Below are 57,671 nucleotides of genomic sequence, written 5' to 3'. Positions count from 1 at the left end.
CGCGGATCGTGGCGGTCAACCCGCTGCCGGAGGCCGGGCTGCTGCGGTTCCGGAACCCCCAGCGGCCCTCCGGCCTCGCCGGGACCGGGACGGCGCTGTCCGACCGGTTCCTGCAGATCCGTCTCGGCGGCGACCTGGCGCTGTTCCAGGCGCTGTCGCTGCTCCTGCTGGAGGCCGAGGACGCCGCGCCGGGCACCGTGGTGGACCGCGAGTTCGTCGAGGCGCACACGCACGGCTTCGACGCCTGGGACGAGCACGTGCGCGGGCTCGATTGGGCCGAGGTGCTCGAGGCGACCGGGCTGACCCGCGCCGAGATCGAGGAGACGGCCCGCGACGTGCTGGCCGCCCGCTCGGTCGTGGTCTGCTGGGCGATGGGCCTCACCCAGCACCGCAAGTCGGTCCCGACGATCCGGGAGATCGTCAACTTCCTGCTGCTGCGCGGCAACGTCGGGCGTCCCGGCGCGGGCGTGTGTCCGGTACGCGGGCACTCCAACGTGCAGGGTGACCGGACGATGGGCATCTACGAGAAGCCCAAACGGGAGTTCCTCGACGCGCTGGAGAAGGAGTTCGGCTTCCCGCCGCCGCGCGAGCACGGCCACGACACCGTGGAGGCCATCCGCGCCATGCGCGACGGCGACGCCGAGGTGTTCTTCGCCATGGGCGGCAACTTCGTCTCGGCGACGCCGGACACCGCCGCCACGGAGGCGGCCCTGCGCCGCTGCCGGCTGACCGTGCAGGTGTCGACCAAGCTGAACCGGTCACATGCCGTGTGCGGCGAGCAGGCCCTCATCCTGCCCACGCTCGGCCGTACCGAGCGGGACGTCCAGGCCGGTGGCGAGCAGTTCGTCACGGTCGAGGACTCGATGGGCATGGTGCACGCCTCGCGCGGCCGGCTGCGCCCGGCGTCGGACGCGCTGCTGTCGGAGGTGGCGATCGTGTGCCGGCTGGCCCGCGAACTGCTCGGCGACGACCCGCACGTGCCGTGGGCCGAGTTCGAGGCGGGGTACGACGCGATCAGGGAGCGCATCGAGCGGGTGGTGCCCGGGTTCGACGACTTCAACGCGCGGGTGCGCAGGCCGGGCGGCTTCGCGCTGCCGAACGCCCCGCGCGACGAGCGCCGCTTCCCCACGGCCACCGGGAAGGCGAACTTCACGGTGAACACGCTGGAGGTGCTGCGGGTGCCGCGGGGCCGCCTCGTGCTGCAGACCATCCGCAGCCACGACCAGTACAACACGACGATCTACGGCCTGGACGACCGCTACCGCGGCATCAAGAACGGGCGGCGGGTGCTCTTCGTCCACCCCGACGACCTGGCCGAGCGCGGTCTCGCGGACGGCGACATGCTGGACATCGTCAGCGAGTGGCCGGACGGCGAGCGCGTGGCCGAGGGGTTCCGCGCGGTCGCCTATCCGACGGCGCGGGGCTGCTGCGCGGCGTACTTCCCGGAGACGAACGTGCTGGTGCCTCTGGACTCGGTGGCGGAGACGTCGAACACGCCCACGTCCAAGAGCGTCGTCGTACGGCTGCGCCGTGCCGCGGAAGGGGCGGCGGAGGAGACGGTCAGCCACCGAGGCGGTGACTGATCTCCTCGGCTCCCTTGACCAGGACGGGCGCCAGCTCGCGCATGCGCTTCTCACTGAACCGGTAGGCGGGCCCGGACGCGCTGATCGCCGCCACGACCTCTCCGCGGAAGGAGCGGACGGGAGCGGCGAGCGCGTTCAGGCCCACCTCCAGCTCCTCCAGGGACAGGGCGTAGCCGTGCTCGCGCACCTCCGCCAGCTCCCGTTCCAGGTTCTCCACCGAGGTCACCGTGTTCGGTGTGTGGCGCCGCAGGCCGGCCGCGCGCAGCAGGTCCGCGCGGCGCTGCCGCTCCACGTACGCCAGCAGGACCTTGCCGCTCGACGTCGCGTGCAGGGGCGTGAGCTGGCCCACCCAGTTGTGGGCGGTGACGGCGGAGGGGCCGCGCACCTGGTCGAGGTTGACCGCGTAGTGCGAGCGCAGGACGGCGATGTTCACCGTCTCGCCGATCTCCTCGGCCAGTCGCTGGCATACGGGCCGGCTCTGCTGGGTGACGTCCATCCGCATGGAGACGCTGCCGGCGAGACGGACGAGCCCGAAGCCGAGGCGGTACTTGCCGCGGTCCTCGGTCTGCTCGACGAGGCCGCGTGCCTCCAGGGCGCCGAGCAGGCGGAACGCGGTCGACTTGTGGACCTCGATCTCGGCCGCGATCTCGGTGACTCCCGCCTCCCCACGGCGGGCGAGGATCTCCATGATGCTGATCGCGCGATCGACGGACTGCACGCCGCCGCCGTTGGCGGCGGAGGCGTCGTTGCTCATGGCGAGACTGTAGCGCTTCACGCAACGCTGAGCCGGGGCGTAGTGAGATTCCCAGGGAGATCTTCTGGTTGGTCCCGCGAGCGCCGGCGCCGTTTACCGCACGTGAGGTGGCCGGCGGGCCGGCAATTGTCGGATGGGTCCGGCAGGATCGCTGCCATGGTTTCCTATCAGCTGGTCATCGACTGTGCGGCACCGGAGCGGATGGCCCGGTTCTGGGCGGGCGCGCTGCGGTACACGGCGGAGCCGCCGCCGGGTGGATTCGACACATGGCGGGATTACTGGCGCACTGTCGGAGTGCCGGAGGACGAGCTGGGCGAGGGGGACGGCAGCGACAGCATCGTCGATCCCGAGGGGTACGGGCCGAGGATCTGGTTTCAGCAGGTGCCTGAGGGCAAGGTGGTCAAGAACCGGCTCCACCTGGATGTGAAGGTGGGCGGCAAGCGGGAGGACGTACCACTGGAGACCCGGAAAGCGCGGGTGGACGCCGAGGTGGAGCGGCTTGTCCAGGCGGGGGCGTCCGTTGTGCGGGTGCTGTCGCAGCCCGGGATCGATCACTATGCGGTAGCGATGGTGGATCCCGAGGGAAACGAGTTCGATGTGGTCTAGCGCCGTACGACGGTCGCGTCGGGGCGCTGGAGGGCCGGTGTGAGCGACAAGCCGTCTCCGGGTTGCGCGGAAACGCTCGGCCGGGAAATCCCGGCCGAGCGTCCCGAACGGACGCGGTCCCGGTACACCGGGCGCAGCGCTCCGGCCTTTCGGTGCAGGGGAGCGGGTCAGTTCTTGGGCGCCAGGCAGAGCACGTAGCCCGCCTTGCCCCTCTCACCTTCCCAGAAGGACTGGTCCGCCTTCGGGTAGGCCGAGCAGATCTTCCCTTCCTTGTCCGCGTCCCACTCCTGCTCCGTCTTGTCCTCGACGCGGCCTTCGACAGTGAGCGCCGCGGCCGCGTCGGTGCACGAGACGACCTTGAGCTCGTCGGCCGTGGCGCCGGACATGCAGTCGCCGGCCTTGGCGATCTCGGGAGCTCCGCTCAGCTGCTTGTACGCGAAGCCGCCACCGGCGAGAACGGCGGCGCCGACGGCATAGGCGACGATGCGCTTGCCGAAGACCTTGCCCGCGCCTGCGGCCTTCTGGCCGATTGTCGGGGGCTCCTGGGGGGTTTCCGTCATTATCTGATCCTGTAAAGGGACGACATATGGGGGTACGAACTTACAGTGATCATGCGCCGCCCTTCACGGGAATTGTCATTTTGGGGCCGCATCGAGGTCCGGTGACTCACCGGTCAGACGGAAAGCGAAAACGCCCCGGCAATGCCATGCCGGGGCCAGTGGAAGAGATCTAGCGGAAGACGACGGTGCGGTCGCCGTTGAGGAGCACGCGGCTCTCGCTGTGCCAGCGCACGGCCCTGGCCAGCACCTGCGCCTCCACGTCGCGGCCCACGGTGACGAGCTCGCCGGGGTCGAGCGAGTGGTCCACACGCGCCACGTCCTGTTCGATGATCGGTCCCTCGTCGAGGTCGGCGGTGACGTAGTGCGCGGTGGCGCCGATGAGCTTCACGCCGCGCTCGTGGGCCTGGTGGTACGGCTTGGCGCCCTTGAATCCCGGCAGGAACGAGTGGTGGATGTTGATCGCGCGGCCCTCGAGCCGCTTGCACATGTCGTCGCTGAGGATCTGCATGTAGCGGGCGAGCACGACCAGGTCGGTGCCGAGATCCTCGGCCAGATCGAGGATGCGCTGCTCGGCCTCGGGCTTGGTGTCGGGGGTGACGGGCACGTGGTGGAACGGCACGCCGTAGAACTCGGCCAGTGGTTCGAGGTCCCGGTGGTTGGAGACGATGGCGGGGATCTCGACGTTCAGCGCGCCGACCCGCTGCCGGTAGAGCAGGTCGTTCACGCAGTGGCCGAACCTCGACACGAGCACGAGCGTCCTCGTCGGCGTCACGGCGTCCTTGATCTGCCAGTGCATCTGGAAGGAGTCGCCGACGTAGGAGAAGCCGCGGCGCAGTTCCTCGATGTCGCCGCGGCCCTCGGGCACCCCGAAGTGGACCCGCATGAAGAAATGGCCGTTCGTACGGTCGTTGAACTCCTGGCTCTGCAGGATGTCGCCCGCGTGCTGGACGAGGAAGCCGCTCACCGCGTAGACGATCCCCGGCCGGTCCACGCAGGAGAACGTGAGGACGAACTCGCGACCCGGGCGAGCGGACATGGAGCCTCCTGAGTGCGCGATACGCAACATGGTGACGTATACGCAACAGAGTGACCCGATGTCGGGGACAGGTCAAGAGCCTTGTGCGTAATCTGCGTAGAGTTGTGCCATGAGCAACGGGCCGGGTGACGGTTCGGCGGTGCAGTCCGTCGACCGCGCACTCACCATCCTGAAGTTGCTCGCCCGGAACGGCGAGCTCGGCGTCAGCGAGATGGCGGCCGTCCTCGGCGTGCACAGGTCCACCGCGTTCCGCCTGGTGGCGACGCTGGAGAGCCACGATCTGGTCGAGCAGGACAGCGACCGCGGCAGGTATCGGCTGGGCGTGGGCCTGGTGAGGCTCGCCGGGGCGACCAGTGCCCGGCTCGACCTGGTGCGCGAGAGCCGCGCCGTCACGCCTGCGCTCGCCCGGACGGTGGGGGAGACCGTGAACGTGGCCGTCCTCTCCGGCCGGGAGGCCCTGTACGTCGACCAGGTCGCCGGGCCGTCGGCGCTGCAACTGCACAACTGGGTGGGCCAGCGCATCCCGCTGCACGCGACGTCCAACGGCAAGGTGCTGCTCGCGCACGCGCCGGCCGCGTTGTGCGACGAGGTGGTCGCGGCGGGGCTGCCCGGCCTCGCCGCCCGCACCGTCACCGATCCCGGGCTGCTGCGCGCGGAGCTGGCCGAGGTGCGCCGCCGGGGGTACGCGACGGCGGTGGACGAACTGGAGGACGGCCTGAGCGCGGTCGCCGCGCCCGTCCTGGGCGCGGACGGCTCCGTCGTCGCCTCGCTCAGCGCGTCCGGCCCGACCTTCCGGATGCCCGAAAAAGCAATCCCCGCCGTAGCGGAGCAGGTCATGGCGGCGGCTGGCGAGGTATCTGGCCGAATGGGCTGGTTTGGGGCGGCAGTGTAAAAAAGGCGCACAAGCCTTGACTGTCCGCGAGTGTCGGGTCGATTCTGTTCCTCGATAAGCAAACAAGTGCGTAATACGCAACTACTGCGCGCTTGCTTTGTCGTGGCGACCGGAAGGCACTGCCTGTGGCGGACCTCTGCATCGGTGGCGCCTGCATCGACGCTGTCGCAGGCGGACGTCAAGGAGTGTGAGGTGTCATGACCGTATCCTCTGTGGCCGATCAGGAGAGTCCGGCGAGCGCGCCGGACGGCGACAGGCCCACGGTCCTCGACGTACGCGGCCTGTGGAAGGTCTTCGGGCAGCGCGCCGACCGGGTCGTCGGCACGCCGCTGGCCACGCTCGGCCGTGCGGAGCTGAAACGGACGACCGGGTGCGTGGCCGCGGTGCGGGACGTCTCCTTCTCGGTGTGCCGCGGTGAGGTCTTCGTCGTCATGGGCCTGTCCGGCTCGGGCAAGTCCACGCTCGTACGCTGCCTGAACCGTCTGGTCGAGCCGACGGCGGGCGAGGTTCTGCTCGACGGTGAGGACGTGCTCGGCTACGCCGGTAAACGCCTGCGCGAGCTGCGCCGCCACCGCTTCGGCATGGTGTTCCAGCACTTCGGCCTGCTGCCGCACCGGCGGGTCCTGGACAACGTGGCCTTCGGCCTGGAGATCAGGGGCGTGAAGAAGGCCGACCGCCTGGCCCGGGCCCAGGAGGTGCTCGAACTGGTGGGCCTCGCCGGGTTCGAGGGCTCCTACCCCGACCAGCTCTCCGGTGGCATGCAGCAGCGGGTCGGCCTGGCCCGCGCCCTCGCCGTGGACCCCGAGGTGCTGTTCTTCGACGAGCCGTTCTCGGCGCTCGACCCGCTGATCCGGCGCGAGATGCAGAACGAGGTCATCCGCCTGCACCACGAGGTGGGCAAGACGATGATCTTCATCACCCACGACCTCGGTGAGGCGCTCAAGCTGGGCGACCGCATCCTCATCATGCGCGACGGCGAACTCGTGCAGACGGGCACCCCGGACGAGGTGGTCGGCGCCCCGGCCGACGACTACGTGCGGGACTTCGTCAGCGACGTCCCCCGGTCCGACGTCCTCACGCTGCGCTGGATCATGCGCGACGCCGCCCCGGACGACCCTCTCGACGGGCCGGAGCTGAGCCCGGACACCGTCATCCGCGACGCGGCGCGCACGGTCCTGTCCGCCAAGCGACCGGTGAAGGTGGTGCGCGACGGCGACCTGCTCGGCGTGGTCACCCCGGCGGAGGTCCTGGAAGTCATCGCCGGCGCGGGCGGGCAGAGCTGATGGTGGCCCTCAGCGCGCCGGTGACGCGCCGGTTCCCCTCCCGCACGTACGTCACGGGCGCGGTCGTCGTCGCCTGGATCGCGCTGTGGGTGGTGCTGAACGGCCGCGACACCCTCCCGCTGGGCGGCGCGCAGCTCACGCCCCTGCACAACCGGCTCGGCGAGGCCGCCGACGCGATCGACGCGAACCGCGACAGCAATCCGCTGTTCCTCTACTTCGTCAACTACATCCGGCTCTTCCTCGACGCCGCGGTGACGTTCGTCCAGGCACTGATCAGCCAGCCGTCCTTCGGCCGCCCCGTGCCGCTCGTCGGCTGGCTCGGGGTGACCGGCGTCGCCACCGCGATCGCCCACCTCTACGGCAACCGCAAGGTCGCCGTGCTGACGGCGGCCGGGTTCGCGTCGTTCGGCCTGCTCGGGCTGTGGGAGGAGAGCATGGACACGCTCGCCCTCACCCTGACGGCCGTCGCGCTGTCGCTCGCGGCCGGCATCCCGCTCGGGATCTGGGCCGGGCTCAGCGACCGCTTCAACCGGATCGTCACGCCGGTGCTGGACTTCATGCAGACCATGCCGACGTTCGTCTACCTGGCCCCGCTCACGCTCTTCTTCCTGATCGGGCCGGCCAGCGCCACCGTCGCGACGATGATCTACGCGGTCCCGCCCGCGATCCGGCTCACCGCCCACGGCATCAGGCAGACCCCGCCGGCCACGCTGGAGGCCGCCGACTCCCTCGGCGCCACGGGCGGCCAGTCGCTGCGCAAGGTGCGGCTGCCGCTGGCCAAGCGGACGATCGTGGTCGGGATCAACCAGACCATCATGGCCGCCCTGTCCATGGCGACGATCGCCGCGCTGATCGACGCGCCCGGCCTCGGCAAGACCGTTCTCAAGGCGCTGCAGACGCTCGACGTGGGCACCGCGTTCAACGCCGGGCTGGCCATCGTGATCATGGCGATCGTGCTCGACCGGGTGACCTCGGCCGCCGGCCGCCGGGTGGAGACCGTCCACCGCGCCGGGCGTTCAGACAGGTCGCGGCTGCGGCGGGTGGAGACCGCGGTGACCGCGGCCGTGGCCGTCGTGCTCGTCTACCTCTCCTACACCTACGTCTGGGCCGCGGAGTTCCCCGGCGGGGCGGACCTCGGCTCGTACGTGCGGCGCGGCGCGGACGCCGCCAGCACGTGGGCGCAGGACACGCTGGTGACCTACACGAACGGGCTGAAGAACGTCGTCACCTACGCCCTTCTCAACCCGTTCGAGGCGTTGCTCGGCCGGTCGCCCTGGTGGCTGGTCGCCGTGGTGGCGGTGGCCCTCGCGCTGCTGCTCGCGGGCGTGCGCGCGGCGATCACCGCCGCGGTGGGCTGCGCGCTGCTCGTCGCGCTCGGCCTGTGGCACGACAGCATGGTCACGCTGGCCACCACACTGGTCGCGACCCTCCTCGTGATGGTCCTCGGAGTGATCCTCGGGGTGTGGATGGGGCGCAGCGACCGGGCCGACCGCGTGCTGCGGCCGGTGCTCGACGCCGGCCAGACCATGCCGGCGTTCGTCTACCTCGTGCCGATCCTCGGACTGTTCGGCGCCACCCGGTTCACCGCCATCATCGCGGCCGTCGTGTTCGCCGCGCCGGTGTCGGTGAAGCTGGTCGCCGAGGGCATCCGCGGGGTGCCGCACACCGCGGTGGAGGCGGCGACGGCCGGCGGCGCGAGCACGTGGCAGCTCATCTCCAAGGTGCAGTTGCCCATGGCCCGCGCCGGGATCACGCTCGCGGCCAGCCAGGGTCTCATCTACGTGCTGTCGATGGTCGTCGTCGGCGGCCTCGTCGGCGCCGGCGCGCTGGGATACGACGTCGTCGCCGGTTTCTCCCAGCACCAGTTGCGCGGCAAGGGCCTGGCCGCGGGGCTCGCGATCGTCGTACTCGGAATCATGCTCGACCGGATCATGCGGGCCGCCGCCGCGCGGGCCGGGAGCTCTCCGGCTTCCCGCTGAACCTGTAACACCCCCACAGGAGGACCAACGTGGCAGTGACAAGGAACTATGGGCCGCGCGCGCTCGCGCTCGTGGCCGGCGCAGGCCTCCTGCTCTCCGGTTGCGGAGGTGCGAAGGTCGGGGAGACGCAGGCGGCCTCCGACGGCAAGGGCGGCTGCGGCACCGTCAACCTGGCGATCAACCCGTGGGTCGGCTACGAGGCCAACGCCGCCGTGATCGCGTACGTGGCGGAGAAGGAACTGGGGTGCACGGTCGTCAAGAAGGACCTCAAGGAGGAGGTCGCCTGGCAGGGCTTCGGCACCGGCGAGGTGGACGCCGTCGTGGAGAACTGGGGTCACGACGACCTGAAGAAGAAGTACATCGACGAGCAGAAGACCGCCGTGTCCGCGGGCGTCACCGGCAACAAGGGCGTCATCGGCTGGTTCGTGCCGCCGTGGATGGCGGAGAAGTACCCCGACATCACCGACTGGAAGAACCTCAACAAGTACGCCGACCTGTTCAAGACGTCCGAGTCGGGCGGCAAGGGCCAGATGCTCGACGGCGACCCGTCCTTCGTCACCAACGACGAGGCGCTGGTCAAGAACCTCGACCTGAACTACAAGGTGGTCTACGCCGGCAGTGAGGCGGCTCTGATCACGGCCTTCCGCCAGGCGGAGAAGCAGAAGACGCCGCTGCTCGGCTATTTCTACGACCCGCAGTGGTTCATGTCCGAGGTCAAGCTGGTCAAGGTCGACCTGCCCGAGTACACCGAGGGTTGCGACGCGGACGCCGAGAAGGTGGCCTGCGACTACCCCGTCTACGACCTCGACAAGATCGTGAGCAAGAAGTTCGCCGACTCCGGCAGCCCGGCCTACCCGCTCGTCAAGAACTTCACCTGGACGAACGACGACCAGAACCTCGTGGCCAAGTACATCTCCGAGGACAAGATGTCCGCCGAGGACGCGGCCGCCAAGTGGGTCAAGGACAACCCCGACAAGGTGAAGGCCTGGCTGCCCCAGGGCTGATTCCGGCTTCACCCCCGCGGCCGCTCCTCTCCGGGGACCCTCCCCGCCCCGGGGGAGGGCGCCGTCACCGGAGGTCCCGGCCAGGTCCGGAACCGCACTCCGTGCCCGGTGCCGATCTTCCCCCTGGATCGGCACCGGGCACGGTTTTGTCCTGTTTTTGACGCTTGACACCCGCACTATGAGGCGTCAGGCTTGTTGCGTTAAGCGCATAACGTTGCGAATTATGCAACATCGGAGGTGGGTATGACGGGCCCGCGCGTCGTCATCATCGGAGCAGGCGTCGTCGGTGCGGCGCTCGCCGACGAACTGTCACTCCGAGGCTGGACGGACGTCACGGTGGTCGACCAGGGCCCGGTGCCCGCGACCGGAGGCTCCTCCTCGCACGCGCCGGGACTGGTCTTCCAGATCAACGGCTCGAAGACCATGACCCAGATGGCGCGCTACACCGTCGAGAAGTTCTGCTCGCTCGACCTCGACGGCGAGCCCTGCTTCCTCCAGGTCGGCGGCCTGGAGGTCGCGACCAGCCCGGAGCGGCTCGCCGAACTGCACCGCAGGCACGGCTGGGCCACGTCCTGGGGCGTCGAGTCGCGCCTGCTCACCTCCGCCGAATGCGCCGGGCTCTTCCCCCTGCTCGACCCCGGCGTCGTGCTCGGCGGCCTGCACATCCCCACCGACGGCGTCGCCAAGGCCGTACGCGCGGTCGAGGCGCAGCTCAGGCGGGCCCAGTCCCGTGGTGTACGCGTGCTGGAGCGGCACGAGGTGCTCGACGTCCGCACCGAGGACGGCCGGGTGGCCGGCGTGGTGACCGACCAGGGCGAGATCGCCGCCGACGTCGTGGTCTGCTGCGCCGGCATCTGGGGGCCGAAGGTCGCCGGAATGGTCGGAATGCCGCTGCCGCTGACCCCGCTCGCGCACCAGCTCGCCTGGACCGGCCAGGTGCCCGACCTGGCGGGACGCGAGGAGGAGGCGACGCTGCCGATCCTGCGGCACCAGGACGCCGACCTCTACTACCGCCAGCGGTTCGACGGCGTCGGCATCGGCTACTACGGGCACCGCCCGATGCCGGTCAAGCCCGAGGACCTGCTGTCGGTGGACGAGGCCGAGGTCATGCCGTCGGTGCTCACGTTCACGCCGGAGGACTTCGAGGACGCCTGGAGCGAGACGCAGCGGCTGCTGCCCGGCACCCGGGCCGCGAAGATCGACGAGGGCATCAACGGACTCTTCTCCTTCACCCAGGACCACATGCCCCTCATGGGCGAGTCCCCGGACGTGAAGGGCTTCTGGGTCGCCGAGGCGGTCTGGGTGACCCACTCCGCCGGCGTCGGCAAGGCGATGGCCGAGTGGCTGGTCGACGGCCACTGCTCGTCCTTCGACCTGCACGAGTGCGACGTCAACCGGTTCGAGCCGCACCAGCTCGCCCCCGACTACGTGCTGGCCCGCGACTGCCAGAACTTCGTCGAGGTCTACGACATCATCCACCCGCTCCAGCCGATGGAGGAGCCGCGGCCGCTGCGCCTCAGCCCCTTCCACACCCGCCAGCGCGAGCTGGACGCGTTCTTCCTGGAGGCCGTCGGCTACGAGCGGCCGCAGTGGTACGGCGCCAACGCCCGCCTGCTTGAGGGCCGCGACATCCCCACGCCCGGCGACTGGGCGGCGCGCTACTGGTCGCCGATCGTCGGCGCGGAGGCCCGGGCGTCCCGCGAGTCCGTCGCGCTGTACGACATGACCGCGCTGAAGCGGCTGGAGGTCGCGGGGCCCGGCGCCCTGGCCTTCCTGCAGCGGCTGACGACCGGCCAGATGGACAAGTCGGTCGGCTCGGTGACCTACTGCCTGCTGCTCGACACCGACGGCGGCATCCGCAGCGACGTGACCGTCGCCCGGCTGGGCCGCGACGTGTTCCAGGTCGGCGCCAACGGCAACCTCGACCTCGACTGGTTCCACCGCCACCTGCCCGCGGACGGCTCGGTGATGGTCCGCGACATCACGGCCGGCACCTGCTGCCTCGGCGTCTGGGGGCCCCGCGCCCGCGACCTCGTCCAGCCGCTGACCGACGCCGACTTCTCCAACCAGGGCTTCCGCTACTTCCGGGCGAAGAAGGCGTACATCGGCACGGTGCCGGTCACCGCGCTGCGGCTGTCGTACATCGGCGAGCTGGGCTGGGAGCTCTACACCACCGCCGACCTGGGCGCCAAGCTGTGGGACACGCTCTGGGAGGCGGGGCAGCAGTACGGCGTCATCGCCGGCGGGCGCGGCGCCTTCGCGAGCCTGCGGCTGGAGAAGGGCTACCGGTCCTTCGGCGCCGACATGACCTTCGAGCACGACCCGTACGAGGCGGGGCTCGGCTTCGCGGTGAAGCTCGACAAGGGCGACTTCATCGGCCGCGAGGCCCTGGAGCGGCGCAAGGAGAACGTGCGCCGCCGTCTCGCCTGCCTGACCATCGACGACCCCGCCCAGGTGGTCATGGGCAAGGAGCCGGTGTACGACGGCGAGAGCGCCGTCGGCTACGTCACCAGCGCGGCCTTCGGCTACACGATCGGCAAGGGCATCGCCTACGCCTGGCTGCCCGCCGAGCTGGCCACGCCGGGACGCACGCTGGAGATCGGCTACTTCGACCGGCGGGTGACCGCCGTGGTCGCCGAGGAGCCCCTGTTCGACCCCGCCATGGAACGGCTGCGCAGCTAGTGAGGACTGAAGTGAACGATTCGGTGATGGACGCGCCGCTCGCCGAGACCGACCCGGAGGTGGCGGCGGCGATCGGCGAGGAGACCCGCCGCCAGCGGTCCACCCTGGAGATGATCGCCTCGGAGAACTTCGCGCCGGTCTCGGTGATGCAGGCGCAGGGCTCGGTGCTCACCAACAAGTACGCCGAGGGCTACCCGGGCAGGCGCTACTACGGCGGCTGCGAGCACGTCGACGTGATCGAGCGACTGGCGATCGACCGGGTGAAGGCGCTGTTCGGCGCCGAGGCCGCCAACGTGCAGCCCCACTCGGGGGCGCAGGCCAACGCGGCGGCCATGTCCGCGCTGCTGGAGCCGGGCGACACGATCCTCGGCCTCGACCTCGCGCACGGCGGCCACCTCACCCACGGCATGCGGATCAACTTCTCCGGACGGCTCTACAACGTCGTGGCCTACCACGTGCGCGAGAGCGACAGCCTCGTGGACATGGACGAGGTCGAGCGGCTCGCCCGCGAGCACCGGCCCAAGCTGATCATCGCGGGCTGGTCGGCCTACCCCCGTCACCTCGACTTCGCCGCGTTCCGGCGGATCGCCGACGAGGTCGGGGCGTACCTGATGGTGGACATGGCGCACTTCGCCGGGCTGGTCGCGGCGGGGCTGCACCCATCGCCGGTCCCGCACGCGCACGTCGTCACCACGACCACGCACAAGACGCTCGGCGGGCCCAGGGGCGGGGTCATCCTGTCCACCGAGGACCTGGCCAAGAAGATCAACTCGTCGGTGTTCCCGGGTCAGCAGGGCGGCCCGCTGGAGCACGTCATCGCGGCCAAGGCCGTCGCGTTCAAGATCGCGGCGGGGGAGTGGTTCCGCGACCGGCAGCGCCGCACGCTGGAGGGCGCCCGGGTCCTCGCCGAGCGGCTGCTCGCCCCCGACGCCGCCGAGGCGGGCGTACGCGTGCTGTCCGGCGGGACGGACGTCCACCTGGTGCTGGCCGACCTGCGCGAGTCCGAACTGGACGGCAGGCAGGCCGAGGACCGGCTCCACGAGGCCGGGATCACGGTCAACCGCAACGCGGTGCCGTTCGACCCCCGGCCCCCGATGGTCACCTCGGGGCTGCGGATCGGCACCCCGGCCCTGGCCACCCGGGGCTTCGCCCGCCCCGAGTTCGAGGAGGTCTCCGACGTGATCGCGCGGGTGCTCCAGCCCGAAGCGGACCTGGCCGCGCTGCGTGCCCGGGTCGAGGCGCTCGCCGCCAAGCACCCCCTCTACCCGGGTGTCGGGGAGGCCCGATGAGCCCCCGCGCTCGCACCACCCGACCACCGGGCGCCGACCTGCCGGACCACCCCGACCGGCTGTGGAGCCCGGCCGAGCCGAAGCGCGCGTACGACGTGGTCATCGTCGGCGGCGGCGGCCACGGCCTGGCCACGGCCTACTACCTGGCCAAGAACCACGGCATCACCGACGTCGCGGTGCTGGAGCGCGGCTGGCTCGCCGGCGGCAACATGGCCCGCAACACCACGATCATCCGGTCCAACTACCTGTGGGACGAGAGCGCGGGCATCTACGAGCACGCGCTGAAGCTGTGGGAGGGGCTGGAGGAGGACCTCGGCTACCCGCTGCTGTTCAGCCAGCGCGGTGTGCTCAACCTCGCCCACAGCCTGCAGGACGTGCGCGACAGCGTGCGCCGGGTCAACGCCAACCGGCTCAACGGCGTGGACGCCGAGTGGCTGACGCCGGAGCAGGTCAAGGAGGTCTGCCCCATCGTCGACATCTCCCCGGACGTGCGCTACCCCGTGCTCGGCGGCACCTACCAGCCGCGGGCCGGCATCGCCAAGCACGACTACGTCGCCTGGGGCTTCGCGAAGGCCGCGGCCGACCTCGGGGTCGACATGATCGAGCACTGCGAGGTGACCGGCCTCGACGTGCGCGACGGCCGGGTGACCGGCGTCCAGACCACGCGCGGCCCCATCGCGACCGGGAAGGTCGCGCTCGCCGCCGCCGGGCACTCCTCGGTCGTCGCCGGATACGCGGGGGTGTCGCTGCCGCTGCAGAGCCACCCGCTGCAGGCGCTGGTGTCGGAGCTGCTGGAGCCGGTGCACCCCACCGTCGTCATGTCGAACGCGGTCCACGTCTACGTGAGCCAGGCGCACAAGGGCGAGCTGGTCATGGGAGCGGGCATCGACGCGGCGAACTCCTACCGACAGCGGGGCGCGTTCCACATCATCGAGCGGCAGATGTCGGCCGCGCTGGAGCTGTTCCCGGTCTTCGCGCGGGCGCACGTGCTGCGGACCTGGGGCGGCGTGGTGGACGTGACCCCCGACGCCTCGCCGATCGTCGGACTCACCCCCGTCGAGGACCTGTACGTCAACTGCGGCTGGGGAACCGGCGGGTTCAAGGCCACCCCGGGCGTCGGCTGGTGCTACGCCCACACGGTCGCCACCGGCGAGCCGCACCCGCTCAACGCCCCCTTCTCCCTCGAGCGGTTCACCACAGGAAAGCTCGTCGACGAGCACGGCGCCGCCGCCGTCGCGCATTAACACGGAGTCGAAATGCTGCTGATTCCCTGCCCGTGGTGCGGGCCGCGGGACGAGGCCGAGTTCCACTACGGGGGGCAGGCCCACGTCGCCTATCCGGAGGACCCGGCCGCCCTGTCCGACGAGGAGTGGGCCCGCTACCTGTTCTTCCGCGACAACCCCAAGGGCCTGTTCGCGGAGCGGTGGAGCCACACCGCCGGGTGCCGCCGCTGGTTCAACGCCGTACGGGACACCGCCACCAACGAGATCCACGCCGTCTACCGCGTGGGCGAGCCGCGGCCGGTGATCGCATGAGTGGACAGCCGTACCGTCGTGAGGGGGCGGCTGGGCGGGTCCTGCGCTTCCGGTTCGACGGCCGGGAGTACGAGGGACTGGAGGGCGACACGCTGGCCTCGGCGCTGCTGGCCAACGGCGTGCGCGCGGTGGCGAGCAGCATCAGGCTCGGCCGCCCGCGCGGCGTGTACGCCGCGGGCTGCGAGGAGCCGAACGCGCTCGTCCAGATCGAGGAGCCCTTCCCCGAGCCCATGCTCCAGGCGACGACCGTCGAGCTGTACGACGGCCTGGTCGCCACGGGCCTGCCGGGACAGGGCAGGCTGGCCGACCGCCCCGACCCGGCGCGCTACGACGCCGTGCACGCCCACTGCGACGTGCTCGTCGTGGGGGCGGGACCGGCGGGCATCGCCGCCGCGGGCGTGGCCGCGCGGGCCGGCGCCCGGGTGATCCTGGCCGACGAGCGGCCCGAGCCGGGCGGCAGCCTGCTCGGCACGGCCGAGACGCTGGACGGCAGGCCGGGCCGCGAGTGGGCGGCCGGGGAGGTCGCCGCGCTGGCCGCCCTGCCGGAGGCGCGCGTGCTGCGCCGCACCACGGTGCTCGGTCACTACGACGACAACTACGTCATAGCGGTGGAACGCCGGACGAACCACCTGGGCGCCGCGGCCCCCGCCGAGATGGCGCGCGAGCGCGTCTGGCGCATCCGGGCGAAGCGGGTGGTGCTGGCGACCGGCGGCCACGAGCGGTTCGTCGCCTTCGCCGGGAACGACCTGCCCGGCGTGATGCTGGCCGGCGCGGCCCGCACCTACGCGAACCGGCACCGGGTCCTGCCCGGGCGCCGGGCGGTGGTGTTCACCACCAACGACAGCGCCTACGCCGCGGCGCTCGACCTCGCCGACGCCGGGGTGGAGATCGCCGCGATCGCCGACGTACGGCAGGCCCCCGGCGAGGCGTGGGCGGCGCGCTGCGCCGAGCGCGGCATCGAGGTCCTGACCGGTCACGTGGTCACCGCCGCCAGGGGCGAGGGCGAGGTGTCCTCGGTCGAGACCGCTCCGCGCTCGAAAACACAGGGCGCCGGCGGCGAGACCCGGGAGATCCCCGCCGACCTGCTGCTCGTGTCCGGCGGCTGGTCGCCGGTGGTGCACCTGTTCAGCCAGTCGGGCGGCACGCTGCGGTACGACGAGGGGCTGGGCGCGTTCACGCCCGGCGAGGCGCGCCAGGCGGTCGAGGCCGCCGGCTTCGCCCGGGGCGTGACGACGCTGCGCGGCTGCCTGGAGGACGGCGCCGAGGCGGGCCGCCGCGCGCTGTCGGCCGCCGGCCTCGCCGTGCCGTCCGAGATCACTGCGCCGTCCGAGATCGCCGTGCCGGCCGTCGGCGAGGAGCCTCCCGCCGCGCCCGCCGAGCACCTGTGGCTCGTGGAGAGCGGCGACTACGGAACGCACTTCGTGGACCTGCAGCGGGACGTCACGGTGGGGGAGGTGCTGCGCGCGGTCGGCGCGGGCCTCAGCTCGGTCGAGCACGTCAAGCGCTACACCACGGCGGGCACGGGGCACGACCAGGGCAAGACGTCCGGGCTGCTGACCAGCGGCGTGGTGGCGCACGCGCTCGGCGTCGAGGTCGCCGAGCTCGGGACCACGACGTTCCGCGCGCCGTACACGCCGGTCTCGTTCGCCGCGCTGGCGGGCCGGGACCGGGGGCCGCTGCACGACCCGGTCCGCGTCACGGCGATGCACGAGTGGCACGTCGCGCGCGGGGCGCTGTTCGAGAACGTCGGCCAGTGGAAGCGGCCCTGGTACTACCCGCGGCCGGGTGAGGACATGGAGGCCGCCGTGCTGCGCGAGTGCCGGGCGGCGCGTGAGGACGTCGCGGCGATGGACGCCTCCACGCTCGGGAAGATCGACGTGGTCGGACCCGACGCGGCCGTGTTCCTCGACCGGCTCTACACGAACATGATGAGCACGCTCAAGGCCGGGTCCATCCGCTACGGCGTGATGTGCCGCGCCGACGGCATGGTCTTCGACGACGGCACCGTCATCCGCCTGGCGGACGACCGCTTCCTCGTCACCACGACCACAGGCAACGCGGCGGCGGTGCTCGACTGGATGGAGGAGTGGCTGCAGACCGAGTGGCCGGACCTGCGGGTGCACTGCACCTCGGTCACCGAGCAGTGGGCGACCGTGGCGCTCGTCGGGCCGCGCTCCCGTGAGGCGCTGGCGCGGCTCGCCCCGGGTCTCGCGGTGGACAACGACAGCTTCCCGTTCATGACGTGGCGGGACGCCGAGGTCGCCGGGATCGAGGCACGGGTCTGCCGGATCAGCTTCTCCGGCGAACTGGCCTACGAGATCAACGTGTCCTCCTGGTCGGGGCTCGCCCTGTGGGAGGCCGTCATGGCGTCCGGCGAGGTCACGCCGTACGGGACCGAGACCATGCACGTCCTGCGCGCCGAGAAGGGGTTCCCCATCGTCGGCCAGGACACCGACGGCACGGTCACCCCGCAGGACCTCGGCATGGAGTGGATCGTCTCGAAGAAGAAGGCCGACTTCGTCGGCAAGCGGTCCTTCGCCCGGGCGGACACCTCCAGGCCCGACCGCAAGCACCTGGTCGGCCTGCTGCCCGAGGACCCCGGCGTGCTGCTGCCCGAGGGCGCCCACCTCGTGGCGACGTCGTCGCTGCCCGAGCCTCCGGCGCCGACGCTGGGCTTCGTCACCTCCAGCTACCGCAGCGCCGCGCTCGGCCGTACGTTCGCGCTCGCGCTGGTGAGCGGCGGGCGCGAGCGGGCCGGCGAGCGGCTGTACGCGCCGGTGGGGGCGGACCTGGTGCCCGTCACCGTGACCTCCCACGTCCTGTACGACCCGGAAGGAGCGCGCCGCGATGGCTGAACGCAGGAGTCCGGCCGCGGCGTTCGCGGCCAGGTTCGAGGCGGCGAGCGCGGGCGGCGGCCCGCGCCTGGCCGAGATCCCCTTCCTGACCCAGATCGACCTCCGGGTGGACCCCAAGAGCCCCGCGGCCGAGCGGATCGGGACGGCGATCGGCGTGCCACTGCCGTTGGAGCCGGGCACGGCCGTGCGCGGCGGCGACCTGACCGTGCTGTGGCTGGGGCCGGACGAGTGGCTGCTGCTGGGCCCGGACGGCGCCGCCCCGGGGCTGGTGGAGCGGCTCACCGAGGCGGCGGCCGGCGAGCCCGTGTCGGTCGTCGACGTGTCGGCGCAGCGCACCACCCTGGTGGTCGCCGGGGAGCGGGCGCGGGACGTGCTGGCCCACGGCTGCGCGCTGGACCTGCATCCCCGGGTGTTCGGCCCGGGCCGGTGCGCCCAGACCACGCTGGCCAGGGCGGGCGTCGTCCTGGTCGCCGGTGAGGACGGCTTCCGGGTGCTGGTCCGCTCGTCCTTCGCCGCGTACGTCGCGGAGTGGCTGCTCGACGCGTCCGTCGAGTACGTGGCCGAAGGATGACAGACGGTGGGCATCGGGCCGTCGAGGTTCGAACATCGCCGGGCCGATTCCCACCGTGACCAGGGGCGCCAAGACGCTATGGGAAGCCAGCACGGACATGAAGGACAGGCCAGCAAGGAAATAACCTGGGAGGATCCGCGGACGGGCCAGAGAAGGAGCTCTTTCCATCGTGAAGGCACCGGTCAGGACGGGTCTGAGGAAAGCGGTGGCGGATGAGAGGAGGCTCCCGATAAGACAGCAGTCGACCAAAATCCGATGCCCCAACCGGGAGCCTCGTTGCTGTCTTACCGTGCCTCGATTCCACTGTCCAACCACACCCTGATTCGCCTGGCCGAACTCATCCGCCACCCGGCACGCCGAACGCCGCTCCCGGTGGCGGAAGTCAGACCCAGCGCAGCAGGCGCTACTGGTCCTGGCCCATCTGCGCAATGGCGACCCCCGCCTGGCCGCCGGTTTCGCCGTGGGGACCACCACGGCCTGGCGCTATTGTTCGCGAAGCCGTCGACCTCCTGGCCGCCCTGGCCGACAATGTGCACGCCGCCGTCGCCGTTGGAGACTGGGTACTCCTCGTCGAGGCCCACGGTGGGCTTGGCGTCACCGAAGAGATCATCATGCCGCTGTCGGCGGGCACCCGTCTCGTCTCCCACTTCTACCTCGACGTCGACGGCATGGACTACTTCTACTGGATCAACGACGGGGCCGAGCGCCTCACCGGGATCACGATGACGCCGCAGCTGCTGGAGGAGTCCACCTACCTGTGCGGAGTCGTTCCCGGATCGAGGTGAGCAGAAGCCACCGTCCACGGCCCCTGCGGGTTGGCCGCGGACGGTGGATCACTTCGCTGCACGCTCCTGCAGGCTCCACGGGGGCACTGTTCTCCGCAGGCCTGCCGTACCAGGCCATGAGGATGAAAAACCTCAAGGTCGAGCTCTTGTGCCCTATGTGCTGCCTGGGTGGTCGCTCGTCGAGTCCCGTAGAAGAGCCTCAGGTATCACGCGAACCTGATCAGCGGCCGCGCGCGAAGGAGAACATGCTCCGCAGTCGGCTTCCCGTCAAGGGGAGCGTCCATACTGAGAATCTTCTGGTGCAGTCGCTGCACTGCTAAGGCTGGCTCGACACCGAACTCCTCTGCCAGCCCACGGCGCAGACGGTTGTAGACCTCAAGCGCTTCAGGCAGACGGCCGCTACGGTGCAACGCGAGCATGAGTTGCGCATGGGGCCGCTCCCGCATGGGGTGGAGGCGTGTCCAGGAGAGTAGTTCGCCGATAACCTCGGCGTGTCGCCCCAGGATAAGCCGGACGTGAAAGAGGTCCTCGGTCAGCATGTTGAATTCTTCGGAGAGCCGGTCATGCCAAGCTGCCAACTCTCCATCGCAGGTCAGTTGCTGAAGAGGTTCGCCTCGCCACAGCTTCAAAGCAGCTTCGAAAACCTGTAGCGCGGACGAATGCCTTCCTTGGGAAAGCGCATGCCGTCCCTGGGCGGCCAAACCCTCGAAAATTGTGGCGTCCAACTCATTTTCGGCCGCTTGTAAAACGTATCCGCCGAGTTCGGTGCTCAGGCGTCCTTGCGGCAGCAGGCGCCGCAACTGAGTGATGTAGGTCTTGAGATTGCTCCCTGCGGAGCGGGGCGGCCTTCCATTCCATAGCTGGTCGATCAGCCAGTCCGTCCGGACTGGACTGTTCCGACGTAGTAAGAGAAGCGCGAGCAGGTGAAGGTGCTTGCTCCGCGTCAAGCTGATCGGGTGACCGGTGTCGCCAGTGAGCCCTATCCGTCCCAAGACGTTGAACTGCACGTCCTCCCCCAAGTGACCGAATCATCCCCTATTTTCCCCTATAAGCCCCCCGTAAAGATAGTTGGCCGACAAGGCGAAGGCAAGATCTTTTGGGGAATCTCTGTGTGCCGGAAATGTGCCCTTGGTGTGCCGTCCACCCTTACCGTCCTAGGAACGATCCACAACTCTGTCCTAGGAGTGTCGGTGGTCCACTTACCTGTCCGTAAACGTTATGTCCTCTTAACGGTGGTGGCTTTAGCGCTGGCGCCGGCCTACGCGTTGCCTCCACCTCAGGCGGCGGCAGCGCCGGTGAAGGCTGCGCCGAAACAGGAGACGGTTACCGAGCGCCCGGACCGCGTGTCAGCCGCCTTGTCCGCACGTCTCCAGAACAGCCGCGTTCTGGTCAGCGGCGAGACGACGGAAACGAGCCTTACTTACGCGAACACAGACGGAACGTTCACGACTGAGACTGCGAGCGGCCCGGAACGTGTTCGGCAGGACGGCACGTGGGTCCCTGTCGACACCCGACTGGTCACCGCGGACGGCGTGTTCAAGCCAAAGGCCGCCAAGGCTGTCCAGGAGTTCTCCGCGGGAGGAACAGGGCCCTTCGCCAAGCTCGTCCAGGGCACCGGGAAGTCGATCGCTCTCTCGTGGCCGACGACTCTTCCTGCCCCCAGGATCGAGAAGAACACGGCTACCTACGTCGACGCCGCCGGTTCTGGCGCCGACCTGGTGGTCACTTCTCTCGTCACGGGTATGCGGTTCGACATCGTCCTGCGGAAACGCCCAACCACGCCGGTGTCCTACGAGATTCCAATCACGCTCAACGGCCTGACACTCGGCGCGGCCGGCGGACGGCTCGAGTTGCGGGGCGGCAAGGACAAGCTGGTCGCGGCGACGAGCAAGCCCGCCATGTGGGAGGCCGGGACGACAGGTCAGGCCGGTGCGGGTCACGACAAGCCTCGCGATCGCGGTCGTCCCGGCAAGATCAGCGGCGAGCTGGCCACGCGGAACGGGAAGACCATGCTCGTGGTAACTCCCGACGCCGGATTCTTGTCGGACCCCACTACCAGTTTCCCCGTGACGGTGGACCCCTCGGTCGTACTGCCGATCAGTGGTGACACCGACGTCGACAACATCTTCGACTGGAACAACGCCAGCGGATCCTTCATGAAGGTCGGCGTGGACACCGGCGGTGAAATCTCCCGGGGCTATCTCAAGTTCGACACGGCCGGGCTGCCCTCCAGGGTCACGTCGGCGACGTTGAAGATGCGCAATATGGACGCCCCTTCCTGCGGTACGGCTGTAGGCAACGGCATTCAGGTCCGCCAGATCACCAGCAACTGGGACGTCAACACAATCGACTGGTCACCCCAGCCAACGAGCACCACTACCAATGCGGTGACCTCAAAGGAGGGCTCGCAAGGATACGTGGCCGGAGAGTGCGGCTCTGGCTACATGTCCTGGAATGTGACCAGCATCGTCAATGCCTGGGTTTCGGGCACCGCCAACTACGGGCTCGTCCTGCGTGCACCGTCGGAGTCGACGATCGGTTACTGGGTGTACTCGACGTCTGAGGAGACGGTGGAGTTCAACTACCCACCCAAACTGATCGTGACCTACACGGTCGCTCCCACAACCGGCACCCTGTCGGTCAGCCCGTCATCCGGCGCACGCACCAATTCACTCACCCCGACTTTACGGGCGCAGCTCAACGACGCCGATGGCGGCACCTTGAGCGGCAACTTCGAGGTACAGCGCAGCGGGTCGACGATCTGGACCGGCACCGCCACGGGTGTCGCGGCGGGCGGCGACGCCGTCATCCAGGTACCGTCCGGAATTCTCGCGAACGGAGACCAAATCAACTGGCGCGTCCGCGCCTATGACGGTGCCTCCTATTCGGCCTACAGCGACTGGCAGGCTCTGACGATCGACACGAGCGTACCCATTCCACCTGGCATCACCTGCGTCGACTACACCTCTGGCGTGTGGACGGCCAAGCAGACCGACCCGGTGGATTGCACCCTGGACTCCACCTCTCCCAATGTCGCCGGCTACTCCTGGCATCTGGACGATGATGTGGCCGCCTCGGTCGCCGGCGACCCCGCGACGGTAACCATCGACCCCGCCGACGGCTGGCACACCCTCACCGCGACTGCCGTCAACGCCGCAGGAACGGCATCGTCGGTGGCGACGTATTCCTTCGGAGTGGGAGTGGGCGAGGTCACGAAGCCCGCCACCGGGGACAGGACCCACGCCGCGCTGACTCTGGCTTCTCGAGCTGAGCCTGGCTATACCCAGGTCCGGTACGAATACCGCAGTGATGTGGATGACGACAACGCATGGGCGGCGATTCCGGTAGCGGATGTGACCGTACCCGGTTCCTCGACCACGCTCTCCGCTTGGCCGCAGACCCGGACCGACGTGAACGCCGACTTCCCCGACCTGACCTGGAACGTGGCCGCCACGTTGGCGAGCCGTGGCGACGGGCCCGTTGAGGTGCGGGCATGCTTCGTCGGCAGCCCCGAGCAGTGCTCCAACCCTGTGCTGGTCACACTGGAGCGAACCGCCTTCGGCGCATCGTACGGGACCAAGGCGCTCGGCCCGGGGGCCGTGTCGCTGCTTACGGGCGACTACTCCCTCCATGCGGGAGACGTGAGCGCGGATGATCTCGCGGTGTCCCGTGGCCACACCACCCTGGCTCCCGCCGCGAGCGGCGTCTTCGGGCGGGGATGGACGGCGTCCTTCCCCGCCGGCGCGTCGAGTGTCGCCGGAATGACCTTCACCGACCACTCCGCAGACGGCTACGTACTGCTGAAGGGATCCGACGGCAGCGAGTTGGCCTACGTTGCGCAGAGCGACGGCTCCTTCAAGGGCACAGGCGACAACGCCGACGGTTCGAAATTCCTGAAAGACAGCGCAACCCAGTTCACCCACGTCGACTCCGCCGGCGTGCGAACCGTGTTTACCTCGGCCAACGGCGTCTGGGGTGTGACATCGATCGACGAACCCGGCAGCGACAACACTACGACATACTCGCGGGATGGCCAGGGACGCGCCACCCGGATGCTCGCACCCGTACCAGCTGGAGTCGACTGCTCGGCCACGCTTGTCGCCGGATGCCGGGCGCTGAACATCACTTACGCGAGCGCAACCACCGCGACGGGCGTAGCGTCGGGGTGGGGCGACTACTCCGGTCAGGTGAAGTCGATCAGCTTCACTGCCTTCGATCCGGTCAGTTCGGCCATGAAGACGACCGTCATGGCGACGTACGCCTACGACTCCACCGGCCATTTGCGTACTGTCACCGATCCGCGAAGCGGTCTCGCGACAACCTACTATTACACCGGCGACGGCAGGGTTTCGCAGCTCACCCCACCAGGTCTGGCGGCCTGGACGTTCGCCTACGACACAAGCGGCAGGCTCGCCCACGTGTCCCGGACGAGCCCACAAGGTGAGCTCACCCAGGCGGTGGCCTATGGGGTGCCGATCGGAGGGACCGGGGCGCCGGTAACCCTGACCAGTGCGGTCACATCGACCTGGGGGCAGTCCGTCGACCTGCCGCGGATCGGTGCGGCCGTCTTCCCCGCCTCCCGTGTCCCCGCCCGGAACAGTGCCGGCGAATATACGCCGAACAGCGACGACTACCCTTACGCGTCGCTGACCTACCTCGATGTGAACGGCCGCGCCGTCAACACCGCGAACTACGGCGCGGGGGCGTGGCAGATTTCCACCACCCGTTACGACAGCAACGGCAACACCGTCTGGTCGCTGTCGCCCCCTAACCGTGCACAAGCACTGAGCCCAACCATCGACACCGACGCCTATGTGTCGGGCCTCACGAGTTCTGTCGAACGGGCCAATCTGCTGGCGTCTGCCACGACTTACACCAACAATGGCAGAGTGTTAACTCAGACCGGCCCGGCTCATCAGGTCACCCTGGCGTCCGGATCGGTGGCACTCTCGGCCCGGCAGCAGATCACATTCACCTACGACGAGGGCGCGCCTGCGGACCGAGTCGGTGCCGGTTTGGTGACCACCCAGGTCACCAAACCGCTCATCGTGGCCGGAACCGCCTCTGTCACCAGTGCCGATATTCAGACGGTCAAGACTGGATACGATCCCATCGCGGCCGGGGACACCAGTGGCTGGGAACTGTATCTGCCGACGAGTGTCACCACCGTGGTTCCCGGCGGCACTGACACTGTCATCAAGACCCGTTACGACGCTGCCGGGCGCGGGATCGAGCGGCGTATGCCCGCCTCATCGGGCACAGACGCGGGGACCGCGATAACCACCTACTACAAGGCGGGCAGTAATACCGTCAGCGCTTGTGGTAACAAACCCCAGTGGGCAGGCCGGGTCTGCCGTACCTCCCCCATCGCTCAGCCGACCGGTACTGCTCTCCCCATCAAAACCACCACCTATGACTATTACGGCCAGGCGGCGCAAATAGCCGAGGACAACGGCAGTGCTGTTCGCACCACCACACTCACCTTCGACAACGCGGGTAGGGTACTGAGCAAGTCGTTGGCCGTCTCCCCTGCATCATCGGGCGGGACACCGGTCCCTGTCGTCACCTACAGCTATGACAATGCGACAGGATTGGCACTCAAGGCCAGCACCAGCGGTGCGGAAATCACCGCCACATATGACTCGCTCGGTCGGATCACGTCTCAAACCGACGCCAGCGGCAACACCGCAACAACGACCTACGACGCCGCCGGACGAGTCTCCACCACGGGGGACGGAAAGGGCACGACGACCTATAACTATGACGGCTCCGACGCGAGTGGCCTGGCCGAGCGTCGTGGTCTCGTCACCAAGCTGACCACCGAGGCGGGTGTCTTCTTCGGTGCGTACAACCCCGACGGGCAGCTCACTGTTCAGGTCTACCCCGGCGGTCTGACGGCGAGCAACAGATACGACGCCGTCGGTGAGCGAACCAAGCTCACGTACGTCCGTAACAGCTCAACCTGGCTGGACTACACCCTTCGCTACGATGCCCACGGCCGTGTGGCCCAGCAGTCGGGGACCGCGGGTGGACAGGTATACAGGTATGACGGAGCGGGCCGGCTGACAAAGGTTGCCGACACCTACGCCGGTTCCTGTACTACTCGCGTCTACGGATTCGACCTCAACAGCAACCGGACAAGTCTGGCTAGCTACCCCGCCACCGGTGGTGGAGGCTGCTCCACGTCTACGACAGCGTCCACCAACACGCAATCTTATGATGCGGCGGATCGAATCACATCAGCAGGATACGGTTACGACGATTTCGGCCGCACCATGACGATACCCGCCGCGGATGCCGGTGGGACTGCGCTGGATGTCGCCTACTACGCCAATGACATGGTCGCCAGTCTCAGTCAGGACTACACCACCAAGTCCTACGACCTGGACCCACTCGGCCGGATAACATCCAGCACGATCAGCGGGCAGTACGCCTCCGGGACCACTGTCAATCACTACACCGACGACGGAGATTCCCCCGCGTGGATCACCGAGAGCGATGGCAGCTGGACGCGGAACATCGTCGGCCTCGACGGGCTCGCCGCCACGCTCACCAGCGCGGGGACGATAACTCTTCAACTCGCCAACCCCCACGGCGACATCGTCGCCGTCGCCGACCGGCTCGGCAGCGGCGTCAGCGCTTACTTCGAGCAGACTGAGTACGGAGTCGCTCGCCGCGACAACACGACGTCTCCCGCCCGATACGGATGGCTCGGCGGCTCACAGCGCTCTGGCGAGACTCTTGCGGGCCTCATCCTCATGGGGGCGCGTGTCTACAATCCGCGGACGGGTCGTTTCCTGTCGACGGATCCGGTCACGGGTGGGAGCGCCAACGCCTATGACTACGCCAAGCAGGACCCGATAGGAAACCTCGATCTCGACGGCACGGAATACTGCATCAGGCGCGCCGAGTCCCCGGGCTGGATCTATTGGGGCGTGGACATCTACATCAACGCCTGCATCAAGTCCGGAAAGACATACTTCAACAGATATTCCAGTTACTGGGAGTTCGACAACTGGGGTACCCTGGGCTTCGCTTCGTACGTCACCTCAAAGTCCGGCGCGAATCCTCCAACCGATACCACCAGAACGTGGTATCTATATGGTCGGGCAAAGTTCAAGGCGGGCGTAAAAATCCCCTTCACCAACGTGGCGGCCGGTGTGCAGGTTGGCTACATCAACTACGCGGCAACCCTGTACGTCAAAAACAAAACGACCATCACCTACAAGGTGACCGACTGGAAGATTTACAGCATGCTGTAGCAATGGCCCTGGGATAGCGGCGACAGAAGATACCGATCAGGGGCGGGACGGAGTGGAGCTCCGCATCCCGCCCCTGTGTGATGCATCAGGCCTGGATGCGTCACGTGTTCTGCGGATAGGCGGCAATGATGAATCCTCGCGCGCGCAAGCGACTCGTGCGACCGCTGTCCATATTTCTGGACCTAATCCTTTGGGGCACTGCGGCGGTGATCCTGATGGTCGTCGCCGGAAGCATCGTGGGGCTGCGACTGGAGTGGCGAATAGGCGGACTCGGGAGCTCTCGGGCCTGCGTGGAGTTGCCGGTGGACGACACATATTCCGCGGAGTCGAGGATCGGCCTGCCGGCCAGTCGGGCACCGGCGGCGGGTGTCGAGGTGCGCCCCGATGTCATCTCGGTGTGCAAATCCACTCCCACTGCCAGGGAACGCTGGCTCAGTGGTCTCGCGGAATCGCCAGGCTTCTTACTGACGCTCGGAGTGCTGGTGGGGCTCAGAATCCTGCTGGCCAAGATGCGGCGACGAGGGCTTCGTGACGCGTCCATTCCGAAATTCGCACGAAGATTCGGTGTTTTTCTGATCGTGGGCGCCCTTTTATTCCCCGCCGCGGCACAGCTCGGGCGGATGGCGTTCGTAGGCGCGGTCGTGACAGATGGAGTCGCAGGGGCAGCGCTGACGCCGGATATCTGGGATCACGCCCGTTTCGACCTGGTGGGCGGGATCGATTACGAGATCGCGCTGCTGGGACTGGTGATTATTTGGGTGTCAAAAATACTGCAGTATCGGATGTCGGAAACAGATGACGCCGTCAGTAGGAACGACCCAGGCCTTGAGCTGTGACGGTTCTCCTTCTCTACATCCCGGTCGATGACGTGCGGAAGCAATCGTCAATACCTGTGGATCAAGATCTCTAAGCGGCTATCGATTGGTCCTCGATAGCCGGTGATTCCTCAGGCCGCTCGACAAGCTTGCCTTGGACGAACGTCGCCCCGGCGTGGACCAGGGCGACCAGGTGAGAGCGCGTTGACCGCACGCCAGCGCTTTTGCGCCGACTCGATAAGCTTGAAGGCCATCGCGAGCCCGGCAGCACGCGAGCCCGGCCCTTGGTGACCTTGGTCCGGTGCCGGACGGTGGCGAAGGTGGACTCGATGGGGTTGGTGGTGCGCAGGTGTACCCAGTGCTCGGCCGGGTAATCGTAGAAAGCGAGCAGCTCGTCGAGGTCGTCGACCACCTTGGCGACTGCCTTACTTGGCGCCGTAGGCGGCCCGGAAGTCCTCGACCGCGCGCCCGGCGTGGTCCTTGTCCTCGGCGTTCCAGATCTCCGCCAGCGCCTTCTTGGCCCCCGGGTGCGCCGACTTCGGGAGCGCCCGAGAAATCTCGTGAAACCAGCATCTTTGAGCCCTGGTCTGTGAAAACACCTCGCCCAGTGCGAACCAGAAGCCGAGCGCGCCGTCCCCGATGGCCAGCACCGGCGCCCGCATCCCGCGCCGCCTGCAGTCACGCTGCAGGTCGGCCCATGACTCGGCCGACTCGCGGTAGCCGTCGGTCAGCGCGACGAGCTCCTCGCGGCCGTCGGCGCGTACGCCGATCATCACCAGCAGGCACAGCTTGTGCTCCTCCAGTCGGATGTTGACGCGGATGCCGTCGACCCACAGGTAGACATAGTCGACTCCGGACAGGTCGCGGGCGGCGAAGGTGCGCTGCTCGGTCTTCCAGGTCTCGGTCAGCTTGGTGATCACCGGGGCTGACAGGCCCGCCGTCGAACCGAGGAACTGCCCCAGCGCGGCCCTGAAGTCCCCCGAGGACAGGCCATGCAAGTACAGCAGCGGTAGCACCTCGGTGAGCTGGGGCGTCTTGAGCGCCCAGGCGGGCAGGATCGCCGAGGAGAATCGCATCCGCTGGCCCGTGGCCTCGTCGATGCGCTTGTCGTTGATGCGCGGGGCCTTCACTTCGATCGCTCCGGCCGCGATGAGGATCTCGCGCGGGGTGTGGGAACCGTTGCGCACGACCAGGCGACGGCCCGCCTCGTCGCGCTCGTCGGCGAAGGTGGCGATGTAAGCGTCGACCTCAGCCTGCAGGGCAGCGGAGAGCATCTTGCGCGCGCCCTCGCGCACGAGCTGGTCGATCAGCGAGGACGAAACAGGCGCCGGGGCGTCGTCGCCAGCGGACAGTTCGGGCACTACGGTAAGCGGCACGGGTGTGCCTTCCCGACCGACGTTGGCGTGTCGGCCTTATCTCGAAACCATGATCAAATGATTCGGGAAGGTACACCCTTCCCGGCAGGTCCACAGGTTTCGATCATTGCTCGACGTGTGTCCAGTCGGTCACCGACAACTAGATGCTGACGGATGGGTACTTCGGGGCGTGACGTACCATCGAGGACGCTCGTGAGGAGGGCCGTCCACACCCAGGTGGGAGATCATGTTCCGCACGCTGATGAAGTCGAAGATCCACCGCGCCACCGTCACGCAGGCCGATCTGCACTACGTCGGCTCGGTGACGATCAGCGCGGACCTGATGGCCGAGGCGAACCTCGTCGAGGGTGAGAAGGTCGACATCGTCGACATCGACAACGGCGCCCGCCTGTCCACGTACGTCATCGAGGGCCCGGCGGGCTCCGGCGTCATCGGTATCAACGGCGCCGCCGCCCGCCTCATCTCGGTCGGCGACCTCGTGATCATCATCGCGTACGCGCTGGTCGCCGAGGAGGAGGTCAAGGCGCTGAAGCCGCGCGTCGTCTTCGTCGACCGTGACAACAGGCCGATCCACGTGGGCGACGACCCCGCCGCCGTCCCCGACGGCACGGGTTTGGTCCCCGGCGACCTCGCCCCGCCCGCCCTTCCCTGACCCGCCCGCCGGCGTGTTCCGCCACTTCGCCCACGCTGTTGGCCCGCTGAGGAAGCTCGCCGCCGTGCCACCCGCACCCAGGCACGGCGGCGATACCTAAGGATCGCAACGCACTGTATTTGGTGCGTTACTCTTTGGCGTGTGACCCCCGCACCTGCCACGACCTACACTCGCGACATGAGTGAGAACGCGTTCGAGGTGCCGCTGGACGAGGCCGGTGGCCACCTGCCCGACGTCATCGCCACCGCTGCCCAGCGCCACACGATCGCCTATCTCACTGATCAGGGTCGCCGAGTCGCCGCGATCATGCCGACGGACGAAGCCTGGTACTGGACGCCCGGGTGGCAGGAGGCCGAGGCCGAGGCCGATGCCGATATCCGAGAGGGCTGGACTCGTTCCTTCGACAGCATGGACGATCTCTTCGCGGAAATAGACGCGGTCCGCGGAGAAGACCTTCGGTGAGATTCGAGCGCACGGCTGGCTTCCTCCGAGACGCGGCCCGGCTTCCTCCAGAGCACTACGCGATGTTCAGAGCGCTGTCCACAAATACTTTGTTCCGGCGTTGGAGCAGGGAGCACACACGGGCCGCGTCCCCTGGCCAGTACGTCTACGCATCCATAAACTCACCAGCACCCGGGTCTACTCGTTGACTTGGAACTTCGCCTCGCCTGACGGCAGAGCGACGTTCGAGTTCGACACGGCCGATGACGGTTCACCCCTCCTCCTCTGGCGCCGCATCGGTGATCATTCTATTTACGACCGCCCTTGACGTCGGCTTATGCCAGTCCGGGCGGCTGGGGCTGCCGCGTCCGGCGTAGGTGTGTCGCCGTCGGTACGGTCGCAGGCTCGCAAAGCGGAGTAACGAGTGCCATGACCTGGCGCGCGCGATGGGGGCGCTCGGGCGGCACGGCCGGCTTCCAGCTGAATGAGGTGTGATCGGCGGGCAGCGCGGGGTGTCAGAGGAGGGTCATCTGGCCGGAGCCCGCGAGGGGGTCGCGGTGCTTGCGCAGGTGCCGCCACCGGGGCAGGTCGTCGAGGTAGGACCACGACAGGCGGTGGTGAGGTGTCGGGCCCGTCTCCGCCAGCGCCTGCTGGTGGACGGGGGATGGATAGCCCGCGTTGGCGGCGAAGCCGTACGCCGGGTGCTCCTGGCCGATCTCCGCCATCAGCCGGTCGCGGTGGACCTTGGCCAGCACCGACGCGGCGGCCACCGACACCGAGCGCTGGTCGGCCTTGACCTCGCACCGCACCCGCCACGGCCGGCCGAGGAAGTCGTGCGCGCCGTCGAGGAGCACGACGTCGGGCCGCAGCGGCAGGGCCTCCAGCGCCCGGCACGCGGCCCGGCGCAGCGCCTCGGTCATGCCGACCTCGTCGATTTCCTCCGGGCCCGACTCGCCGTACGCGTGACAGGTGAGCCAGTCGGGCAGGACCGCGGCGAACGCCTCACGCTGCGCCGGGCCGAGCAGCTTGGAGTCGGTCAGCCGGACCGTGCGCTCCCCGCGTCCCGGCAGCTCGGGCGGCGGGCCGAAGGCGGTGACGGCGGCGCAGACCACCGCCGGGCCCGCCCACGCGCCGCGGCCGACCTCGTCCACGCCCGCGATGTGGACCGCCCCCGCGGCACGCAGTTCGTTCTCGATCTCGTATCCGGCCGCCCGCCGTGGCGGGACGGCGGGCACGGAGTCGGCGGGGTCAAGCCCGGGCAAGGCGTCGGTCATCCCGCCATCATTCCAGGAGCCCGCACGCCGATCCCGGCAGTTCAGTCCGACAGTTCAGTCCGAATCGCCGATCTCGTAGATGTCGACACGCCATGGCAGGTGCGCGCGCACCGGCTCCCACCGTTTGAGGTCGGCGGCGAGGACGGGGAAGGCGAGATACCGGGCCACGGCCACCGTGTGCGCCGCCGCCATGTCCTGCTGCTCCGTGAGGTGCGCCGAGACCGCCGACAGGCGGAGCACGTCCTCGGTGGAGGCGATCGGCTCCAGCCGGACGTGCTCCAGCCGGTGGATCATCCCGTGGACGGCCTCGGTCTGCGCTTCGCTCAGGGTGTGCTGGGCCGCGGCGAGAGTGATGACGGGGACGCTCATGCGGACGGCGTGCTCGTCCAGGGCCGCGACGAGATTCGCCACCACCGGATCCCCTCTGCCGAGTTCGCTTATCGTGACGTCGTCGAGGACGTATCCGACACTCATGGGGTCGCGGGTCGCCGCAGGTGCTCGATCGCGCCCTGTGCGATGCGTTCGGCCTTGGCCACGGCGTCGGGGTCCGCCTTCGCCCGTGCGAGAAGCCCTTCGAACGCCAGCCGCTGGCGGAGCCGAAGTGTCTTGTGCTCTTCCAGAAGCTGGGTCAGCACGTCGGCCAACGTGGTGCCGCGTCCTCCCTGGTTGGCCAGCTCGTTGAGCTCGTCGCGAATCGCTTTGGGAACCTTGATGCTGGTCATGTCAGCAGTCATACCAGAATTCTACCGGGTAGAATATCGGTATGCCAGATCGGTTGATGGCGGTGCGGGGAGGGCGATGTCGCCGGCCGCCGGCCGCCCGGCGCGTCCATGGAGGGACGCGCCGGGCCGTCGGCGGGATCAGGAGCAGGTGGTGCCGTTGAGGGTGAAGGCGGTCGGCTTGGGGTTGGCGCCGGTGTAGCTGCCGTTGAAGCCGATGTAGACGGACTGGCCGGCCTTGATGGTCCTGTTCCAGTCGAGGTTGGTGGCGGTGACGTCGGTTCCGGTCTGGGTCCAGGTGGCCGACCAGCCGGGCGGATTGATCTTCTGGGTGCCGGGGAAGGCGAACTTCAGGGTCCAGCCGTTGACCGCCGTGGTGCCGGTGTTGGTGATCGTCACGGCCACGGTGAACCCGCCGTCCCAGGTGGTGGGCGCGTACGTCACCCTGCATTCGGTATCGGACGACGGGGACGGGCTGGGCGAGGACGTTCCCCCGGGTTGCGCGACGGCGGTGTACGGCGCCGAGGGGATGCTCAGGTTGCCGGCGGCGTCGCGGGCCACGACCTGGAAGGTGTACGACTGGCCGCCTTCGAGGCCGGTGACGATGTCGCGGGGGGTGGCGTTCTCGCCCTCGTAGGCGTAGCCGTGGTCGGTCCGCCGGAACAGGTCATAGCGGGGCGGGACGCCGCTGTCGTCGGAGACGGTGTTCCAGGAGAGGAAGACTCCGCCGGGTACGGACATCCCGCTCACGGTGGCCAGTCCGGTCGGTGTGCCGGGCGGAGTGGTGTCGGTCCCGGGGCTCGGGCTGGCGGTGGGCGGTTCGACCATGGCCCGCTGGCGGACCATGTCGGAGGGTGCGCTGAGGTTGCCCGCGGCGTCCTTCGCCACGACATAGAACAGGTAGTCGCGTCCGGGGGTGAGATCGCCCACGATCGCGAGGACCTTGTCGTCGGTCTGTGCGGAGACCTGGGCCGGCACCCGGCTGAAGGCGCCGTCGATCCATGCGTACACCTCGTAGCCGGAGACGGCCACATTGTCGGTGGAGCGGGTCCACGTCAGGCCGGCCGCTCCGTTGACGAAGACGCTGTACGGCCCCGGGCCCTCGGGACGGGTGGGCGGGGTCCGGTCGATCGGGGTCGGACTGGGCGGGGGACTGGACGGCGGCATGCCGCTGAGGTAGTTCGCGCTCGCCGTCAGTTCGTTGGACGGCGGGCCCGCGTTCCCCGCCGCGTCCCTGGCGACGATCCGGAACGTGTACGACTGCCCCAGGGTGAGGCCGCTGACGATGGAACCCGTGCCGGTCGTCGTACGGATGGCCGAGAAGACGCCGTCCTGCTTGACCTGGACGTCGTAGCCGGTCACCCCGACGTCGTCGGTCGCGGCGCCCCAGCACAGCGACACACCGATGCCGAGGCCCGACCCGGGCGCGGCGGGCAGCGGGCAGTGGAACAGCGTTCCCGGCACGCTGGGCGGGGTGGTGTCCGCGGTGCCCACGGCAGGCGCGGCGGACGCGGCGAGCGCGAGGCCGGCGCCCAGGATCGCTGCGGCCGGACGGAGACCCTTGACGGGCATGTGGTTCACCTTTCCGATGGGGGCGGCCCGGCGCATCGGGGGGACGCGCCGGGCCGTCGGCGGGATCAGGAGCAGGTGGTGCCGTTGAGGGTGAAGGCGGTCGGCTTGGGGTTGGCGCCGGTGTAGGTGCCCTGGAAGCCGATCTGGGTGGACTGGCCGGGGTTGATGGCCTTGTTCCAGTCGAGGTTGGTGGCGGTGACGTTGGTTCCGGTCTGGGTCCAGGTGGCCGACCAGCCGGGTGGGCTGATCTTCTGGGTGCCGGGGAAGGTGAACTTCAGGGTCCAGCCGTTGATCGCGGTGGTGCCGGTGTTGGCGATCGTGATGGTCGCGGTGAACCCGCCGCCCCAGTCGTTGGCCGCGTACGTCACCGTGCAGCCGGCGCCGGCCGAGGGAGACGGGCTGGGAGACGGGGATGGGCTGGGCGAGGGGGACGGGCTCGGTGAGGGGCTGGGTGAGGGCAGGCCGCTCTGGGCGGTCGCGGTCAGCGTGGCCGAGGGCTGGCTGGTGTTGCCGGCCGCGTCCCTGGCCACCACGTAGAACGTGTAGCTCGTGCCGGCGACCAGCCTCTCCGCGACGTAGAGGGTCATCGTCGATGAGCCGATCTTGGTGAAGCCGGCGCCCTGCCTCATGTACACGTCGTAGCCCGCGACCCCGGTGTCGTCGGTCGAGGCGGTCCAGCACATCGGCACCGCGTTCTCGAAGTCCGCCCCGCAGACCCGCAGCCCGGTGGGCGCGCTCGGCGGCGTGGAGTCCACCGGAGACGGCGAGGAGGACGGCGACGGGCTGGGGGAGGGGGACGGGGACGGCGAAGGCGACGGGGAGGCGGTGCCGCCGGGTGGGGTGCCCCAGACCAGCGTGTTCCCGTCGTACACCGGCACGTGGGAGGCCGCCGACGCCGACCAGTCGTTGGCCGGGTCCCAGGCCGCGCCGTTCGGCACCGAGATCCGCAGCTGCGTGCCCCGCTTGTAGAGCTGCGCGTCGCCGGGGTAGATCGGCTTGCCGGTGCAGTCCACTTCGGCGTAGTAGGTGCGCTCCCCGGCGGACGCCGGCCCGCTGACCGTGCAGCCGTTGCTGTCGCCGCCGGTCACCTTCACCTGCGAGATCGAGGTGGAGCCGTCCAGTGTGAAGTAGTAACGCGCCTTGCCCGACTGGAGCACGCGCGGTGGCCAGTTCGACGTGTTGGTGATGGTGACGGTCATGGACGTGCCGTCCACGCCGGTGTAGACGTTGCCGGTCTCGGCGCGGATCTCCTGGTACTTCTCCTCCGGCGCGGGGAAGCCCGCCACCGGCGTCCCGCCGTACTCCTTCGCGAAGCGCGCGAGCACGTTGGTGATGCCGGAGTTGTAGTCGATCGCCACCTCGTTGCGGACGTAGTCCGTACGGCTGTCGGTGTAGGCGTCGGCCTGGTCGGGGCCGCCGGCGAGCGCGCCGTACAGGACGTGCAGGTTCGGGCCGGTGGTGTCGCTCATGTAGCCGAGGTACTGGCCGCTGGCCGCGCGATGGTGGACGTGCGTGGGCGGGTTGGTCCCGAAGCCGACCATGTAGCTGGAGCGGCGGGGATTGTCCCCGAGCGCGTAGTCGACCTGACGTTTGGCGAAGTCGTGGTAGCGCGCGTAGAGCGGGTCCCCGGGCCCGAGATGGTCGGCGTAGACCAGGGCCACCCAGGCGGTGTTCAGCGCCATGCGCAGCGAGGCCCAGTTGAAGATGTAGGCGAGGCCGCCGGGGGTGACCGGCCCCTTCTTGCCCTTGTATCCGGCCGTCCAGTAGTCGAGGTAGCGCCGGACGTCGTCCGTGTACTTCTGCTCACCGGTGAGCGTCGCCATCAGGGCGTAGACGCCGTACTCCTTGTCGTTCCACCCCAGCCCGAAGGTGTACGCGGGCACGGTGGTGCCGCCCGTGCCCTGGCCCACGTCGGGCTCGCTGCCCATCTTCGGGTAGAACTCGCGGGCCTTGTCCAGGTAGCTGCCGGTGCCGGTGGCCCGGTAGAGCCACACGGCCGCCCAGGCCAGCTCGTCCCAGTACATCTTGGTCGCGCCGGGATGGTCGGCGCCGCCCTCCCAGGTCGAGTTGTAGTAGCCGGAGATGCCCGGCACGCAGCTCGTGTACGCCGTGTCCTGGCCGTTCGTGCCCTTGGTCGTGTCGGCGAACGTGAACAGCTGCCTGGCGTGGGTCAGCAGCGTGTCCGCGTACGCCGGGTCGGTCTGGCGGAAGGCCATCGAGGAGGCCGCCATCGCGGCGGCGGTCTCGGCGACGACGTCGGTGCCCTTGCAGGTCGGCGTGATCTTGTAGACGGGCCGCGACATGCCCTTGATGTCGATCACCTCGGGCGGGCCCCAGTACGCGTGGTCCACGCTGCCGTCGCCCACCTGGACGTACAACGTCTCCGGTTCGGGGTGGGCGGCGATCAGGTAGTCGGTGGCCCATTTCAGGTTGTTCAGCATGGGCGTGAGCTGGGTGCCGTACCCGGACCGGTTCTCGACCACCCCCCAGGCCAGCATCGTCGTGGTGAACGCCATCGGGAAGCCGAACTTGACGTGGTCACCCGCGTCGTACCAGCCGCCGGACAGGTCCACCCCGGCCGCCTTGCCGTCGTTGAGCGTGCGGTCGCCGCGCCACTCGACGCGGCTCCAGTCGGGCTTCCTGCCCGACTGCTGCGCCTCGTAGAAGTAGATCGACTTCTGCAGGGCCTCGGTGTAGTTGTACGACCCCGCGGCCTGCGCGGGCGTGGACCCGGGCACGAGCAGGGCGGCCAGCACGGCGGCCACCCCGCCCAGGGACAGCAGTCTCATCGAAGGCCTCGTCTCAGGAGCAGGTGGTTCCGTTGAGGGTGAAGGCGGTCGGCTTGGGGTTGGCGCCGGTGTAGGTGCCCTGGAAGCCGATCTGGGTGGACTGGCCGGGGTTGATGGCCTTGTTCCAGTCGAGGTTGGTGGCGGTGACGTTGGTTCCGGTCTGGGTCCAGGTGGCCGACCAGCCGGGCGGGCTGATCTTCTGGGTGCCGGGGAAGGTGAACTTCAGGGTCCAGCCGTTGATCGGGGTGGTGCCGGTGTTGGCGATCGTGATGGTCGCGGTGAACCCGCCGCCCCAGTCGTTGGCCGCGTACGTCACCGTGCAGCCGGCGCCGGCCGAGGGAGACGGGCTGGGAGACGGGGACGGGCTGGGCGAGGGAGACGGGCTCGGCGAGGGTGACGGACTCGGCAGGCCGCTCTGGGCGGTCGCGGTCAGCGTGGCCGAGGGCTGGCTGGTGTTGCCGGCCGCGTCCCTGGCCACCACGTAGAACGTGTACTGGTCCCCGGGCCTCAGGCCGCCCGCGTAGTAGATCCTTTGCGTGGTCGACCCGAACTTGACGAATCCGGTGCCCTGCTGGATGTAGACGTCGTATTCGACGTATCCGGAGTCGTCGGTCGAGGCGTTCCAGCACATGGGGACCGCGCCCTGGAAGTGGTAATCGCACACGTGCAGATTCGTGGGCTGGGTCGGCGGCGTGGTGTCCTGCGGGGAAGGCGAGGCGGACGGGGATGCCGAGGGCGAGGCCGAGGGGGAGATCGACGGCGAGACGCCGGGCGAGGGCTCGGCGCCGGGCGGCGTGCCCCAGATGAGGCGGCCGTCGTTGCCGTACAGGGTCATGTGGTCCGCGCCCTTGGCCGACCAGTCGTTGGACGGGTCCCAGGCCGCGCCGTCGGCCACGCCGACGCGCAGCTGCACCTCGCGGCGGAACTCCGACTGGCCGCCCGGGAAGATGAGCGTCCCGGTGCAGTCGACCTCGGCGTAGTAGGTGCGCCCCTCCAGCAGGTGCGGCCCGGTGGGCTGCTTGCACTGCGTGTAGGACGTGCTCACCGTGACCTGGCTCGCCGTGGTCGAGCCGTCGAGGGTGAAGTAGTAGCGGAACTTCGCCTTGTCGAGCACGGTCGCCGGCCAGGCCGACTTGTTGATGACGAACGTCTTGGCCGCCGTCTCCCGGGTCGTGTGGGTGATCGTCGGCTCCAGATAGAACTCGGGGCCGTCGGGCGTCTCGCGCGGCAGCGTGGCCAGGGGGGAGCCGCCGTACTTGCCGTAGAGGACGGCGAGCGAGCTGGTGATGCCGGAGTTGAAGTCGAGCGCGACCTCGTTCTTCACGTAGTCGCCGCGGCTGTCGGTGTAGGCGTCGGCGCCGTCCGGGCCGCCCACGAGGGCGCCGTACAGGACGTGCCTGCTGACGGCGGGCTCGCTGTCGGGGCCGCCGTTGGTCCAGGCGCCGTGCGCGCCGCGGTGGTGCGGGTTGCGCGGCGGGTTGGTCCCGAAGCCGATCATGTAGCTGGAGCGGCGCGGGTTGTCGCCGAGCGCGTAGTCGACCTGGCGCTTGCCGAAGTCGTGGTAGCGCGTGTAGAGCGGGTCACCGGAGCCGAGGAAGTCGGCGTACCTCATCGCGACGAAGGCCGTGTTGGCGGCCATGCGCAGCGAGGCCCAGTAGAAGATGTAGGCGAGGCCACCCGGGGTGACCGTGCCCTTCTTGCCCTTGTAGTCGACCGTCCAGTAGTCGAGGTAGCGCCGGACGTCGTCCGCGTACTTCTGCTCGCCGGTCAGCTCGGCCATCTGCTCGTAGACGGCGTACTGCTTGTCGTTCCAGCCGAAGCCGAAGTTGAACACCGGCACCTGTACGCCGTTGCTCCCCGGGTCCTCCTGCGTGCCCATCTTGGGGTAGAACTCGCGGGCCCGGGAGAGGTAGCTCGCGGTGCCGGTGGCCCGGTAGAGCCAGACGGAGGCCCAGGCCAGCTCGTCCCAGTACATCTTCGTGGCGCCCTCGACCTGGCCGCCTTCGCCGGTGGAGTTGTAGAAGCCCTGCGCGGCGCTGACGCAGTTCACGTACGCCGTGTCGCGGCCGTTCGTGCCCTTGGTCGTGTCGGCGAACGTGAACAGCTGCTTGGCGTGGGTGAGCAGCGTGTCGGCGTACGCCGGGTCGGTCGGCCGGAAGACGACCGACGAGGCGGCCATCGCGGCGGCGGTCTCGGCGGCGACGTCGGTGCCCGGGCACGACGCGGTGATCTTGTAGACCGGCCGCTTGTGGCCCTTGGCCTCGACGGTCTCCGGCGCGCCCCAGTAGGAGTGGTCCTCGCCGCCGTCGCCGACCTGCACGTACAGGACGTTCGGCTCGGGATGGGCGTGGATGAAGTAGTCGTTCGACTGCCGGAGCGTGCGCAGCAGGTACGGCAACTGGCCCGAGCGCTCGTACGCCGCCCGGTAGTCCGCGCCGCCCCAGGCCAGGGTGGTGGTCATGGACGCCATAGGGAAGCCGAACTTCACGTGGTCGCCGGCGTCGTAGAAGCCGCCCGACAGGTCCACCCCCGCGGACTTCCCGTCGTTGACGGTCGAGTCGGCCCGCCAGGTCACCCGGTTGCCGGACGGCAGGTGCCCCGATTCCTGCGCCTCGTAGAACAGGAACGACTTCTGCAGCGCCTCCCCGTAATTGAAGGAGGCGGCCGAGACGGGGGTGGAGGTCGCGGTGACGGCCAGCAGGGCGCCGGCCAGTGCGGTCGCCGTGCTCGCGCTCAGCAGCCGTCGCGGTAGTCGCATCACTTGCCCCTCGGAAGGACGTCGGGCCGGCCCCGTGCGTGCGGGGCCGCCCCGGAACGGGCGGGACGATCTCGGGAGGGCTCCCGCCCGGATGGTGCGTACGCGAGGTGGCGCGATCCAAGCACGCTCCGGTCACGGACCCGTACGGCCAGGTCAGAGCGGCCGAGGGCATGTCGCGGAGCTGAAACTTTCAGCTCGCCGCCCGCCGGCGGGGACGACGGCGGGCGGCGGCTCGGCCGGCTACGCCTGCACCGGGGCGGGCGAGTATGCCTCGACGTCGTGGTGCCGCATCCGGTGGATCAGCGTGTCGAGCGCCCAGGCGCCGGGCCCGAAGACGGCGATGAGGAAGAACGACCAGCAGAACATGGCCGCCGCCTCGCCGCCGTTCAGGAGCGGGAACAGGTTCTGCGGCGCGTGGACCACGAAGTAGGCGTACGCCATCGAGCCCGAGCAGAGCAGCGCGCTGACACGGGTGAGCAGCCCGGCGAGGACGAGCGCCCCGAACACCAGCTGGATGGCCGCCGCCCACCAGCTCGGCCACGTGCCGAACGCCACGGCATGGCCGGTTCCGCGGTTGCCGCCCAGCACGCCGAAGATCGTCGCCGCGCCGTGGCAGACGAACAGCAGCCCCGTCACGATGCGGAACAGCGAGAGGACTGGTTCGCGGATCTGGTCCGATTTCATGTGATCACCTTCTTGTCGTGCCTGCCGGGAGGGCCTCGCCGCGTACGCGCGATCGCGCTGCGGGCAGGCCCATGAGAACGCGCCGGAAAAGCGGAAACCGGCGGAAGGGAAAGAGGAACTCCGGCCGTCGCCTATCTATAGTCAGAGTTCAGTAAACCGGCCGTCATTTCCGCCATCCCGTGGCTCACATTGTCGGCGAATTGGACGTCCGGCGGCAGGAAGCCGCGCGGTCCTGCGCCAAAAGGCGCGGATTTCCTGGTCAAAGCCTGGAACGAGCAGCATCGTCGTTGATGTGCGGTGTTTCGCCCATGGACCACGGTGGCCGCGCCTCGCTTATTCAACGGTGAATACGCGTGGGGCGGCGTAGCCCCAAGATTGCTTATAGGGGTACCCCTAGTCAAGACTTCAAGTAATTCTCCGTCAGGTTGTTGCCACGTGGCGTCGGCGGACGCGTGACGGCACCCCGGTCACCTGCCGGTTCTTCTGACGGGCGGTCCGCCTAATTCCGGGAGACCGCGTGAAACTTTCTCGCGGATCCCCTTCCGTGCTGCGACTGTCACCGTCCGTCATCGCGGGGGTGCGCGCGGGCTACCTCGTCCACAGGCACTCCTGCGCCGTCCGCACGAGTGCCATCAACCCGGGCGACAGCCGTTCGGTCCGCCAGGCGAGCGCGTAGGTCAGGCGGAGGTCGCCCGCGTCCAGGGGGACGAAGGCGACATCGTCCCTGCGGACGGACGTGACGACCAGGAGCGGAGTGGGCAGCAGACCGACGCCGGCCGCGACCAGGTCGAGCGCGGCGGCGAAGTCGTCGATCTCGTCGGCCACCACGTGCTGCCGGTGCGGCCCGAGACGGGCGGCCAGCCGTGCCCACACCCCGCCGGGCGGGCGTTCGCGCGGCATCAGCACACGATGCCGCGCGAGCCGCTCGGGCTGCAGGCGGGGCAGGCCGGCGAGCGGGTCTCCGGCCGGTACGGCCAGGTGACCGACGGGCACGTGGAAACGGGCGACCGTGGTCAGCTCCCGCGGGAAGGGCGCCGCGAGGATGGCCGCGGTCACCTCGCCGGCGGCGAGGGCCGCGACGGCGGCGGCGCGGCCGGCCGGGCGCAGTTCCACCTCGGCCGGAGGATCGCGGCGCGCCATCCGGCGGGCGATCCGCGCCGCGAGGCCGCCGGTGAGCGGGGGATAGGCCAGGCGGACACCGTCGCCCTCCGGTGCCGCGAGCCGTCTCGCCTCGGCCGAGAAGGCGGCCGCCGACTCCAGCAACGCCTCGGCGTACGGCAGCAGCGCCTTCCCGGCCGGCGACAGGTGGACCTCCCGGCTCGTCCGCTCGAACAGGCGGACCCCGAGCGCGCGCTCGAGACGGCCGACGGCCTGGCTCGCGGCGGGCTGGGAGACGCCCAGCTCGGCGGCGGCGCGGGAGAAGCTGAGATGCCGGGCGACGACGGAGAAGCAGCCGATGTCGCGCAGCGGCGGGCCGGAGTCCACGCTCAAGTATGGGGAGATCAGACGGTCCGGCGCAGACGCAGGTCGCAGCCCGTCTGGCGGTAGAACGCCAACTGGTCGTAATAGACCCGCCCGCTGGCGAACACGCCGTCGTCGCCCATCGTGTAGGCGCCCGCCGCCGGGAAAACCACGCGGCGGCCGGTGCCCGTGATCTCCGTGCCGCCCGGCAGCAGCAGCACGCCGGTGTGGGTGCCGCTGAACGTCCACTCCACGGACGATGGTGTCGTCGAGGACGGTTCGTGTGGTGGTCTCGTTGTGCATGTCGGGGAACGCCGTGAAGAGCTGCCGGAAGTACCACCCGATCTGCTCGTGACCCTCCATCACCCCCGCGGGCGTGACGAAGACGGCGTCCGTGCCGAAGCAGCGGAGCACCCGCTCCTCGTCCTGGGAGCCGATCGCGTCCGTGAGCGCGTCGAGCAGCGCGCTGATCTCGCCCATCCGCCTCCCGTTTCCCGTCCGGGAACTCCTACCCGTGGCGACGGGTTTCGACGCCGGGGCCGCGGCGCCCGGGGCTCACGTGGGGGCTCAGGGCTCACGCGGTCGACGTGGGAGCGGGGTCGGCATGGGCGCGGGGTCGGCATGGGGGTTCAGGGCTTGCGGGCGACTCCGCACAGCGCGTCGACCTCGGGCGCCTCCCCGAACTGGCTGGGCTCGGGCCGCCACCGCGACACCGACACCACACCCGGCTCCAGCAGCGTGAGACCGTCGAAGAAGCGAGCGAACTGCTCGGGCGTCCGCAGCCGGTAGGGGTCGCCGCCCTCGGCGCGGATGCGCTCGGCCTCGTCGGCCGCCTCGGGCGCGACGACCTTCGTGCCGTCCTCGAACACCAGATGACTGCCGGACGGCAGGGCGTCCATGAGGTGACGCACGATCCCGTACGCCTCCTCGTCGTCGAGCACCTGGCCCATGATGCCCAGCAGCATGAGCGCCACCGGCTCGCCGAAGTCGAGCGTCTTCGACGCGGCCCGCAGGATCTTGTCCGGTTCGCGTACGTCGGCCTCGATGTAGTCGGTCACGCCGGGCGGGCTGCTGGTCAGCAGGGCGTTGGCGTGCACCAGCACCAAGGGGTCGTTGTCGACGTACACGACCCGCGACTCCGGCGCCACCCGCTGGGCCACCTGGTGCGTGTTGTCGGCGGTCGGCAGGCCGGTGCCGATGTCGAGGAACTGCCGGATGCCGACCTCGCCCGCCAGGTGCCGTACGGCCCGGCCGAGGAAGCCCCGCGACTGCCGGGCGATGTCCACGATGCCGGGGTACGCCTGCCGGATCTGCCCGCCGAGTTCGCGGTCGACGGTGAAGTGGTCCTTGCCGCCCAGGAAGTAGTTCCAGATGCGTGCCGAGTGGGGCACGCTCGTGTCGAGCTTGGGACGGTGCTCCTCGCCGGGACCGTCCGCCGGTACTTCGCTCACCCGGTCCTCCTGCCGTCAGTTGATCACCCCACACCTTAGATACTCGGGCGTGCGCCGCGAAAGCCGTACGGGCCGGGGGCTTGAGTCTCCAGCCGCTGGACGGTCCACACTCGGGCTTATGGACGACGAGGGGCTGTTCACCATCGGACGGCTCTCCCGCCGCACCGGGCTGCCGGTGCGCACGATCCGGTACTGGTCGGACGTCGGCGCGCTGCCGCCGGCCGGGCGGAGCGAGGGAGGCTACCGGCTCTACGACGCGGGCGCCGTGGCCCGGCTGGAGCTCGTCAAGACGCTGCGCGAGCTCGGCCTCGGTCTCGACGACGTACGCCGGGTGCTGGAGCGGAGGGTCACCCTGGCCGAGGTCGCCGCCGTCCACGTCAGCGCACTGGACGCGCAGATCCGCACCCTGCGGCTCCGGCGTGCGGTGCTCAGCGCCGTCGCGAGGCGGCGGTCCGGCACGGAGGAGATGAAACGGTTGAACGACCTGGCACGGCTGTCCGCCGAGGAACGGCGGCGAATCATCGAGGACTTCGTGGACGAGGTCTTCGGCGGCCTGGACGCCGATCCCGAGCTGCGGCGCAGGCTGCGGCACACCGAGATCGACCTGCCGGACGACCCCACGCCCGAGCAGGCGGACGCCTGGGTGGAGCTCGCCGGGCTCGTACGCGACCCGGGCTTCCGGCGGCGCATGCGCGACATGGTGGAGCAGAACACTCGCGGTCGGGCGGGACAGGAGCCGGGGGCCTTCATGTGGTTCGCCAAGAAGGTCGCCTGGATCGCCGGGGAGGCGCGCGAGAACGGCGTGCGCCCGGAATCGCCCGAGGCCGCCGAGGTCGTCGCCCGCCTGCTCGGCGACATGGACGCCGCCGGCCGGGCGGCCGTCAGGGAGCGCCTGGAGGCCGGCCTGTTCGCCGAGGCCGAGCGCTACCGGCATCTCATGGCCCTGATCAACGGCCGGGAGCCCAAGCCGTCCCACGCGGATGACTTCGCCTGGCTTCTCGAGGCCCTCCGCGCCCATCCCTGAGGCTGGGAGTGCGGATCTGATCCCGTCCGGGTCCGCCGCGCGCGCCTTCGCAGCGTGCCATCCGCGCCGGCGGCGAGAGCCGGCCCCGCCGAGGCGTGCCGCCACGCTTCGGCGTAGGCCGATTATCGAGCCGACAAGGTCTACCACGGCCTGGCCGACCCGGCGCGTACGCCGCGGGCGCGGTCATCCGGGGGCAGGCCGACGGCTGGACCATGGAGCAGGCCGGCCGCGCGCGGCGGGACATGCTCTTCCTCGCCGTCCCCATGTTCCTGGCCGCCGCCCGGCGCCCGTGAGCCGGCGTTCCGGTGAGCCCATTCGCGGTCAGGACATGGAGATGACCTGCCCGGTGACGTGACGGGCCTGGTGCGAGGCCAGGAAGACGATCACCTCGGCCACCTCCTCCGGCGTGCCGACGTGCCGCAGCGGGCCGGCCGCGCGGACGGCCTTCTCGACCGCCGGGGTGACCCAGCCGGTGTCGGTGGCGGGCGGGCGCAGCATGTTCGCCGTGATCCCATAGCGGCCGAGTTCGGCGGCGGCCGACATGGTGTAGTTCTCCTGGGCCGCCTTGGCCGCGCCGTAGGACACCTCCTCGGGGAATCCCGCAGGCCCGCCGGAGGTGAGCCCGATGATCCGCCCCCACGTGGCGCCGCGCCGCACGTTGACCAGGATCTCGACCGGGCCGAAGGCCGCCTCCGCCCGGTCGAACAGCCCGCCGACCGTGTCGGCGCCTGCGAGGTCGGCCTCCACATGTTCGGCCCGGCCGCCCTCCCGCCGGATCCGGGTCACGACCTCCTGGGCGTCCCGCGCCCGCAGCCTCCCGTACGCCTCGGGGAAGGCCGGATCGCCGCCGTGCTCGGCGGGATCGAGGCGCTTGTAGGCGAGGAGGACCGCCACCCCGCAGGCGGCGAGCGAGACCGCGGTGGCCGCGCCGATGCCCTGGTTGGCCCCGGTGACCAGTGCCACCCGGCCCGTCAGTCGAGGATCGATCACCGCCAGAAGTCTGGCACTCGCCGAGCGACCCGGGCCACGGTTTTTCCCCGAGCGGTCGTCCGCGACGGGACCCCGGCCGGAATGTCGGTGGCCGCGGCTACGGTTCGTCCGTGACGATGTTCGGTCTCTCATGGCCGGCTACGACGGGGTCCGTCCGCTTCGAGGAAGGCGTCTGATGGTCACGGTCGACGACGTACGGCGGGTCGCGCTGGCACTGCCCCGCACCGAGGAGGCACTGGTGCGCGACCATGTGAAGTTCCGCGTCAGAGGCATCGTGTACGCCTCCGTCTCCCCGGACGAGACCCTGATGGGCTTCGGGTTCCCCAAGGAGGAGCGGGCCGCCCTCGTGGCCTCCGAGCCGGAGAAGTTCCTCATGCCCCGTCCCTCGGACGAGCGCTACCACTGGGTCAGGGTCATGATGGCGGCCATCGACGAGACCGAGATGCGGGAGCTCGTCGTCGACGCCTGGCGGATGGTCGTCCCCAAACGGGTGGCCGCCGCGTACGACGCGAGCTGACCGCCCGTCGAACTCCTCAATCTTCTCCTCGACGGCCGGGGATTGCCGCTCTTGTTCAGGAGGCCGTTTTCTGGGCGTTACGAATCTTGGGCACCGCCAATTCCGCCGCCCGCCTGCTGAGGCCGGGATCGAAGGTCGCGAAGTAACCGTCGCTCACGAGCAGTGTGACGGTGTTTCCGGCTCCGAGCAGCACAAGGTCCGTCGCGTAGATCGGATCCGGGTTCATTTCGGGAATCACCTTGCTGTATCTGATCCCGTACGCCCAGCTTCCCACTTTGCCGACGGAGAGCCTGGTGATGCCCACCTTGGCGGTACGGGTATTCGCCTTGACCCCGGCGCAGTCGCGGACCATGACCATGCCCGCATTTTTCCAGGAGGCCATGGTGGAGGAGGTGCCGCTGAGCGCGAACTGCTTGATTCCCGCCGGGTCGCCCTCCTTGTCGATGAAGACGGCCGCCTTGCTCTTCAGGAGCGGTTTCAGCGCACTGACGGCCTTCGCGCACTTCTTCGTGTGGGCCTGGTCGGCCTCCAGCGCCTCGCGATTGCGCTTGGTGTTGGGGGTGTATTCGTCGCCGAAATCGTCAGGGGTCAGCAGTGCCGCGCGTAACTGGGCGGGTGTCAGGGGTTTGCCGGACCCGGCGGCCATCGCGGGAACGGCGGAGGCCAGCAGGATGGAGGCGGCGAGACCACCCAAGATCGCAGATCGCATGGGACGGGATAATAGAGTTGTCCAGAGTGGAAAATCAATGAGTGACGACCGAATGGTTTGGCACCCCCCGTCTCGGAGACTGTCAGAATTCACGGAATGGCGACGTGCGCGGCGGCGGAATCATGGTTGGGGGTGGAGGAGGCCGATCGAAATCGTGAGAATGGCGGCGGCCGGGCCTCTCGGGGTACGGTGACCGCCACCGCGATCCGCCGACGCATTTCCCGTACTACAACACCGAGCACCGCCATTCAGAGCTCCGCTATCACCCCACCGCCTCGACGCACGACGGCATCGTCGTGATGACGCGGGCCCGCCGTCAGGAGTTCCGCCCCGGCTCAGGCGCGGGCGCCGCCGTCGACCCGCAGGACCGTGCCGGTCACGAAGGAGGAGCGGTCGCTCAGCAGCCAGGCGGCGGCCTCGGCGATCTCGGCCGGGTCGGCCGCGCGGCGCAGCGGTGTCTGCGCCGTGAGCCGCTCCTGGAGACCGGGGGATTCGGCCTCCCAGTCGCGGATCATGTCGGTGAGCGTGTTGCCGGGGGCGATCGCGTTGACGCGGATGCCTTCGGGGCCGTAGGTGACGGCGGCCGACTCGGTGAGGCTGTTGACCGCCCGCTTCATCGCACCGTAGGCCGGCAGCTCGGGGTTGCCCCGCAGGCTGCCGACGGACGAGTTGTTGACGATGGCGCCCGTGCCGGCGGTGGCCCGGATCGCCTCCACCTCGGCGACCATGGCCTGCCAGACGCCCTTGAGGTTCACGGCGTAGATGTGGTCGAAGTCGGCCTCCGGCATCCGGTCCATCGGGCCGGGCCGCTGGATCGCCGCCCCGTTGTTGAAGGCGACGTCGAGCCGGCCGTACAGGTCCACGGCGCGGCTCACGGCGGCGCGCACGCTCGCCGCGTCGGCCAGGTCGCACACGACATGGTCCGCGGTGTCGCCCGCCGCTCGGATCTCCTCTGTCACCGCCTTCAGCTGGGTCTCCGTCCGGGCGGCGAGCAGCACTCGGGCGCCCTCCCGGGCGAACAGCCGCGCCGCCGCGGCTCCGATACCGCGTCCGGCGCCGCTGACGAAGGCGACCTTGCCGGCCAGCAGGCCCGCGGCGGGTGTGAGCGTCTCAGTGGTCGGTGTGTTGTCCATGGCAGACGAGTCTTCGCCGCTGGGCGCGGCGCATCCAGGCACCGGCGGTACCTGGATCGCCGCCGCGACCTGGTCACACTGGAGGTGTGGACCGACGAGAACTGGCCGAATTCCTGCGCAGCAGGCGCGAGCGGATCAGTCCCGCCGACGTGGGACTGCCCGCCGGGCCCCGGCGCCGAACTCCGGGGCTGCGCCGTGAGGAGGTGGCGCAGCTGGCTTTCATCTCGGCCGAGTACTACACACGGCTGGAACAGGCCCGCGGCCCGCGTCCGTCACGCGAGGTGCTGGCCGGGCTGGCCCGGGCCCTGCGCCTGTCGGACGCCGAGCGTGCCCACCTCCACCACCTCGCCGGCGCCCCGCCCGCCCCGCCGCCGGGGCCCTCGCGCGAGGTGCGGCAGAGCATCCTGGACCTGCTGCGGAGGCTGCCGCAGACCGCCGCGTTCGTGACGTCCGCGACGCTCGAGGTGCTCGCCTGGAACGACTTGGCGGCCGCTCTCATGGAGGACTTCTCCGCCCTGCCGCGGCGCGACCGCAACCTGGTGCGCCGCGTGTTCATCGGACCGCACCGCGAGGGACGGCGGTTGTACGGGGTCTCCGACGCCGAGGAGTTCGCCCGCCACGCGGCCCGGCGCCTGCGTGCCGCCGCCGCCCGCTACCCCGACGCGCCCGAGGTGACCGAGCTGGTGGACGAGCTCCTCGCGAAGAGCGCGGAGTTCGCACGGCTGTGGGGGTCCCACGACGTGGGGGGCGGGCCCACGCTGCGCAAGACCTTCCGGCACCCGATGGTCGGCCCGGTCACCGTCAACTGCGACGTTCTCGACATCAGCGACCGCGACCAGCAGGTGGTGATCTACACCGCCGTCCCCGGTTCGCCGTCCGAGGAGGCGTTGCGGCTGCTGTCGGTCATCGGCACCCAGCGCATGGACGCCCCCCGCTGACCTTGCGGCCGTTCGCTGCTTATGGATGCCTGCGGCTTATCAGGATGACAGCGCGGTGATCCATAAGCACGGGCAATGGATCGGGTCGGGAGCGGGTCCGGCGCGGGGAGGATGCGGGGCGTCCTGTCTGACGAACGAGGAGTCGTGATGACGTCGTCTTTTCCCGCGTCGACCGTGCTGGGGTATCCGAGGATCGGCCCCGATCGGGAGTTGAAGCGGGCGCTGGAGTCGTACTGGGAGGAACGCACGAGCCGGGGAGATCTGGAGAGTACGGCGCGGCGTCTGCGGGAGGACTCCTGGCGGCGGCTCGCCGCGCTGGGCCTGGAGGGGCTGCCGTCGAACACGTTCTCCTACTACGACCAGGTCCTCGACACGGCGGTGCTCCTGGGCGCGGTGCCCGAGCGTTACCGGCAGGACGACGACCTGGCGACCTACTTCGCGATGGCCCGTGGCGCCGAGGGAATCCCCCCGCTGCGCATGACCAAGTGGTTCGACACCAACTATCACTACATCGTCCCGGAGATCGGCCCGGAGACGGTCTTCTCCCTCGACGCGGCCAAGCCGCTGGCCGAGGTGCGCGAGGCTCGGGCGCTGGGGCTGGAGACCCGGCCGGTGGTGGTCGGGCCGGTGACGTTCCTGCTGCTGGCGCAGGCCACGCCTGGCAGCCCCGGCGGGTTCGCCCCGCTCGACCGGCTGGACGACGTCGTCGAGGTGTACGCGCGGCTGCTCGCCGAACTGGCCGCGGAGGGCGTCGGCTGGGTGCAGTTGGACGAGCCCGCCCTGGTCGCCGACCGCACCCCCGCCGAGCTGGCCGCGGTCGAGGCGGCCTACGGACGGCTGGGACGGCTGGAGAACCGGCCCGCGCTGCTGGTCGCCTCCTACTTCGGGGACCTAGGCGACGCGCTGCCGGTGCTGGCCGCGACGCCGGTCGAGGCCGTCGCCCTGGACCTCGTCCGGGGCACGGCACACGGCGTGGACGCGCTGGCCGGCAAGACGGTCGTCGCCGGTGTGGTGTCGGGCCGCGACGTGTGGCGCACCGACCGGGACCGGGCGCTGGCCACGCTGCTCGCCGTACGGGAGCGCGCCGGCCGGGTGGCGGTGGGCACGTCGTGCTCGCTGCTGCACGTGCCGTACGACGTGGAGCGGGAGACCGGCCTCGATCCCGCGCTGCGGGAGCGGCTGGCGTTCGCCGAGCAGAAGGTCGCCGAGGTGGTCGAGCTGGCGGACCTGCTCGCCGCCGCACCCCGCCGTCATGCACCCCGCCGTCATGTGCCCGGACAGCCCGCGGCCCAGGGCCGTCCGCACGCGTCCGGACGCCGGACCGCGCAGGGCCGCGCTCCCTACCCCGTACGGGCGGCCGCGCAGGCCGAGCACCTCAAGCTGCCGATTCTCCCGGTCACCACGATCGGCTCGTTCCCCCAGACGGGCGAACTGCGCCGCGCCAGGGCCGCGCTGGCGGCCGGGGAGATCGGCGAGGCGGCGTACGAGGGCATGCTCCGCACGGAGATCGAGCGGGTGATCGCACTGCAGGAGCGGCTCGGGCTGGACGTCCTCGTGCACGGCGAGGCCGAGCGCAACGACATGGTGCAGTATTTCGCCGAGCACCTCGACGGCTTCGCCGTCACCCGGCACGGCTGGGTTCAGTCGTACGGCTCGCGCTGCACCCGCCCGCCCATCCTGCACGGCGACGTACGGCGGCCCGAGCCGATCACCGTCCGCTGGGCGCGGTACGCGCAGTCGCTCACGAGCAAGCCGGTCAAGGGCATGCTCACCGGCCCGGTGACGATCGTGGCGTGGTCGTTCGTCCGCGACGACCTGCCGCTGCGCGAGGTGGTCCTCCAGGTCGCCGACGCCGTGCGGGAGGAGGTCGGCGACCTCGAGGAGGCGGGCATCCGCGTCATCCAGGTCGACGAGCCGGCCCTGCGGGAACTGGTGCCGCTGCGGCGTGCCGAGCAGGACGCGTACCTGGAGTGGGCCGTCGCGGCCTACCGATGGGCCACCTCGGGCGCGGATGAGTGCACGCAGATCCACACGCACCTGTGCTACTCGGACGCCGACCAGATCCTCGCCGCGATCGACGCCCTCGACGCCGACGTCACGAGCATCGAGTCGGCACGCTCGCGGGGGCGGCTGCTCGGGGCGGTCGGCGACTTCTCCCGGGGGCTCGGACCGGGGGTGTACGACATCCACTCGCCGCGCGTTCCGGGCGCCGACGAGGTGGAGGCCCTGCTCACGGAGGCGCTGCGGGCGGTGCCCGCCGAGCGGCTCTGGGTGAACCCGGACTGCGGGCTGAAGACCCGCTCGTACGAGCAGGTCGAGGCCGCGCTCGCAGGCGTCGTCGAAGCGGCCGCCCGCCTGCGTGCGCGACACGCCTGAGCACGTTCAGCGGGGCTTGACGGAACCCCGGGCGACCACCAGGCCGGATTCGTAGGCGAAGACGACGAGCTGGGCGCGGTCCCGCGCGCCCAGCTTCGTCATCGCCCTGCTGACGTGGGTCTTGGCGGTGAACGGGCTGATCACCATGTGCGCGGCGATCTCCTCGTTGGTGAGGCCGCGCGCGACCAGGGCGACGACCTCCCGTTCGCGGTTCGTGAGCTCCCCGAGGGCGGCCGTCGGCACGGCGTCCGGCGGGCGGGAGACGTACTCGCTGATCAGCGTCCGGGTGACGGCCGGGGACAGCAGGGCGTCGCCGCGCGCCGCGACCCTGATCGCCTGGAGGAGCTCCACGGGTTCGGTGTCCTTGAGCAGGAACCCGCTCGCGCCCGCCCGCAGCGCGTCGAACACGTACCGGTCGAGCCCGTAGTTGGTCAGCATCACCACGCGCGTCGCGGTCAAGCGGGGGTCGGCGGCGATGCGGCGGGTCGTCTCGATGCCGTCCATGACGGGCATCTGGATGTCCACGAGCGCGACGTCGGGCACGTGCCGCTCGGCCAGCGCCAGGCCCTGGCCGCCGTCGCCCGCCTCGCCGACCACCTCGATGCCCTCCTCGGCGTCGAGCAGCGCCCGGAACCCGGCCCGGATGAGCGCCTGGTCGTCCACGAGCAGCACTCTGATCACGCCGCACCCTCCTCGACCGCGAGCACGCCGTCGCCGAACCCGGTCGCCGCGGCCGTGAGCGGCAGTTCGGCGTGGACGGTGAACCCGCCCTCCGGCCCCGGACCGGCCTGGAGCCGCCCGCCGAGCGCGGACACCCGCTCCCGCATGCCGGTGAGGCCGACGCCCGTGCGAGCCGCTCCGGGCCGCTCGGGGGCGGCCGGCACGTCGGGCAGGCCCCGGCCGTCGTCCTCGACGCGTACGACGAGGGCGCCGGGCCGGTAGCCGACGTGCACGGACGCCGAGGCGGGGCCCGCGTGCCGCGCCACGTTGGTGAGCGCCTCCTGCACGATCCGGTAGGCGGCCAGGTCGACCTCGGGCGGCAGGGCGCAGGGCGTGCCGGTGACCGCCAGCGTCGCGGGCACACCCGCCGACCGCGCCCGCTCGACCAGCTCGCCGATCCGGTCGGCCCGGGCCGTGCCGGGGGCGTCGTCGGCGCCGGGTTCGCGCAGCACCTCCAGCGTCGCGCGCAGCTCCCGCATGGCGTCGGCGCTCGCGTCCTGGATGGCCAGCAGCGCGGGCGGCAGGTCCTCTCCCCGCTTGCGCGCCAGATGGACGGCCACCCCGGCCTGCACCTTGATGATGGAGATGCTGTGGGTGAGCGAGTCGTGCAGCTCCCTGGCGATGCGCAGCCGCTCCTCGCCGGCCCGGCGCAGCGCGGCCTCCTCGCGGGTGCGCTCCGCCTCGATGGCGCGCTGCTCGGCCTGGCGCAGATAGGCCCGCCGCTGCCGGGAGACGACCCCCGCCACGTTGGCGGCGACGAACCAGCCGAGCAGCAGGCCGACCCGGTCCACCACCTCGCGCGGGGTCCGCGTGCCGAGGTCCGACAGCTCCACCAGCAGGACACCGGCGAGGTAGACCGCGCTCGCCGACGCCGCCCACACGCGCCGGCCGGCGTTCGCGGCGGAGAAGACGGTGATCATCACGGGGAAGGCGGTCGCGGTCTCGGGGGGCACCCGCAGGGCGTAGGCCAGCATGCAGGCTGCCGAGACGACGAGCGCGGTCACCGGCGCCGTCCGCCGAACGGCCAGGGCGGCGGACCCGCCCACCAGGAGCAGGTAGCCCACCACCCCCACCCGCGCCGGGCCGCTCGGCGCGCCGGGCAGCAGAGTCCCGCCCGCGAGCAGCGCCGCCATGACGCCCGCGATCGCGGCGTCCGCGGCGTACGTCCCGGACAGGCGCCGCGCACCTGTCCGGCTGTCCGGCGGAGCCGGTGCGACCACATCGGTGCCAGGGGACGCCTTCTGATCCGGGGAGACGGGTGGGCCGGGGGAGGCCTGCCGTCCGCGATCGCCGTCCATGTGCGAAGCGTAAACCGTGACCGATTCGCGCCGCCTCCTCCCGGCGGACCGGTCCCGCACTACTCCCGCCGGAGTACGGCGGCCGCCTCCCGCCGTGCCAGGGAGCGGCGTGGAACGCCTTCCGCCGTACGACGACCGGGACGGCGGCGACCGGCAGGATCGGGCCGCATGACAGCACGACCGATGGGGAGGCCAGGATGCCCACGCCATACCGCTACGTGACCCCGGTGCCCAGGCAGGCGGCGACCGGCAGGGTGGCCGAGGTCTACGACCAGATCGCCCGGGATTTCGGCATGGCCCGCCTGCCGCTGTTCATGACGCTGTCCCCGGCTCCGGACGTGCTGGCGCCCACCTGGGCCGTGCTGCGCGAGTCGCTGCTCGCCGGGCAGGCTCCGAGGACGGCCAAGGAGGTCGTCGCCGCCGGGGTCTCTCTCGCCAACAAGTGCCCGTTCTGCGTGGACGCGCACACCGTGCTCCTGCACGCGACCGGCGAGCACCGGCTCGCCGAGACCGTGGCGCGCGGGGAGACACCGTCCGATCCGGAGCACGCGCGGCTGTTCGCCTGGGCCACCGGCACGGCGACGGCCGGACAGGCGCCGCCGTGCCCGCCGGATCAGGCGGCCGAGCACGTCGGCACGGCCCTCGCCTTCCACTTCATCAACCGGCTGGTGTCGTCGCTGCTGACCGGCGATCTCCTGCCGGCCGGCCTGCAGCGGTCCCGGCTCGTCCGCAACCTGGGCGGCAGGGCTCTGGCCAGGACGGTACGCCGCAGCCTGCCGCCGGGCGAGGCGCTGCCCCTGCTGCGGGGGCTGCCGTCGGGCAGGGTCCCGGCATGGGGGGCGGGAACGCCGGCCGGGACGGCGTTCGCCGCGCTGCACGCCACGGCGGGGGAGGGGGCCTCCCTCCTGGGCGGCACGGCCAGGGAGGCGGTCGTGGAGGCCGTCGCGGCCTGGGACGGCGCGCACCCAGCTCTGTCCGGCTGGCCGTCCGGCCCGCTTGCGCAGGTCGCGCCCGCGGAGCGACCGGCGGCCCGGCTCGCGTTGCTGGCCGCCCTCGCGCCGTACCGGGTGACCGACGCCGACGTCGCCGCCTGGCGGGAGGCCGGGGGCGGCCGGTCCGACGCCGACCTCGTGCGACTGCTGGCACTCGGGGCGATCATCGCCGTGTGGCGGATCGAGGCCGCCCTCGCCGTGGCGACCTCCTGACGCCGAGGGGCGCTCGTCCCCTGGGCCCAGCCCTGCGTACGGTCAGAGCGTGACCGGAAGGGAGGTCAGACCTCCAGCTCGCCGGACCAGACGGTCACCGCCTGCCCGGCGAGTTCGACCCGGTCGCCGCGCAGGGTCGTGCGCACGGTCCCGCCGCGCTGCGACAGCTGTTCCCCGACGAGTGTGTCCCGGCCGAGTCTGCCCGACCAGTACGGCGCGAGCACGCAGTGGGCCGAGCCGGTGACCGGGTCCTCCGGCACGCCCACCCGGGGCCCGAAGAACCGGGAGACGTAGTCGGCGGAGGTGCCCTCGCCGGACGCCGTCACGATGACGCCCCTGGCCTCGACCTCGGCCAGTCGCGCCATGTCGGGGTCGACGGCGCGCACCTCGTCGGCCGACCCGACCTCGACCAGGACGTCGAAGCGGCTGCACCCGGTCCACAGGGGTGTGAGGCCGAGGGCCTCGGCGAGGCCGTCCGGGGGCGGGCACGACGTGGCCGGGTTCGCCGGGAAGTCCATCGTGATCAGGCCGTCGCCCGCCTGCTCGGTGGCGAGCACGCCGCTCTTCGTGGCGAACTCCAGCCGTCCGGACTCGCCCAGGGAGTAGAGGACGTGCGCGGTGGCCAGGGTGGCGTGCCCGCACAGCGCGACCTCGACCGCGGGGGTGAACCAGCGCAGCGAGCGCGGCCCGTCGTCCTGCGCCAGCACGAAGGCCGTCTCCGAATGGCGCATCTCGGCGGCCACCGCCTGCATCCACTCGTCCGGCACGGTCTCGTCGAGGAGGCAGACCGCGGCGGGATTGCCCCGGAACGGCCGGTCGGTGAAGGAGTCCACGGTGAAGACGCGCATGTCCGCGGATTCTACGGCCGTGCGGCATCACCGGCGGCACGGCCGAGCGCGGCGAGGGTCTCCCGGGCGACCTGGAGCTCCTCGCGGGGCCGTACGACCAGGACCGGCACGCGGGCGCCCGGCGGGCTGACGACGCGGTCCCGGTCGGCGTCGGTCACGGCGGGCGGCTCGACGCCGAGCAGCGACAGCCTGGCGCACACCGCCTCGCGCACCTCCGGCTGGTCCCAGCCGATCTCGCCGGTGAACACGAGCGCGTCGAGCCGGTCGAGGGCGGCGGTCGCGGCGGCGATCTCCCGGCTCACCCGGTAGGCGAACACGTCCAGCGCCAGCGCGGCGGCCTCGCCGGTCGAGGCGACCAGGTCACGGGTGTCGCCGGACAGGCCGCCGGAGAGCCCGAGCAGGCCGGAGTCGTGCTCCAGCCCGTCGCGCAGCTCCTCCAGCGTGAGGCGTGAACCGGACAGCAGCCACAGGAGCATGCCGGGATCGACGCTGCCCGACCGCTTGCTCATCGGCACGCCCTCCAGCGGCGTGAACCCCATCGAGGTGTCCACGCTCCGGCCGTTCCGTACGGCGCAGACCGAGCACCCGCCGCCGAGATGCGTGAGGACCAGATCGACCTCTTCGGCGGGCCGCCCGAGCAGCTCGGCCGCCCGCCGGGCCGCCCAGGCGTACGACAGCCCGTGGAAGCCGTAGCGGCGCAGGCCCCACCGGCGCCGCCACTCGGCGGGCAGGGCGTAGGTCGCGGCGGCGGCGGGCAGCCCCGCGTGGAAGGCGGTGTCGGGACACAGCACGTGTGGCACCGACGGCAGCACCCGCCGGGCCGCCTCCACCAGCGCGAGCGCGGGCGGCACGTGCAGTGGCGCGAGGTCGGCGTACCCGCGCACGGCCTTCACCACGTCGTCGTCGGCGACCGCCGGCGCGCGGACGGCCTCGCCGCCGTGGACGAGCCGGTGACCGACGGCGGTCACCTCGGCGTCCGCCCCGGACAGGAAGTCCGACAGCGTACGCTCCGCGGCGGCGGCGGCGGGGTCTGGGCCGTGCTCGCTGTGCTCGGTCCGCAGCACGCGGCCGTCCCGCACCAGATGCAGCTGCAGGCTGCTGGAGCCGGCGTTGACGGTGAGCACGACCGGTTTCATGGCGTCCGTCTCCCCGGTGATCCGGCGGGCAAACCCGGGGCGGCCCCTCGGCCAGAGGTCCCTGCGGGGATTACGGGCGTACGCCGCAGAGCAGGCGGTTGTGGCCGCGCTGCCACAGCGTCCCGATCTCGGCGAAGCCCGCCGAGCGGAGGGCCTCGACGTGGGTGGACAGGTGGAGCGACTCCGAGCCGTGGTGCGAGGCGGTGGCCGGCCGGGGCGCCGCGACACCCGCGAGGTCGGGGTCGGCGGTGATCGCGTCCCACCACTGGCGCCAGTCTTCGGGGCGGCCGCCGGCGAAGCGCCGCCGCTCCTCGCTCTCGTGCACGGCCTGCTCCAGGCGCGCCAGCGTGGGAGTGGTGTCCTCGGAGACCAGGTGGTCGCCGTTGAGGAACAGCCCGCCCGGCCGCAGCACGGTCGCGAGCTCGGCGTACACGGCCCGCAGGTCGGGCTCGGCCAGCCAGTGCAGGGCGGTCGTGCTCACCGCCGCGTCCGCCGGGCGGCCGAGGCCGAGCGCCTGGCTCCACCCCGGTTCGCGCAGGTCCAGGTCGGCGAAGCGCAGGCCGTCGCGCTCGCCGTACGCCGCCCGGCCGAGCGACAGCAGCAGGGGGTCGGCGTCGACCGCGACGACCGTGGCCCGGGGCAGACGGTCCAGCAGCCGGGCTGAGAGCGAGCCGGGGCCGCAGCCGAGGTCGATCACCAGGGGGTCCGGGCGGCCAACGCCCGCCTCGACCGCGTCGATGAGCGCGGTGAAGCGCTCCTCCCGGTCGGGGAGGTAGCCCTCCTGCTGGCGGTCCCAGCGGTCGATCCACCGGGTGGCGACGTCCAGAGTGAGCATGCCGTCTCCTTGTAACTGGCGTGTATGCTTTCGGCAGTTACAAACGTAGAACGCAAGGGCGTAACTGGTCAAGTGAATTTCAACAGTCACACTGATGCTGTCGTGTCGGTCGCCGTGGGCCTGGTCAACGCGCTGACCGCCGGTGAGGCGCGGGGCCGGCCGTACGAGCCGCCCACGGGTGAGGCGCGGGCCGCCGCGGTCGCCGACATCCTCGCGAACGGCGACAGACGGGCGCCCGAGGTCGCCGAGACGGAGGCGGGCGCGCTCGCGGAGGTCGCGGGGCGGCTGCGCGGCGTGTTCGAGGCGGTGACGCGTGACGACGTGGACGCGGCGGCGCTCGCCGTGAACGCTCTGCTGGCGGAGACGGACGCGCGCCCGCATCTCGACCGGCACGACGGGGAGCCCTGGCACCTGCACTTCCACGGCGCGGGCGGCACCCTGGCCGGCAACTACGCCGCCAGTTGCGCGACCGGCCTCGCCGTGGTGCTCGGCAGCGAGCTGCACGACCGGCTCGGCGTGTGCACCGCGCCGCACTGCGACCGCGTCTACGTGGACACCTCCCGCAACGGCACCCGGCGCTTCTGCTCCACGGCCTGCCAGAACCGGGTGAAGACCGCCGCCTTCCGGGCGCGCGGCGCCTGAGCGTCCGGCCCGCGAACGCCAGGTCCGATCGCCGCCGGACCTCCCGCCGCCGTTCCCGCCATGCTCGACACCATGAACGAGATCAACGACATGAACGGTAAGGCGGCGCTGGTCACCGGGGGTGGCCGGGGCATCGGCGCGGCCGTCGCCCTGAAGCTGGCCGAGCATGGCGCGGACGTGGCGCTGACCTACGAGCGAGACGAGGACAGCGCGGCCGCCGTGGCCGAGAAGGTGAAGGGGATGGGCCGGCGGGCGCTGGTCATCCGGGCCGACAACGGCGACGCGGCGGCGGTGACCGGAGCCGTGGACGAGGCCGTCGCGGCCTTCGGCCGCCTCGACGTCCTCGTCAACAACGCGGCGGTCTTCCACGTGGCGCCGATCGAGGACCTGGCGCCGGAGGACGTGGACCGCACGCTCGCGGCCAACGTGCGCGGGCCGTTCCTGGCCGCGCGGGCGGCGGCGGCCCACATGACCGAAGGCGGCCGGGTCATCACCATCGGGAGCAACATGGCCGAGCGGGCCGTCTTCCCGGGCTTCGCCTTGTACGCCATGAGCAAGACGGCCATGGTCGGGATGACCAAGGGGCTCGCCCGCGACCTCGGGCCGCGCGGCATCACGGTCAACCTCGTCAA

The 57,671-nt window shown here is 70.4% G+C and carries 46 protein-coding genes and 3 pseudogenes (2 of these 49 cut by a window edge); 25 read left to right on the top strand and 24 right to left on the bottom strand.

Annotation, left to right across the window (positions count from 1 at the left end; all coding sequences use genetic code 11):
• On the top strand, nt 1-1,583 hold the 3' portion of the coding sequence (locus tag HHX30_RS13235; RefSeq protein ID WP_169982184.1) for an FdhF/YdeP family oxidoreductase. Its footprint begins 751 nt before the window's first position; the window shows 1,583 of its 2,334 coding nt (coding positions 752-2,334); its start codon lies off the left edge, out of view; its stop codon occupies nt 1,581-1,583.
• On the opposite strand, the gene HHX30_RS13230 is transcribed toward HHX30_RS13235, so the two are convergent.
• Nucleotides 1,561-2,337 (bottom strand): IclR family transcriptional regulator, encoded by a 777-nt coding sequence (locus HHX30_RS13230; protein WP_211591925.1) that lies wholly within the window; start codon nt 2,335-2,337, stop codon nt 1,561-1,563. The two genes, HHX30_RS13235 and HHX30_RS13230, sit on opposite strands and share 23 nt — an antisense overlap.
• Nucleotides 2,338-2,493: 156 nt before the next feature.
• On the opposite strand from HHX30_RS13230, the gene HHX30_RS13225 reads away from it, so the two are divergent.
• The gene (locus HHX30_RS13225) at nt 2,494-2,943 is read left to right on the top strand and encodes a VOC family protein (protein ID WP_169982183.1); all 450 of its coding nucleotides are present in this window, start codon (nt 2,494-2,496) and stop codon (nt 2,941-2,943) included.
• A 167-nt stretch (nt 2,944-3,110) separates the two neighbouring features.
• Here the strand turns inward: HHX30_RS13225 and HHX30_RS13220 are convergent, their stop codons facing one another.
• Nucleotides 3,111-3,503 carry a hypothetical protein gene (locus tag HHX30_RS13220; RefSeq protein ID WP_169982182.1) on the bottom strand — a complete coding sequence of 131 codons (393 nt, stop codon included), beginning with the start codon at nt 3,501-3,503 and terminating at the stop codon, nt 3,111-3,113.
• Between the two features lie 169 nt (nt 3,504-3,672).
• A complete protein-coding gene (gene purU / locus HHX30_RS13215; RefSeq protein ID WP_169982181.1) occupies nt 3,673-4,539 on the bottom strand; it encodes a formyltetrahydrofolate deformylase in 867 nt (288 codons plus the stop codon).
• A gap of 109 nt (nt 4,540-4,648) precedes the next feature.
• Here purU and HHX30_RS13210 point away from each other — a divergent pair, with 109 nt between their 5' ends.
• From HHX30_RS13210 to HHX30_RS40595, 12 genes and pseudogenes are all read left to right on the top strand, one after another.
• A complete protein-coding gene (locus HHX30_RS13210) occupies nt 4,649-5,431 on the top strand; it encodes an IclR family transcriptional regulator (RefSeq protein WP_169982180.1) in 783 nt (260 codons plus the stop codon).
• A gap of 197 nt (nt 5,432-5,628) precedes the next feature.
• Nucleotides 5,629-6,714, top strand: a complete 1,086-nt coding sequence (locus HHX30_RS13205) for a glycine betaine/L-proline ABC transporter ATP-binding protein (protein WP_169982179.1) — start codon at nt 5,629-5,631, stop codon at nt 6,712-6,714.
• On the top strand, nt 6,714-8,693 hold the full coding sequence (locus tag HHX30_RS13200) for a proline/glycine betaine ABC transporter permease (RefSeq protein WP_169982178.1): 1,980 nt from the start codon (nt 6,714-6,716) through the stop codon (nt 8,691-8,693). The genes HHX30_RS13205 and HHX30_RS13200 overlap by 1 nt, the downstream gene beginning before the upstream one ends.
• Before the next feature lie 29 nt (nt 8,694-8,722).
• A complete protein-coding gene (locus HHX30_RS13195) occupies nt 8,723-9,697 on the top strand; it encodes an ABC transporter substrate-binding protein (RefSeq protein WP_169982177.1) in 975 nt (324 codons plus the stop codon).
• Nucleotides 9,698-9,940: 243 nt separating this feature from the next.
• A complete protein-coding gene (locus HHX30_RS13190) occupies nt 9,941-12,379 on the top strand; it encodes an FAD-dependent oxidoreductase (RefSeq protein WP_169982176.1) in 2,439 nt (812 codons plus the stop codon).
• Nucleotides 12,380-12,405: 26 nt separating this feature from the next.
• Nucleotides 12,406-13,668, top strand: coding sequence for a serine hydroxymethyltransferase (gene glyA, locus HHX30_RS13185; protein WP_169982229.1), 1,263 nt, complete (start codon nt 12,406-12,408; stop codon nt 13,666-13,668).
• The gene (locus HHX30_RS13180; protein WP_169982175.1) at nt 13,665-14,912 is read left to right on the top strand and encodes a sarcosine oxidase subunit beta family protein; all 1,248 of its coding nucleotides are present in this window, start codon (nt 13,665-13,667) and stop codon (nt 14,910-14,912) included. The genes glyA and HHX30_RS13180 overlap by 4 nt, the downstream gene beginning before the upstream one ends.
• Nucleotides 14,913-14,924: 12 nt before the next feature.
• A complete protein-coding gene (locus tag HHX30_RS40605; protein ID WP_182909220.1) occupies nt 14,925-15,203 on the top strand; it encodes a sarcosine oxidase subunit delta in 279 nt (92 codons plus the stop codon).
• A complete protein-coding gene (locus HHX30_RS13175) occupies nt 15,200-18,058 on the top strand; it encodes a 2Fe-2S iron-sulfur cluster-binding protein (RefSeq protein WP_211591924.1) in 2,859 nt (952 codons plus the stop codon). The genes HHX30_RS40605 and HHX30_RS13175 overlap by 4 nt, the downstream gene beginning before the upstream one ends.
• A complete protein-coding gene (locus HHX30_RS13170; protein WP_169982174.1) occupies nt 18,051-18,629 on the top strand; it encodes a sarcosine oxidase subunit gamma in 579 nt (192 codons plus the stop codon). The genes HHX30_RS13175 and HHX30_RS13170 overlap by 8 nt, the downstream gene beginning before the upstream one ends.
• 276 nt (nt 18,630-18,905) lie before the next feature.
• Nucleotides 18,906-19,174, top strand: a pseudogene (locus HHX30_RS40600) (transposase family protein); the annotation flags it as partial.
• Entirely contained in the window at nt 19,160-19,414 is a 255-nt protein-coding gene (locus HHX30_RS40595; protein WP_311922350.1) for a DUF6461 domain-containing protein, read from the top strand. The pseudogene HHX30_RS40600 and the gene HHX30_RS40595, both read left to right, overlap by 15 nt.
• A 206-nt stretch (nt 19,415-19,620) precedes the next feature.
• Here HHX30_RS40595 and HHX30_RS13160 read toward each other — a convergent pair whose 3' ends face one another.
• Nucleotides 19,621-20,421 carry an AfsR/SARP family transcriptional regulator gene (locus tag HHX30_RS13160; RefSeq protein WP_169982173.1) on the bottom strand — a complete coding sequence of 267 codons (801 nt, stop codon included), beginning with the start codon at nt 20,419-20,421 and terminating at the stop codon, nt 19,621-19,623.
• A 183-nt stretch (nt 20,422-20,604) separates the two neighbouring features.
• Between HHX30_RS13160 and HHX30_RS13155 the strand changes: the two genes are divergently transcribed.
• Together HHX30_RS13155 and HHX30_RS13150 are read left to right on the top strand one after the other, a co-directional pair.
• Nucleotides 20,605-26,676, top strand: coding sequence for a DNRLRE domain-containing protein (locus HHX30_RS13155; RefSeq protein ID WP_169982172.1), 6,072 nt, complete (start codon nt 20,605-20,607; stop codon nt 26,674-26,676).
• Between the two features lie 302 nt (nt 26,677-26,978).
• Nucleotides 26,979-27,512 (top strand): hypothetical protein, encoded by a 534-nt coding sequence (locus HHX30_RS13150; RefSeq protein ID WP_169982171.1) that lies wholly within the window; start codon nt 26,979-26,981, stop codon nt 27,510-27,512.
• A gap of 70 nt (nt 27,513-27,582) precedes the next feature.
• On the opposite strand, the pseudogene HHX30_RS13145 reads toward HHX30_RS13150, so the two are convergent.
• Nucleotides 27,583-28,852 (bottom strand): annotated as a pseudogene (locus tag HHX30_RS13145) (IS256 family transposase).
• Between the two features lie 241 nt (nt 28,853-29,093).
• Between HHX30_RS13145 and panD the strand changes: the two are divergent.
• Entirely contained in the window at nt 29,094-29,519 is a 426-nt protein-coding gene (panD, locus tag HHX30_RS13140) for an aspartate 1-decarboxylase (RefSeq protein WP_169982170.1), read from the top strand.
• Nucleotides 29,520-29,696: 177 nt separating this feature from the next.
• On the top strand, nt 29,697-29,981 hold the full coding sequence (locus HHX30_RS13135) for a hypothetical protein (protein ID WP_169982169.1): 285 nt from the start codon (nt 29,697-29,699) through the stop codon (nt 29,979-29,981).
• Nucleotides 29,982-30,475: 494 nt separating this feature from the next.
• On the opposite strand, the gene HHX30_RS13130 is transcribed toward HHX30_RS13135, so the two are convergent.
• From HHX30_RS13130 to HHX30_RS13090, 11 genes and pseudogenes are all read right to left on the bottom strand, one after another.
• Nucleotides 30,476-31,234, bottom strand: a complete 759-nt coding sequence (locus HHX30_RS13130; protein WP_169982168.1) for a ribonuclease HII — start codon at nt 31,232-31,234, stop codon at nt 30,476-30,478.
• A 54-nt stretch (nt 31,235-31,288) separates the two neighbouring features.
• Nucleotides 31,289-31,708, bottom strand: coding sequence for a hypothetical protein (locus tag HHX30_RS13125; RefSeq protein ID WP_169982167.1), 420 nt, complete (start codon nt 31,706-31,708; stop codon nt 31,289-31,291).
• Entirely contained in the window at nt 31,705-31,968 is a 264-nt protein-coding gene (locus HHX30_RS13120; RefSeq protein ID WP_169982166.1) for a hypothetical protein, read from the bottom strand. Before HHX30_RS13120 ends, HHX30_RS13125 begins: the two co-directional genes overlap by 4 nt.
• A 126-nt stretch (nt 31,969-32,094) precedes the next feature.
• A complete protein-coding gene (locus HHX30_RS41600; protein ID WP_169982165.1) occupies nt 32,095-33,525 on the bottom strand; it encodes a cellulose binding domain-containing protein in 1,431 nt (476 codons plus the stop codon).
• 65 nt (nt 33,526-33,590) lie between these two features.
• Nucleotides 33,591-36,314 carry a glycoside hydrolase family 9 protein gene (locus HHX30_RS13110; protein ID WP_169982164.1) on the bottom strand — a complete coding sequence of 908 codons (2,724 nt, stop codon included), beginning with the start codon at nt 36,312-36,314 and terminating at the stop codon, nt 33,591-33,593.
• Between the two features lie 13 nt (nt 36,315-36,327).
• Nucleotides 36,328-39,072 (bottom strand): glycoside hydrolase family 9 protein, encoded by a 2,745-nt coding sequence (locus tag HHX30_RS13105; protein ID WP_169982163.1) that lies wholly within the window; start codon nt 39,070-39,072, stop codon nt 36,328-36,330.
• A gap of 240 nt (nt 39,073-39,312) precedes the next feature.
• On the bottom strand, nt 39,313-39,756 hold the full coding sequence (locus HHX30_RS13100) for a DoxX family protein (protein ID WP_169982162.1): 444 nt from the start codon (nt 39,754-39,756) through the stop codon (nt 39,313-39,315).
• A 588-nt stretch (nt 39,757-40,344) separates the two neighbouring features.
• Complete coding sequence (locus tag HHX30_RS13095) at nt 40,345-41,241, bottom strand: LysR family transcriptional regulator (protein WP_311922349.1); 897 nt, start codon at nt 41,239-41,241, stop codon at nt 40,345-40,347.
• 17 nt (nt 41,242-41,258) lie between these two features.
• Nucleotides 41,259-41,471: an ester cyclase gene (locus HHX30_RS41595; protein WP_249349950.1), complete on the bottom strand. Its 213-nt coding sequence runs from the start codon at nt 41,469-41,471 to the stop codon at nt 41,259-41,261.
• 37 nt (nt 41,472-41,508) lie between these two features.
• A pseudogene (locus tag HHX30_RS43715) lies at nt 41,509-41,697 on the bottom strand (nuclear transport factor 2 family protein); the annotation flags it as partial.
• Between the two features lie 149 nt (nt 41,698-41,846).
• Nucleotides 41,847-42,668 (bottom strand): SAM-dependent methyltransferase, encoded by an 822-nt coding sequence (locus tag HHX30_RS13090; protein ID WP_169982160.1) that lies wholly within the window; start codon nt 42,666-42,668, stop codon nt 41,847-41,849.
• A gap of 118 nt (nt 42,669-42,786) precedes the next feature.
• Between HHX30_RS13090 and HHX30_RS13085 the strand changes: the two genes are divergently transcribed.
• Nucleotides 42,787-43,692, top strand: a complete 906-nt coding sequence (locus HHX30_RS13085) for a MerR family transcriptional regulator (protein WP_169982159.1) — start codon at nt 42,787-42,789, stop codon at nt 43,690-43,692.
• Between the two features lie 321 nt (nt 43,693-44,013).
• Here HHX30_RS13085 and HHX30_RS13080 read toward each other — a convergent pair whose 3' ends face one another.
• On the bottom strand, nt 44,014-44,682 hold the full coding sequence (locus HHX30_RS13080) for an SDR family oxidoreductase (protein ID WP_311922347.1): 669 nt from the start codon (nt 44,680-44,682) through the stop codon (nt 44,014-44,016).
• A 175-nt stretch (nt 44,683-44,857) separates the two neighbouring features.
• On the opposite strand from HHX30_RS13080, the gene HHX30_RS13075 reads away from it, so the two are divergent.
• Nucleotides 44,858-45,199: an MmcQ/YjbR family DNA-binding protein gene (locus HHX30_RS13075; RefSeq protein WP_169982157.1), complete on the top strand. Its 342-nt coding sequence runs from the start codon at nt 44,858-44,860 to the stop codon at nt 45,197-45,199.
• 55 nt (nt 45,200-45,254) lie between these two features.
• On the opposite strand, the gene HHX30_RS13070 is transcribed toward HHX30_RS13075, so the two are convergent.
• Nucleotides 45,255-45,908: a hypothetical protein gene (locus tag HHX30_RS13070; RefSeq protein WP_169982156.1), complete on the bottom strand. Its 654-nt coding sequence runs from the start codon at nt 45,906-45,908 to the stop codon at nt 45,255-45,257.
• Between the two features lie 335 nt (nt 45,909-46,243).
• Nucleotides 46,244-47,041, bottom strand: coding sequence for an SDR family NAD(P)-dependent oxidoreductase (locus HHX30_RS13065; RefSeq protein ID WP_169982155.1), 798 nt, complete (start codon nt 47,039-47,041; stop codon nt 46,244-46,246).
• Between the two features lie 86 nt (nt 47,042-47,127).
• On the opposite strand from HHX30_RS13065, the gene HHX30_RS13060 reads away from it, so the two are divergent.
• Both HHX30_RS13060 and metE read left to right on the top strand, forming a co-directional pair.
• Nucleotides 47,128-47,979 carry a helix-turn-helix domain-containing protein gene (locus tag HHX30_RS13060; RefSeq protein ID WP_169982154.1) on the top strand — a complete coding sequence of 284 codons (852 nt, stop codon included), beginning with the start codon at nt 47,128-47,130 and terminating at the stop codon, nt 47,977-47,979.
• A gap of 147 nt (nt 47,980-48,126) precedes the next feature.
• Entirely contained in the window at nt 48,127-50,355 is a 2,229-nt protein-coding gene (metE, locus tag HHX30_RS13055) for a 5-methyltetrahydropteroyltriglutamate--homocysteine S-methyltransferase (protein ID WP_169982153.1), read from the top strand.
• A 6-nt stretch (nt 50,356-50,361) separates the two neighbouring features.
• On the opposite strand, the gene HHX30_RS13050 is transcribed toward metE, so the two are convergent.
• On the bottom strand, nt 50,362-51,036 hold the full coding sequence (locus tag HHX30_RS13050; protein WP_169982152.1) for a response regulator transcription factor: 675 nt from the start codon (nt 51,034-51,036) through the stop codon (nt 50,362-50,364).
• Nucleotides 51,033-52,373, bottom strand: a complete 1,341-nt coding sequence (locus HHX30_RS13045; protein ID WP_249349949.1) for a sensor histidine kinase — start codon at nt 52,371-52,373, stop codon at nt 51,033-51,035. The genes HHX30_RS13050 and HHX30_RS13045 overlap by 4 nt, the downstream gene beginning before the upstream one ends.
• A 197-nt stretch (nt 52,374-52,570) precedes the next feature.
• Between HHX30_RS13045 and HHX30_RS13040 the strand changes: the two genes are divergently transcribed.
• Nucleotides 52,571-53,578, top strand: a complete 1,008-nt coding sequence (locus tag HHX30_RS13040) for a carboxymuconolactone decarboxylase family protein (protein ID WP_169982151.1) — start codon at nt 52,571-52,573, stop codon at nt 53,576-53,578.
• Nucleotides 53,579-53,643: 65 nt separating this feature from the next.
• Here HHX30_RS13040 and HHX30_RS13035 read toward each other — a convergent pair whose 3' ends face one another.
• The 3 genes from HHX30_RS13035 to HHX30_RS13025 all read right to left on the bottom strand — a co-directional run bounded on the left by HHX30_RS13035 (nt 53,644) and on the right by HHX30_RS13025 (nt 56,397).
• Nucleotides 53,644-54,426, bottom strand: coding sequence for a PhzF family phenazine biosynthesis protein (locus HHX30_RS13035; protein ID WP_169982150.1), 783 nt, complete (start codon nt 54,424-54,426; stop codon nt 53,644-53,646).
• Between the two features lie 11 nt (nt 54,427-54,437).
• Nucleotides 54,438-55,562: an acetate/propionate family kinase gene (locus HHX30_RS13030; RefSeq protein WP_169982149.1), complete on the bottom strand. Its 1,125-nt coding sequence runs from the start codon at nt 55,560-55,562 to the stop codon at nt 54,438-54,440.
• A gap of 70 nt (nt 55,563-55,632) precedes the next feature.
• Nucleotides 55,633-56,397: a trans-aconitate 2-methyltransferase gene (locus HHX30_RS13025; RefSeq protein ID WP_169982148.1), complete on the bottom strand. Its 765-nt coding sequence runs from the start codon at nt 56,395-56,397 to the stop codon at nt 55,633-55,635.
• A gap of 102 nt (nt 56,398-56,499) precedes the next feature.
• Between HHX30_RS13025 and HHX30_RS13020 the strand changes: the two genes are divergently transcribed.
• Together HHX30_RS13020 and HHX30_RS13015 are read left to right on the top strand one after the other, a co-directional pair.
• Complete coding sequence (locus tag HHX30_RS13020; protein ID WP_311922346.1) at nt 56,500-57,039, top strand: CGNR zinc finger domain-containing protein; 540 nt, start codon at nt 56,500-56,502, stop codon at nt 57,037-57,039.
• A 72-nt stretch (nt 57,040-57,111) separates the two neighbouring features.
• A protein-coding gene (locus HHX30_RS13015; protein WP_249349948.1) for an SDR family NAD(P)-dependent oxidoreductase crosses the window boundary here: on the top strand, nt 57,112-57,671 show its 5' portion. It continues 190 nt past the right edge of the window; 560 of the gene's 750 nt are visible here — the first part of the coding sequence; the start codon lies at nt 57,112-57,114; its stop codon lies beyond the right edge, outside the window.

The organism is Microbispora sp. H10836 (assembly GCF_012999525.1).
Lineage (GTDB): Bacteria > Actinomycetota > Actinomycetes > Streptosporangiales > Streptosporangiaceae > Microbispora.
The sequence above is the reverse complement of the archived record's forward strand: the minus strand, read 5'-3'. Positions and strand labels throughout refer to the sequence as shown.

Coding starts and splice junctions, on each gene's coding strand:
- HHX30_RS13230 (WP_211591925.1), bottom strand. CDS start 2,337: ATGAGCAACGACGCCTCCGCCGCCAACGGCGGCGGCGTGCAGTCCGTC.
- HHX30_RS13225 (WP_169982183.1), top strand. CDS start 2,494: ATGGTTTCCTATCAGCTGGTCATCGACTGTGCGGCACCGGAGCGGATG.
- HHX30_RS13220 (WP_169982182.1), bottom strand. CDS start 3,503: ATGACGGAAACCCCCCAGGAGCCCCCGACAATCGGCCAGAAGGCCGCA.
- purU (WP_169982181.1), bottom strand. CDS start 4,539: ATGTCCGCTCGCCCGGGTCGCGAGTTCGTCCTCACGTTCTCCTGCGTG.
- HHX30_RS13210 (WP_169982180.1), top strand. CDS start 4,649: ATGAGCAACGGGCCGGGTGACGGTTCGGCGGTGCAGTCCGTCGACCGC.
- HHX30_RS13205 (WP_169982179.1), top strand. CDS start 5,629: ATGACCGTATCCTCTGTGGCCGATCAGGAGAGTCCGGCGAGCGCGCCG.
- HHX30_RS13200 (WP_169982178.1), top strand. CDS start 6,714: ATGGTGGCCCTCAGCGCGCCGGTGACGCGCCGGTTCCCCTCCCGCACG.
- HHX30_RS13190 (WP_169982176.1), top strand. CDS start 9,941: ATGACGGGCCCGCGCGTCGTCATCATCGGAGCAGGCGTCGTCGGTGCG.
- glyA (WP_169982229.1), top strand. CDS start 12,406: ATGGACGCGCCGCTCGCCGAGACCGACCCGGAGGTGGCGGCGGCGATC.
- HHX30_RS13180 (WP_169982175.1), top strand. CDS start 13,665: ATGAGCCCCCGCGCTCGCACCACCCGACCACCGGGCGCCGACCTGCCG.
- HHX30_RS40605 (WP_182909220.1), top strand. CDS start 14,925: ATGCTGCTGATTCCCTGCCCGTGGTGCGGGCCGCGGGACGAGGCCGAG.
- HHX30_RS13175 (WP_211591924.1), top strand. CDS start 15,200: ATGAGTGGACAGCCGTACCGTCGTGAGGGGGCGGCTGGGCGGGTCCTG.
- HHX30_RS13170 (WP_169982174.1), top strand. CDS start 18,051: ATGGCTGAACGCAGGAGTCCGGCCGCGGCGTTCGCGGCCAGGTTCGAG.
- panD (WP_169982170.1), top strand. CDS start 29,094: ATGTTCCGCACGCTGATGAAGTCGAAGATCCACCGCGCCACCGTCACG.
- HHX30_RS13135 (WP_169982169.1), top strand. CDS start 29,697: ATGAGTGAGAACGCGTTCGAGGTGCCGCTGGACGAGGCCGGTGGCCAC.
- HHX30_RS13130 (WP_169982168.1), bottom strand. CDS start 31,234: ATGACCGACGCCTTGCCCGGGCTTGACCCCGCCGACTCCGTGCCCGCC.
- HHX30_RS13125 (WP_169982167.1), bottom strand. CDS start 31,708: ATGAGTGTCGGATACGTCCTCGACGACGTCACGATAAGCGAACTCGGC.
- HHX30_RS13120 (WP_169982166.1), bottom strand. CDS start 31,968: ATGACTGCTGACATGACCAGCATCAAGGTTCCCAAAGCGATTCGCGAC.
- HHX30_RS41600 (WP_169982165.1), bottom strand. CDS start 33,525: ATGCCCGTCAAGGGTCTCCGTCCGGCCGCAGCGATCCTGGGCGCCGGC.
- HHX30_RS13110 (WP_169982164.1), bottom strand. CDS start 36,314: ATGAGACTGCTGTCCCTGGGCGGGGTGGCCGCCGTGCTGGCCGCCCTG.
- HHX30_RS13105 (WP_169982163.1), bottom strand. CDS start 39,072: ATGCGACTACCGCGACGGCTGCTGAGCGCGAGCACGGCGACCGCACTG.
- HHX30_RS13100 (WP_169982162.1), bottom strand. CDS start 39,756: ATGAAATCGGACCAGATCCGCGAACCAGTCCTCTCGCTGTTCCGCATC.
- HHX30_RS13085 (WP_169982159.1), top strand. CDS start 42,787: ATGGACGACGAGGGGCTGTTCACCATCGGACGGCTCTCCCGCCGCACC.
- HHX30_RS13075 (WP_169982157.1), top strand. CDS start 44,858: ATGGTCACGGTCGACGACGTACGGCGGGTCGCGCTGGCACTGCCCCGC.
- HHX30_RS13070 (WP_169982156.1), bottom strand. CDS start 45,908: ATGCGATCTGCGATCTTGGGTGGTCTCGCCGCCTCCATCCTGCTGGCC.
- HHX30_RS13065 (WP_169982155.1), bottom strand. CDS start 47,041: ATGGACAACACACCGACCACTGAGACGCTCACACCCGCCGCGGGCCTG.
- metE (WP_169982153.1), top strand. CDS start 48,127: ATGACGTCGTCTTTTCCCGCGTCGACCGTGCTGGGGTATCCGAGGATC.
- HHX30_RS13045 (WP_249349949.1), bottom strand. CDS start 52,373: ATGGACGGCGATCGCGGACGGCAGGCCTCCCCCGGCCCACCCGTCTCC.
- HHX30_RS13040 (WP_169982151.1), top strand. CDS start 52,571: ATGCCCACGCCATACCGCTACGTGACCCCGGTGCCCAGGCAGGCGGCG.
- HHX30_RS13035 (WP_169982150.1), bottom strand. CDS start 54,426: ATGCGCGTCTTCACCGTGGACTCCTTCACCGACCGGCCGTTCCGGGGC.
- HHX30_RS13030 (WP_169982149.1), bottom strand. CDS start 55,562: ATGAAACCGGTCGTGCTCACCGTCAACGCCGGCTCCAGCAGCCTGCAG.
- HHX30_RS13025 (WP_169982148.1), bottom strand. CDS start 56,397: ATGCTCACTCTGGACGTCGCCACCCGGTGGATCGACCGCTGGGACCGC.